We start from the raw sequence: 49,049 nt of genomic DNA, 5'->3' as shown, positions 1-49,049 counted from the left end.
ACACACCACCGCCACACCCAACCCATCCCCCACCCCCGACACCAACAACTCACCCAACAACCCACCCCCCACACCAACACCACCCCCACACGGCACCAAACCCCACTCCACCCCCGACAACAGGTTCTGGGCTGCGAATGCCTCGTCCGGTCGAGCTGCCACGGTCTGCACAAGGCGAACGAACCGCGATGCCAGGTCTTCGATCGTGGATGCATCGAAAATGTCGGTGGCGTAGACGAATCCGAATGTCAACCCGCTTTCGGCACTGGGTTCACCGGAGACATACAGCTGAAGGTCCGTCTTTGCGATCCGGTCACCGAGATCGATGCGCTGGACAGCCAGACCAGGCAGTCGGGGCGGTACCGCGTGGGCCCGCATCTCGAGGAGCACCTGATACACGGGCGTGTATGCCGGGGATCTGGGCGGATCGAGATCCTCCACCACCCGGTCGAACGGGATCTCGCTGTGGCTCATGGCCTCGAGATCGTCGCGCCGAACCTCTGCCAGCAAGTCCCGGAACGACATGTCACCGCGGATACTCGTACGCAACGCAATCGTGTTCACGAACAGGCCGACCACGTCGTCGAGGGCCCTGTGGATCCGCCCGTCGACCGGTGTCCCGATCACCACCTCGTCAGTCCCCGAGATCCGCACGAGCAGCAGGGCGAGTGCGGCATGGATCACCATGAACGTGGTCGCGGACTCCTCCCGCGCCAGTCGGTCGAGCGAACGACTGGTTCCGGCGCCCAGTGCGATTTCGTGACGCGCTGCGCGCAGGTCTCGTCTGCTCGGGCGCGGTCTGTCGACGGGAAGGTCGAGCACCGGAGCGGCCCCGGCCAACCGTTCGGACCAGTAGCGTCGGTCCGCGTTCGTCTCGTCACTCGGTTCACGACCGTCCCACAACACGTCGCGCTGCCACAGCGCGTAATCGACGTACGTCAGCCGCGGTGGCGGCAATCCGGGTTCGGTTCCGCGGGTATGCGCCGCATAGGCTGCGGCGAGGTCCCGACTCAACACGACCATCGACGCACCATCTGCGCCGATGTGGTGGACCACGACGACGAGCACGTGTTCGTCGACGCCGGTGTGTACGAGCCGAGCACGCAGGGGCACATCGACTCTCACGTCGAATCCGGTCGCGATTTCGGCGTCGAGGATCGACTCGACTACGGATTCTGCATCGGGGCCTTCCACCTGGATGCAGGTGAGATCAGGCATCGCGTCCGTTACCGCGAGGATCTGCTGTTCGGGCTGTGCATCCTGTGTCCTGATTGGGTAGACGGTTCGAAGTACCGCGTGACGGTCCAGTACGTCCGTGAAGGCTTGCCGCAATGCATCGTGGTCCAACGTGCCTCGCAATCGAAGCGCGGCCGGCATGTTGTACGCCGCGGAGGCAGTGTCGTACTGGTTCACCAACCACAAACCGGTCTGCGTCGCAGAAAGCGGAATCCGCTGAGGGATCGTGCGGTGAACGAGCGCGGGACGCGACCGGTCATCGGTGTGCAGTGCCCGGGCCGCGAGCATCCGAGGAGTGGGTGCATCCAGAACGTCACGGACCCCGAGCCTGACCCCGAGAGGGGCATTGATTCGGGCGAGAACGCGGGCGGCGGCGAGCGAGTTGCCACCGAGCTCGATGAAGTTGTCGTCCAGTCCGATATCGGGGATGCCGAGACAGTCGGCGAACGACTCTGCAACGACGGCCTCCACCGACGTTCGCGGCGCCGAGTACTGCTCGGCCTGGAAGTTGGGTCGCGGCAGCGCGTTTCGATCGATCTTGCCGTTGGGGGTGACCGGTAGCGTGTCGAGAGCGACGATTCGGCCGGGTGTCATGTACGAGGGCAGCCGGGACCCGACTGTCTCCGCGATCACCTGCACATCGATGGTCGATCCTGGTGTGGGCACGACATATCCGACGAGCATCGCACCGAGCCGAGGATGGGTACACACGTCGACCACGCATCGCCCCACGCCGTCGCAACCGCGCAGCACCGCCTCCACTTCGCCTGGCTCGACACGGTGGCCGCGAATCTGCACCTGACTGTCCGTACGGCGCAGGTACTCGAGATTTCCGTCGGTGCGCCACCTGACCAGATCGCCCGTTCGGTACATGCGCTCGCCGGCCGGACCACGAGGGTCAGCCACGAATCTGGTCGCGGTCAGCCCGAACCGCCCTCGGTAACCGCGAGCCACTTGGCTGCCCGCCACATACAGTTCGCCGTCCACGCCCACCGGTGCCGGGCGAAGTCGTCGGTCGAGAACCGTCAGCCGTAAGCCGGGAATACCCGGCCCGATCAGGCTGGCCGGCGCCGATGCCATCAGCTCGTGACCTAGCGGCATCTCGGTGACGTGAACCGTGGTCTCGGTGATCCCGTACATGTTGACGAGCAGCGGTGTGTCGTCGGCGTGAGTGGCACACCAGTTCTCGAGATGCGCGGGATTCAGCGTTTCCCCACCCAACACGACGTATCGCAAACTAGGTGCATCCGCTTGCACGGAGGCCAGCACCTCGAATGCGTTCGGTGTCTGACTGAGCACCGTCACTCGTTCGCGGCGCAGGAGTTCGAGCAGCCGATCGGGTGTGCGGGCCGTCTCGATATCGACGATCACGACGGACGCCCCGTGCAGCAACCCTCCCCACAGTTCCCATACCGAAAAGTCGAACGCAGCAGAGTGAGTGCAACTCCAGACATCGGTGGTTCGGAACTCGTAGTTGCGCAGCGCATTCGTCATCAGGTCGATCACATTCCGGTGAGTGACAGTGACACTTTTCGGCCGTCCGGTGGACCCAGAGGTGTAGACGACGTAGGCCGCCGAATCGGGATGTCGCCGCCTGCGCTTCGGCGGGCTCCCGCCCTCCGGTTCCTGCCGGGATTCGATCGTCACAACCGGGCACTCCGTGGCGGGTAGCCACCCTCCGACGTCACCGCTGGTCAGCACACACACCGGGTGCGAATCCCGCCATAGTTGCCGCAACCGTTCGGGCGGGTGCGCGGGATCGACGGGAAGGTAGGCACCGCCTGCTTCGAGCACCGCGAGTATGGCGACCACCAGGTCCACAGAGCGTGGAACGGCCACCATCACCACCGACTCCGGGCCGACGCCAACGCGTTCGAGCCGGGCGGCAAGGGCGTTCGCCCGGCCGGCCAGTTGTGCATAGGTGAGCCGCCGCTCACCGAACACGACGGCCGGGGCATCCGGCGATTGGGCCACCTGGGCCGCGAACAGGTCCGGAAGTGTGCCGTTCTGTCCCGGACCGGCTGAGCGGTACCCGAATTCGGTCAGCATCGCCGCCTCCGCCGCGTCGGGCAGAACGAGATCGCCGACAGCACCCTCCGGATGATCGATCATCGCTGTGAGGGTCGAGAGCAACCGGTTCACCATCAGCCTCGCGGTTGCAGAATCGAAGAGGTCCGGTGAGTACCGCACGGTCAACTGCCAACCGGCGTGTCCGCTGCGCCAGATCGCCACCGTCATGTCGAGTCCGTCCAGCTCGCCTGGCTGATCTTCGACGAGAACCTGAAACAGTGGGGCGCGTCCCAGCGCTCGCACAAGCCCGAGTCTGCGAACCAGGGTCTCGAGGGTGACCCCGTCATGCTCGATCGCAGTCTGTCTTCCGGCACGAATCTGCGCTGTGACCTCCGCGAATGTTGCCGAAGACGCCACCGTCACTCGAAGAGGTACGGTCCGCAGTCGAGGTTCGGAAACTGGATTCTCGATGCCGATCACCACGTCGTCGGTATCGCCGATACGGGCGAGAAGAACAGCCAGTGCAGTCTCGAGCGCGTCGCGTGACGTTTCGGGTGCGTGCTCGTTGCCCCCCGTACACGGTGGTTTCAGGAGTTTTGTCAGGCCGGAAGGGATTGTCCGCTCCGATGTTTCCGCGCGCCCGGACAGGCACTCGGGCCGGCGCCGGTCCGTTGCCGGCCCTGACGAGTCCGGAGCCCCGGTAAGTCGCCGCCGCCAGTATTCGACGTCGATTGCTGCGGCCCGTAGCCGCGCACCCACCTCAGAGGTCTCGCGATGCACGGTTTCGAGTGCTGTATCCGGATCAGCGGTGAGGAACTCGTCGAGGAACCCAAGAAACTCCCTGTGCCGCGCAGACAACTCCTCCCGGTTGTAACGACCGGGGTTGGCCAGAAAGTCGACGATCGTCCGAGACGGACTGCCTCGCGGGTAGACGTTGACCAGGAGGTCGTCCACCGGACCGGAACTGACGATGTGGTAATCGCCCGTCACCGGCCCCATCACGATGCGCTGAGGGAACAGCATGACGTTGACCATCGGACCCGTGAGATCTGTCCCGAGATCGCGGCGGATGTCCCCCAGACCGAACCGCTGGTGCCGCAGCGCACCGAGAAGGTCGAGCTGTACCCGCTGTACCAGGTCGCTGACCGTACCGCCCTCGTCGACCCGGACCGGAAACGGTACGGCCCCGGCGGTCATTCCACCGGACCTCCGTAGCAGCGCGGTCGTTCGGCCCGACATCGGCACGGTCAACAGAACGTCCGTGCGCCCGGTCCTCCTGGACAGGTAGCACGCAAACGCGGCGACGATCGTCGCAGTCGCGACGTTTCCGGCGCGGTCGAGCCGGTCGGCCGCTTCCGGAAGCAAGGCTCCGCCGATCGCGACGCTGCGTTCCGATGCGGGTGCGGCCTCGTCGGACAGGCTGGTCGGTTCGATCACCCCTTTCATGCGGTCGGACCAATACATTCGATCGGTACCGAACCGCTCCGATGCCCGGTATTGCGCGTCCAGCGCGTACAGCTGCTGCGGGTGGGCCCTGGTGACGGTTGCCGGCTCACGGTGTTCGACCGCACACGTGTACAGCTCGGCTATCCGGTTGACCATCGTCACGGCCCCGTATCCGTCGAGTGCGACATGGTGAATCTTGCTGTACCACCAGTGTTCTCGCTCGTCGATCCGAAGAACCGTCGACTCCACCAAACGCCCGCCCATGAGCCGGATCGGAAGCGTGTGGTCGCGAGCGATCCACGCGGTCGCGGCTGCAACGGGGTCGGCCTCGTCCCGAAAGTCGCGCAGCGGAATCGATCGATCGGTGTTCTCGTCGACCACCTGGCACGGCGCCCCGTTCTCCTCGGCCAACCGCAGAAAGGGCGATCCGAACTCCAGCGCCGCTGCCACAGTCGCTTCGCGAAGGACATCCACGTCGAGAAGACCGCGTAACGCAACGTAATGAGCGATGCACAGCGGCACGCCGGGCGCCACCTGCTGAGCGAGCCACACCTCGTACTGAGCCGACGACAACGGGAACGCCTTACCGTCCGACTCCGGTGAGCTACCGTTCACCAACCCGTGTTCGCGCGTGTGCGTCATGGCAACCGCATTCCGCCCGGCGCTGCGTGCGCGACCGGTGTATCGAGTAAGTGCCGCAGGGCTGTTTCGTCCACCTTGCTGCTCGCCGCCAGCGGAAAGGCACCGAGCGGCACGAAGCTCCCGGGAACCGACTGCTCCACCAAACGGTCTCGGCAATGCGCCATCAGATCGTGGGTGCGGGGCAGCGCCGCCGCTTCGGTGGACGGCGTCCAGAACGCCACGAGTGCGGATTCTCCGAACGCGTTCGTGGTTGCCAGGACCACGGCCTGGTGAACACCCGAGTGGGTTTCCAGGACCGCTTCCACCGCATGCCGTTCCACACGGACACCACGTATCTTGACCTGTCCGTCGACCCGGCCGCAGAAGGCGATTTCGCCGGACGGTTCGATGCGAACGAGGTCACCCGTCCGATACATTCGCTTCCCTGGCCGGTCACCGGACGGGTCCGGCAGGAACCGGACTGCCGTCGCCACTGGCCGGGCTGCGTACCCGTCCGCGACCTGCGGTCCTCCCAGATACAGGTCACCGACCGTTCCCGGCGTAACGGGTATCAGCTTGTCGTCGAGCACGTAAGCGGTGGTGGTGCCCATCGGCTCGCCGATCGGCGCGATCGTGCGCGGTACGGCCTCTACGACAGAGGCGACACAGCTCACCGTCGTCTCGGTGGGCCCGTATTCGTTACGCAGTTCCACCCCTGGCAGGGTTTCCTGGTGTCGGGCCACCAGCACACCGGGCAATGCCTCGCCTGCCAGAATCACCGTGTGGAGGTCCTCCACACCTCGTGCGAGATAGGGCAGCAAGAGTCGGTAGAACGACGGGGTGGCGGCCAGAGTCGTCGCACACCAGGCGCGTGCCAGGGCGGCCACGGCCTCCGGGTTCGCCAGGTCGTGTCCGTCCGGCAGAACGCTGACACCTCCGTGACACAGCGACCACAACGTGGTCAGCAGTGCACCGTCCCAGGTGAAGCGAAATGCGGAGAACGCCACAATGGGCGCGTCACCGCTGTAGTCGCGGCCGGCGACCATCTCCGCGATATCGGCCCGGGTGACGACCACCGCTTTCGGAACACCAGTGGTTCCCGAGGTGGTGACGACATAGGCGGGAGCAGTTGGCGGCACAGACACGGCAGCGACTCTCGTCGGTGCGTCGTTGCCGTGGCCCGCGATCAGCACGGGAGGGGTTCGAGAACGGCGAGACAGCGAAGCGATCGATTCGGGTGCCGTCCCGGGATCGTCCGCGTCGAAGACGATGGCACCACAATCGATGTCGGCCAATGTGGTCTCGAGCTGACCACGCGGATGCGAGGGCTCGAGAACACACCATGCGGCACCGGCACGCAAGGCCGCTACCATCGCGACGACGGTGTGCACACTCTGCCGCCGATGCACGAGTACGGTTTGTCCGACGGCCACACCAGCGGTGGACAGCCTTCGCGCCAGAACTGCGCTCTCCCTCAGGAGTTCGTGGTACGTCAGCTGTTCACTGCCCACCACGACAGCAACGCGATCCGGGTGACGACGACCCGCGGTCAAGATCTGATCGAGCACATCCTCCGTCATGGCGGTGCTCCCGCCTCGCTGTGCCCTGCGACGATGCGTAGGTGAGCGGAAGGGTGGACACGCGAACCGGTGTACTCCAAGAGAACTCCGTGCGTCGACGCATCCTCGTCGGCCGGTACCCGAACCGGAGCGAACCCGGCGAAGCGGAGGGCCACCAGCATCACCCGGTTGACGTCCGTGGGCACGAATTCGGCGAACGATCGTCCACCCCGACTCCGGGCACGTTCTGCGACGTGCCCGATCAGCGCAGCGCCCACCCCACGAGAGATCACCCGGCACGACATCAGTAGCAGGTGCAACACCGAATCGTCGCCGCGAAGTTCGGTGACCGCAAGGCCTATCGTCCCGTACTCGCCGTACCGGTCGGTCAATGACGCAACAAGGACCTCGTACCGTTCCGATTCGCACATCTCGCGCAATTCCACCCGACCGAACGTCCGTCCGGTGGTGTTCAGTTGATGCGTGCGAACGGTCAATTCGCCTGCCCGATCGAGGTCGGCGGACACGGCCGGCCGCACGGTCATCTCCAGATCGAGCGATGCCAAGAACTCGGCATTCGATCCGGCGAACTCTGCTTCCGCCGCCGACCTTTCACGCTCACTCCGGTAATACCCGCGGCGCGAGCGCGCATCCTCGGTCACGACGTCGGGAGTCAGGTCCGGCAGGTTCGGCAACGCGCCGATCTGCTCGGCCCGGAAGCAGCGCACGTCGGGGAGCGCAGCGGCAACCTCGGCCAGTTCGACCGGATCGTTGTCGACGAACGCGACCGCGTCGAGAGCGATACCGAGTGTCTCGACGATCCGGAGCACCGCGTCGGACTTACGCCCCCAGCCCACTTCGATCGCGCTGAACAAGCTGTCGATGCCGCTGGCACGCAGATGAGCCAGCGCCGGTCGATACTCGCCACGACTGGCCACCGCGTGCAGAATTCCGCGCGCGTCGAGGACGTTCAGGATGTGGACCACCTCGTCCTTCGGCACCGCGGCGTCACTCTCGAGCAACACCCCGTCCCACACCGTGTCGTCGAGATCCCACACCACGCACTTGACCGTCGCCACCACCGTCACCCGCCCCCCTCATCGACATCGGGCAGGCGGCGAAGCAAGGTGCTGCTCCACGCGGCGACGGGGCTGCTGTTCAGAACCAGGCACAGAGCACCGGGTGCCTGATGTGCCGCAGCGTATTCCAGGTCGAGCAGAACGTCGACGGAACCCAGGTGCCCGTATCCGGCCAACGCACGTCGGCAGGCCGGGTCGATCTCGAGATCCAGCGCCTCCTCCCAGAACATGAATGCACCTACCGACAGGTTCTGCATCAAGACCGTGTCCACGCTGCCGATTCCGTTGCGTTCCAACAGTTCGGCATTGATTCGGGTGAACCGGCTGCGACTGTCCACCGCGAGTTTGAAGGAGTAAGTGGGCTCGTCCACACATTCCTCGACCCACTCGCGCTCGGGGACAACCCGATAGTCGATGCGAAACAGGTCGGCGTAGCGGCCGTCGCTACGCAGGATCTGGTCGACGAGCTGATAACGACCGCGGCCCGACGTCGTGAGAAGTACGGCGGCGGCACCGTCCCCGAGCAGGGTCATCGGTGGTCGGTAGCGGGCAGCGGTCGGCGACTTGGCTGCTGCGACGACGAGGACGAATCGCCACTGCGGTTCCCCTCGCAACAGAGCGGCAGCCACCGCCAATGCGGCCGACACGGATACGCACCCGAGGTCCCCGACTGTGGTGGTGAACGCCCGATTCGCCCCCAGACGATGTTGTAGTCGCGTCGCCTCCGAGGCGAGAAGATACTGCGGCGCCCGGCCCTGCACCATCACGAGCGCGTCGAGATTCGAAGCGGCGATTCCACTCTCCTCCAACAACTGTGCCGCCGCCGCGTAGGCGAGATCGACCTCGTGGTCGGTCTCGGCCGCGACCCGAACCCGGTCGATCCCGAGTGACAGAGCATGCTCGCGTCTGGCGGCCGGCAGCCCCTCGAGTTCCGCGAGATCGGCAACCGACACCTCGCGTTCCGGAGCGCAGAACACGATCGATTCGAGGGTCACCGGCGCCGCGCCCGTCACGGCACACCCCCGGCGAGGACGTGATCGCCTATCTGCACCTCCGCCACCGCGGCCGGACCCTCGATGATCTGCATGACCTTCGCGTCCCGGAAGAATCGGCCCACTCGGCTGTCCGGGGCACACCCCGCCGAACCGAGCAGTTGCACAGCCCGGAAACTCACCGAAGCGGCAGCCGCCGCGGCAACGTACTTGGCAACCAGCGTCGCCAGAATCGGCGCCGGACCTCGCTCGTCTCGCGCCGTAGCGGCACGTTCACACACCGCGCGGGCGGCGACGACGTCCGCCGCCGACCTTCCGATGTCCCCTCTCACCGAGTCGAGATCGGCCAGCACCCCGCCGTCGTGAACTCGGGTTCGTGTGTGGGCTCCAGCGTCCACAACACAGGTCTGTGCCATACCCACACACCCCCACGCGACCGTGTAGCGCCCGTGATCGAGGGCCGTCGCCGCGACGTGGGACAAGCCGAACCCGCCGGGTGCGAGCATCCGGTCGGACGGGACGATCACGTCCTCGAACACCACGTGCCCGATCCGGGTACCGCGCATACCGAGTTGCCCGCGCACGGGGTGCACCGTCACGCCCGGCCACGAAGTGTCCACCAATGCCGTGGTCAGACCATCCGCCGAACGCCCGAGTACCAACATCACGTCCGCCACCTGTCCGAACGTCACCCACCGCTTGTGTCCCGACAGACACAGGTCCGGTCCGTTGCGGTCGAACGTCGTCGCCACCGCACCCAGGTCGGTGCCTGCACCCGATTCGGTAGCGGCGAATCCCGCGATCAGCTCACCGGTGTCGAGTGGGGGCAGCCACCGCTCCCGTTGAGCCGCAGTGCCCCACTTCTCGACGGCAGCCGCCACCATCTCCTGCACGGTCAGCAACGACCGCAACGACGTGCACACTTCTCCCAGACGCTCCGCGATCGACCCCAACTCGCTCGCCGACCCTTCTCGCATCGTGATCCCCGATCGGACGGCCGCGCGGACCACCTCGTCGGGCAATCCGGTTTCGTCCCAGTCGGCGGCGTCGCGCTCTGCGGTCGCGACAAGAGAATCCACCCCGATCACGACGCGCCCGCTCCAGCTTCGCCACGCTTGCGTCGAATGAAACCCGCGATCCTCGATGCAGTCCGGAAATTGTCGAGATCGAGGTCCTCGACTCCCACGTCGATGTGGTGGGCACCTTCGATGTAGGTGACGATTTCGAGGGCCCGTAACGAGCTGACCAAACCCAGCTCGAAGTAGTCGTCGTCGGGGCCGAGCCTCGTCGACGTGATCGTGCTCAAATGCTGCCGCAACTGCTCCACCAACTCGTCATCGGATGCCGTCTCGGAGGTGTCGCCGAGGTCCATGCGGTTAGCGTTCCCAGCCGGGCGAATGTTCAACCATTGCAGGGCCGATCGGGGATCGCCGCGCATACTGGTGCGGTGAGCGACGATCAGTGCAGGCAAAAGACCACCGAGGATTCACCCGGGTGGACGTATCTGATGGACATGGACGGGGTCCTCGTCCATGAGGAGCACCTGATTCCGGGTGCGGACGCGCTGCTCACCGAACTCCAGGAGACCGGCACCCCGTTCATCGTGCTCACCAACAATTCGATCAGAACCCCCCGTGACCTTCGAGCACGCCTGTTGCGCTCGGGTCTGGACATTCCCGAAAAGTCGATCTGGACGTCCGCGCTGGCCACGGCAACGTTTCTGTCGAGCCAACGCCCGAACGGGAGCGCGTACGTGGTGGGCGAATCCGGACTCACGACGGCCCTGCACGACATCGGCTACGTCCTGACCGACAACGATCCCGACTATGTGGTGCTCGGCGAGACGCGAACCTATTCGTTCGAGGCCATCACCACAGCGATCCGCCTGGTCGAGCGCGGTGCCCGATTCATCGCCACCAACCCGGACCCCACCGGACCGTCGCGCGACGGATCACTCCCGGCGACCGGATCGGTGGCCGCCCTGATCACCAGGGCGACCGGCGCCGACCCGTACTACGTCGGGAAACCGAACGCGCTGATGATGCGGTCCGCACTGCGGGCGATCGGCGCGCATTCGGCGAACACGCTGATGATCGGCGATCGGATGGACACCGACATCGTGTGTGGGCTCGAGGCGGGGTTGCAGACCATTCTCGTGCTGACCGGAATCTCGACGCGCTCGTCCGTCGAACGATTTCCGTACCGTCCGACGGCGGTCCTGAACTCGGTTGCCGACCTGGTCGGCCGAGTCACGGACCCCTTCCCTCTGTGAGTGGTCGAGGAGTCTGTGGACTCGCAGGCCACTCACTGGGGTTCAGAGGGCGCGGTCCAGGTCGTTCAGCAGGTCCGCGGGTTCTTCCAGCCCCACCGACAGACGGATGACTCCGTCGGTGATCCCCACGGCAGCACGGCCTTCCGGGCCCATCGCGCGATGCGTGGTGGTGGCCGGGTGGGTGACCAACGACTTGGAGTCACCGAGATTGTTCGAGATATTGACCAGCTGCAGCCCGTCGAGCACCTCGAACGCCCGCTTCTTCGCCGCATCGCCGTCGGCCTTCACCGCGAACGTGACGACGGTTCCGCCACCGCTCATCTGCCGTTTCGCCAACTCGTGCTGCGGGTGCGACTCGAGATACGGGTACCGCACCCATTCGATCGCGTCGTGAGCTTCGAGGAACTGCGCGATCTGCAGGGCAGAATCCACCGAGTGCCGCACCCGGACCGGCATGGTCTCGAGCCCTTTGAGCAGCGTCCATGCGTTGAACGGGCTCAGGGCAGGGCCGGTGTGACGCATCAGGTTCTGCACCGGACCGTCGATGTAGTCCGCGGGCCCGAGAATCGCACCGCCGAGGACGCGGCCCTGGCCGTCGATGTGTTTGGTACCCGAGTACACGACGATGTCGGCACCGAGGTCGAGGCTGCGCTGCAACAACGGCGTCGCGAAGACGTTGTCCAGGACGACCTTGGCACCGGCCGCGTGCGCCATCTCGACCACTCGGGGAACGTCGACGAGTGACTGCATCGGATTGGACGGGGTCTCGAAGAACACGGCAGTGGTCGGCACGGACAGTGCCTCTTCCCACTGCTCGAGGTCTTCACCGTCGACGAACACTGTTTCCACGCCCCACCGCGGAAGGATCTCGTTGCACACGACGAAGCACGACCCGAAGAGGCTGCGCGCAGCCACCAGACGGTCACCGGCACCGAGTAGCGCTCCGAGTGCGGTGAACACCGCGGACATGCCGCTCGACGTTCCGAATGCCGCCTCGGCACCTTCGATGAGACGCAGCCGCTCTTCGAACATCTTCACCGTCGGGTTCCCGTAACGGGAGTACACGAAGTGGTCGATGTCGCCGGTGAAGGATGCTTCCGCGGCGCCCGCGCTCTCGAACACGAAACCCGAGTTGAGGAATACGGCCTCGGAGGTTTCCTCGAATCCGGAACGCAAGGTGCCGCCACGCACGCTGATGGTGCCCAGTCCGATGTCCTCGGGCAGTTCCGTCTCGAATGCGCCGCCCTTGGGGATGTTCTTCTGACTCACGACTGCCTCCACGGCAGGCCGATGGCCCGCCAGCCCACAGCTCCACGGTGACCTTCGGCGTCCAGTGCGCCTTCGAACCCGTCGAGCACGTTGTACGACGGACCGATCCCCGCCTCTGTCGCAGCCACCGCTGCACCGATCGACCGCTGGCCGGAACGACACAGGAAGATGACCGGAGCCGATTCTCCACCAGTGATCCCGGCTTCCTTCAGCTGGTCGACGAAGTTGTCGTTACGTGCGCCGGCCGGATAGCTCACCCACTCGACGAGAACCGTTCTACGGCCCAGCGACTCGAGGTCGGGGACCCCCACGTATCGCCACTCGGCGTCCGTCCGGACGTCGACGAGCACGGCCTCGGAGTTGTCCCGGAGCAGCGACCAGGCGTGCTCCGGCGTTATGTCGCCTGCGTAACTCACCCTTCAAGCTTTCCACAGCTGCCACGACGATGCTGCTGCGGGAGGGTGTCAGTTGCAAACGACCCATTTGTCGCCTTCACGGGCCAGTTCCCAGGTATCGGTGGTCTCGCCCTGGTCGTCGGGTGCACTGATCCGTACCTGCGCGGTGGCGCGGTCCCCTTCGATGTCGGAACCGTCCACCCCGACGAGACTGATCTCACCCTCGCGTCCGGCGATCACCGCCCGATCACCCGAATAGGAATCGCATACCAGCGTTTCCAGTACGTCCGTGTCGTTGTGGTTGTGCGCTTGGAGGTAGTCCGCGACGGCGCGGTTGATGCGATCCGAATCGGTGAGGTTCTCGTCTGCGGGCGACAGCCAGCTCGACACCATGATTCCCAGGAGAACGACTGCGACGATGGCAAGCGCCGCCATGAACGGGGTGGCGGTGACGCGCCGGGGGTCTTCTCCCGGGTCTTTCTCGGATGATCCACGCGAGTCGGACATGACTTCCCTTCGACCGGTACGAAGGACCGATTGTATCGAAACGCGCATTCACGACCGACGGTCACAAATCCGGTTTGTGCCCCCTCAAAAGGTGCCCACCTACCGGAAAATCGCCGGACGCGATTAGGCTGGGCTTTGCTTACTGTACAAACTTGTCCGCCCATCAGAAGGTAGTTCGCTCCAGATGACTGATCAGACTCGTCCGGAATCTGCATCCGCGCAGACCCGCGCTCTGCGTGTTGCCATCGTCGGTGCCGGTCCCGCCGGTATCTACGCCGCCGACGCCCTCATGAAATCCGACGCCGACGTCAGCATCGACCTGTTCGAACGGATGCCCGCACCCTTCGGTCTCATCCGCTACGGCGTCGCCCCCGATCACCCGCGCATCAAGGGCATCGTCACCGCCCTGCACAAAGTGCTCGACAAGCCGAACGTGCGCCTTCTCGGCAACATCGACTACGGCACCGACATCACCCTCGAGGACCTGCACAGCTTCTACGATGCAGTGATCTTCTCGACCGGAGCCAACGCCGACCGCGCGCTCAACATCCCGGGCATCGATCTGGACGGCAGTTACGGCGCCGCCGACTTCGTGTCCTGGTACGACGGACACCCGGACGTCCCCCGCACCTGGCCGCTCGAGGCCGAGAAGGTTGCCGTCCTCGGTGTCGGTAACGTCGCACTCGACATCGCTCGGGTGCTCGCCAAGACCGGCGACGAACTGCTCCCGACGGAGATCCCCGCGAACGTCTACGAGGGCCTGAAGGCGAACAAGGCCGTCGAGGTCCACGTGTTCGGTCGTCGCGGTCCAGCGCAGGCGAAATTCACCCCACTCGAGCTGCGCGAACTCGATCACTCCCCGACCATCGAGGTCATCGTCGACCCCGAGGACATCGACTACGACGAGGGTTCCGAGACCGCGCGCCGCAACTCCAAGCAGGTCGACATGGTGGCGAACACCCTGCAGGACTGGGCGATCCGCGACGTGGGCAACCGCCCGCACAAGCTCTTCCTGCACTTCTTCGAGTCGCCCACCGAGGTGCTCGGCGAGGACGGCAAGGTCGTCGGCCTGCGCACCGAGCGCACCAAGCTCGACGGCACCGGCAACGTGAAGGGCACCGGCACGTTCAACGACTGGAACGTGCAGTCGGTGTACCGCGCCGTCGGTTACCTGTCGCAGAACATCGCGAAGCTGCCGTTCGACGAGCAGGCGGGCACCGTTCCCAACGAGGCCGGTCGCGTCATCGTCGACGACACCGCCGAGGGCGCCGCCCGCTTCATGAAGGCCACCTATGTCACCGGATGGATCAAGCGTGGCCCGGTCGGCCTGATCGGCCATACCAAGGGCGACGCGAACGAGACCGTTACGAACCTCCTGGAAGACTCCGTTGCCTTCGCCGAGCCGGCCAACCCCGCCGAGGATGCGATCATCGAGTTCCTCGAAAACAAGCAGGTCGCGTACACCACGTGGCAGGGCTGGTACCGCCTCGACGCACATGAGCGGAGCCTGGGCGAGAACGAGGGCCGCGAGCGCGTCAAGGTCGTCGAGCGTCACGACATGCTGAAGGCTTCCGAGCCCGACAAGGCCTGAAACTTCACACCCCTTTCCGACGAATGTCACACCGGTTCACCTCAGTAGAACCGGTGTGACATTCGTCGGGGGCCGTCGAGGCTGGATACGGCTCCGAACAGGGCGGATTCACATCGCCGGCACGCACAGGGCAGGATGGACGAGTGTTCGACGCCCATGTACACATACTCGATCCCAAGTACCCCTTGGACGAGAATCACGGGTACCTACCGGGCCCCTTCACGATTGCCGACTACCGCGCCCGAATGAACGGCCTCGGAGTAACCGGCGGCGCCGTCGTGTCCGCCTCGTTCCAAGGCACCGACCAGCGGTATCTTCGGGCCGCCCTCGCGGAGCTGGGCGCGGGCTGGGTCGGGGTCACGCAGTTGTCACCGGATGCAACGGACGACGACATCATCGCTCTCGACGACGCGGGCGTGCGGGCCCTGCGTTTCAACCTGCGACGCAGCGCTATCGACGTGACGACTCTCGCCATTCAGGCGCAGCGCGCGTACGAACTGGCCGGATGGCACGCCGAGTTCTACGTCGACGCCTCACTGCTGCTTTCACTGGAACCCGTTTTCGCGAAGCTGCCGGCAGTCAGCATCGACCACCTCGGCATGTCGCCGGAGGGGCTGCCCTACCTGCTGAATCTCGTCGAACGTGGTGCGCGCGTGAAGGCCACCGGATTCGGCCGTGTCGAGATCGACGATGTGGTGGATGCCATGCGACGTATCCATGCGGTCGATCCGAAGGCACTCATGTTCGGCAGCGATCTGCCGGGCACACGGGCACGTCGTCCTTTCGAGGCCACAGATCTCGAGATCATCCGCGACGCCGTCGGTGACGATCTCGATGCCGTTCTGTCCACCAACGCGCTGGATTGGTACCGGTGTGCACCTGCCCTCGGCAAGTAGCTGCAGCGCACTCGTAATCCCCTTATGATCTAGTGATCGGGGAATTCTGGGGCTGCAGGTGGATCGAGGTATCCGAATGCGCATCGCTGATGTGCTGAGAAACAAGGGTTCGGCGGTCACCACGGTGTGCCCGGAGACTTCGGTCCGGGAGTTGCTGGACCTGCTGACGCGGCACAACATCGGCGCGCTGATCGTCGTCGACGACGACACCGTGATCGGCATGGTGTCCGAGCGGGATGTCGTGCGAGGGATCCAGCAACGCGGCGCGGACGCCCTCACCGATCGGGTTTTCGACATCATGACCACCGAACTGTTCACGTGTCTGCCGACCGACAGCGTCGACAGCCTCGCGGCAACCATGACGGAGCACCGTATTCGACATCTTCCGGTGATGGTCGACCGCCGTCTGGTGGGAATCGTCAGTATCGGTGACGTCGTGAAGAGCCGAATGGACGAATTACAGGACGAGCGCGACCAACTCGAATCGTACATCGACCGGGGCTGAGCCGCTTCTGGGCTGCTAGGCGAAGATCACGGCACCCAGCCACACGGCGGATGCGAGCAGCGCACCCAGCAACTCCACGAGAATCGACAGTCCGACGGCTTTGCACGCGTGCCACGTCGACGCCCAGGCATGGGTGTGGTTGCGCAGCCGGTGCTGCTCTGCCACATAGGTTCCCGCGATGAATCCGAGGAACAGCCCCACTACGGGGACCACGAAGAATCCCACGATTCCGACCACGCCACCCACCAGCAACGACCGGTTGGGCACCCCAGCGGTACGCATCCGTCCGCCGGGCCAGGTGTACTTCACGACGGCGGACACCACGAGCAGCGCGGTGACGACACCGAATACCACCCATGCAGTGGAGCCTCCCGTCATGATCGCCCATACCAGGACGGCGGCGAAGATCAGGACGACCCCGGGCAGGATCGGCACGACGATCCCCATGAGCCCGACCGCGATGACCAATCCGACGAGGAGCTCACCGCCTCCGCTCACCGGACCGGCCGCACCTTCGACGCGGCCTCACGCGCCCGGGCGCGGGCGGTCTCCACGTCCGATGCGGTGGATACCGCGACGCCCATGCGTCGACGGACGAAGCTTTCGGGCTTGCCGAACAGGCGCAGATCCGTTTCTGGAACGGACAACGCATCGGCGACGCCCTCGAATCCGATTCCGTCTGCGTCCATGCCCCCGTAGATCACGGCGGACGCACCCGGCGCGTTCAGGGTCGTGTCGACGGGCAGGCCGAGAATCGCCCTGGCATGAAGCTCGAACTCGGACAGCCGCTGCGACCGCAGGGTGACCAGCCCGGTGTCGTGTGGGCGTGGGCTGACCTCGGAAAAGTACACGTCGTCGCCCTTCACGAACAGCTCGACACCGAATATTCCCCGCCCGCCCAGCGCGGTGGTCACTTTGTCGGCAACCTCACGGGAGCGCTGCAACGCCAGATCACTCATCGGCTGCGGCTGCCACGATTCGATGTAGTCACCGGAGTCCTGGAGGTGTCCGATCGGTTCACAGAAGAACGTGCCCGTCTCACCGTCTGCACCGATTGCACGGACGGTGAGCTGGGTGATCTCGTAGTCGAAATCGACGAACCCTTCCACGATCACCCTGCCGTGGTTGATGCGACCGCCGGCGAGCGCGTACTCCCAGGCGGCCTCGATCTCGTCGAGGCTGCGCACGGTCGACTGCCCCTTGCCGGACGACGACATCACCGGTTTGATCACGCACGGCGTGCCGATACGTTCGACGGCTGCGCGGACGGATTCGAGCGAGTCCGCGAACTCGAAGGGGGACGTCGGCAGTCCCAGTTCCTCTGCCGCGAGGCGCCGAATGCCTTCACGGTTGAGAGTAAGCGCGGTGGCGCGAGCCGTCGGGATGACCGTGGTGAGCCCACGTTGTTCCGCTTCGGCCAGGGCGTCGGTGGCGATGGCTTCGATCTCGGGAACCACGAAGTGCGGTTGTTCGGACTCGATGAGTTTCAGAACCGCCGCGCCGTCGGACATGTCGATCGCGTGTGCACGATGGGCGACCTGGTGGCCGGGGGCATTTTCGTACCTGTCGACCGCGATCACTTCCACGCCGAGACGTTGCAGAGCGATGGCGACTTCCTTGCCCAACTCACCGGATCCGAGAAGCATCACTCGGATCGCGCCGGACGTGAGTGGGGTACCGAAGCGGGAGGGCGTCTGCTGCATGAGAGGAAGTGTATTCGGCTCCGGGTGCCCTCACGCGGAGGTCCATCCGGGCAGGGCGCCGGACTACCGCTCGAACAGTGCGAGAACGTTGGTGTGGGGGTCGCTGAACCAGGCGACCCGCATTCCGTCCGGCGCCGTCCAGACGGCGTGCTCGTCCTGACCCAATCCCCGGTACTCGATGAAATCGATGCCTTTGCCGCGCAACTCGTCGACTGCAGCGTCGATGCTGTCGACCTCCCATCCCAGGACTGTGTATCCGGTGGCCGGCTTCGATTGCACGAGAGTCACCCGCAGTGGCCCGGTGCCTGCGTCCACTGTCAACGAGAATTCGTCACGACCGAGCAGCGGCAGGGCAAGCGTGTCCACGTAGAACATCTGCGAAACATCCAAGTCGGTGCTGGCGACGAAACTCACTAATCTGCCGGGAAAAGTCATGCATCAACTGTGCTCTACATCACATTATGTGGCAACTTTCACACGCCCACAGACCGACCGGAGTGACCCGGGGCACAGCCGGGCCAACGGGCAGGTTAACGTCGGCTGCACAGGTACTCCCCACCGGAACGAGGAATGCGCATGTCCGCTGAATCCACAGAGAAGGCCGGCCCTCTCGCGGGCATCCGCGTCGTCGAATTCGCGGGCCTCGGCCCCGCACCACACGCGGCCACCCTCCTCGCGGATATGGGTGCGGACATCGTCTGCGTACAGCGTGCAGGCCTGATCCCCCAGGACGAGAACGCGCACGATCAGATCAAGCGCGGCCGCCGAGTGGTCGAAGCCAACCTGAAGGACTCCGCCGATATCGAGAAGGTACTCGGGCTCATCGAGCGGGCCGACGTGGTCATCGAAGGGTTCCGGCCCGGCGTCACCGAACGCATGGGCATCGGCCCGGACGTGTGCCTGGGGCGCAATCCCCGTCTCGTATACGGCCGCATGACCGGCTGGGGGCAGGACGGCCCGCTCGCCAACGCCGCCGGCCACGACATCAACTACATCTCCCTGACCGGCGTGCTGCACGCGATCGGACGCAAGGACGAGCGTCCCGTGCCGCCGCTCAACATGGTGGGCGACTTCGGTGGCGGATCGATGTTCCTCGTCTTCGGCATTCTGTCGGCGCTCGTCGAACGTCAGACCTCCGGCAAGGGGCAGGTCGTGGATGCGGCGATGGTCGACGGCGCACTTGCCCTGTCCCACATGATGTGGGCTTTCCGAGGCAAGGGTGTGTGGTCCGACGAGCGCGGCGTCAACCTCCTCGACACCGGTGCGCCGTTCTACGACACCTACGAGACCTCCGATGGAAAGTACATGGCGGTCGGGTCGATCGAACCGCAGTTCTACGCACTGCTACTGAGGGGTCTCGAACTCGAGCCCGCTGATCTGCCGCAGCAGATGGACGTGTCGTCGTGGCCGAAGTTGAAGGAGATCTTCACCGCGAAGTTCCTGACGAAGACTCGCGACGAATGGTCCGCGATCTTCGACGGCACCGACGCTTGTGTGTCGCCGGTCCTGACCTTCGCGGAAGCACCGCACAACGAACACATCGCAGCGCGCGGTTCACTCGTCGAGTTGGACGGGGTCACCCAGCACGCACCGGCTCCCCGGTTCTCCCGCACCCGGCCCGGCACACCGTCCGTCCCGGCTCGCGAGGCCACCGACATCGACACTCTCTGGCGTTAGACGACCAGACTGGGTGCCGTCTGCCTACGGTCGAGGGCCAGAGTTTCGTACGCAGCTGCGATTGCGTCGACCCCTCGGCGCAGTTCGTCCGATGAACGCGCATAAGGGATTCGGACGAATCGCTCGAATGCGCCTTCCACGCCGAACCGAGGCCCGGCGGCGAGAAGGACACCGAAGTTGGGCGCCGATGCAGCCAGGGCCGTCGACACCGGCGCCGGCATCCTCAGCCACAGCGACAACCCTCCGGTGCCGACCGTCGGCTCCCAATCCGGGAGCCTGTCGGCCAGCGCCGCGAGAAGCGTGGCTCGCTGTTCGCGGAGTTCGTGGCGGCGCCGATCGAGAACGGCGTCGTCACGAGACAACAGGTTTGCGGCGGCGAGCTGGTCCATCACGGGGGTACCCAGATCCACAGCGGCGCGCGCGCCGACGAGACGGGTGATCAGCCCCGGATCCGCCCGAATCCATCCCACTCGGAGACCTCCCCAGAAGGACTTCGCGGTCGAACCGATGGTGACCACTTCCGTCTTCGCCGCGCCGCGTCCGTAGGACGCCACCGGACCCGGAGACGGCTCGTCCAACCACAGATCGACCATGGTTTCGTCCACCACCAACAACATTCGCGTGTCCCTCGCGATGTGGGCGAGTTCGGCCCGCCCCGGGGCGTCGAGGCACAGACCCGTCGGATTGTGAAAGTCCGGGATGAGGTAGGCCATCCGCGCAGCCGTTTGCCGAGCCGCACTGCGGATTCCGTCCAGATCCCAGGCACCGCCGCCACTTTCCGGACGCACCGGCACCGGCACCGGGCTTGCACCCACACGCCTGATCGCTTCGAGCGCATTGGGATACGTCGGATGGTCGACGAGAACCCGCTCGCCGGGCGAGGTCATCACATTCAGAATCAGGCGCAGTGCGTGTTGAGCGCCCGACGTGATCATGATCTGGTCCGGGGACGTCGTCAGCCCTCGCGCCGTGTAGCGCTGAGCAACGACCTCCCGCAGGGAATCGATGCCGACCGGCTCCATTCCGTGTGTCGGCAAATACGACGGAAGGGCCCGCAACGCCGACTCGTACGCACCCTGCACCTCCTGCGCCGGCGCCGCCATCGCGGCATAGCTGAGGTCCACGACGTCTGCGCCCGGTCCGGGCTGGTGGGCACGAAACATCAGCCCGTTGGCGCGCGCGCTGCTGGGCAACGTCACAGTGCTGCGGGACCCCTGCCGACTGGTGAGGTAGCCCTCGTCGCGCAGCACCGCGTACGACGAGGTGATGGTGGTGCGGCTCAGTGCGAGCACCGCGGCCAGCTCCCGTTCACTGGGTAAGGCCACACCGAGAGGGATACGGCCGTCGTGGACCAGGAGTCGAATGCCGTCGGCCAGTGCCCGATATGCGGGACGCGCGGCGGAGCGACGGCCGGGTTCGTCCTGCCAATTGCCCAGGTCGCGGGACAGACTGCGGGCGCCGAGCACACGAGAGATCATACAGTCCAGTATCGCCACTCTGGCCTTCGATTTCAAAGCCAATTTCCCACCCCTCCCCCCGACCGATGTCACACCGGTTCAGTTCAGGGGAACCGGTGTGACATTGGTCGGGTCATCGGAGGGAACTAAGGCCAAAAACGTGCAACTGGATTGGCTCGTCAGCGCGCCGGCGGCGCAAGCACCTGGCTGAACAGCACTTGTCCAGCAGCATCGAGAAGGTCCACTCGCAACTCCGACGTCTCACCGTCGATGAACACCTCGCCGAAGTGCTGGTAGCCGTCGAGTGGTGACGAATCGGGCTCCGGAGGCGCATGAACGAACACCGCCTCCGGACCGAAGGTGCCATCCAGGTCGTTCGGCCCGAACCCGCCGGCATTCAGCGGCCCCGACACGAACTCCCAGAACTCGTCGAAATCCTGGAAGGTTGCGCGCTCCGGCGAGTAACGGTGCGCAGCGGTGTAATGGACGTCCGCGGTCAGCCACACCATGCCGGTGACACCCTGCGCTTTGGTCGCGGACAGTACCCGGGCGATCTCCGATTCACGGCCGGACGGCGCACCCGCATCCGCATTCGCCACCCCCTCGAAGGCGGTGTCGCCGTCCGGAACGACCACGCCGAGTGGCAGATCGTTGGCGATGATCTTCCACGTGGCGGTCGAGCGTGAAAGCTCGTCGATCAACCAGGTGGACTGCGCCTCACCGAGAATCTGCCCAGGCACACCGACGTTCGCCCCGTTGGCATCCTTGTATGTGCGCATGTCCAAGACGAAAACGTCCAAGAGAGGACCGTAGCCGATCTTGCGGTACAGGTGTCCGTCTGCATTCTCGGCCGGACCGATCGGCAACCACTCGCGAAATGCGCGGGACGCACGCTGGGCCAGTACGTCGACGTTCTTCTCCGTGTACTTCTCGAGATCCAGGATCTCTCCCGGGTACCAATTGTTGACGGTCTCGTGATCGTCCCACTGGACCAGTTGCGCGACGGACGAGTTGAACCGCTTGTAGTTCTCGTCGGTGAGGTTGTAGGCGTACTGACCGCGATACTGGTCGAGGGTCTGCGCCACAGCACGTTTGGCGTCGGTGACCGTGTTCCGCCAGATGCGTCCGTCCGGCAGAGTCACCGATTCTTCGAGCGGACCGTCCGCGTACACGACATCGCCCGAGTGGACGAAGAGGTGCGGATCGCGGTCGGCCATCGTCTTGAAGATCGTCATGCCGCCGATGTCCGGGTTGATGCCGTACCCCTGGCCCGCCGTATCGCCGGACCATTGCAGCCGAATGTCACCCGGCGCGCTGGGTGCCGTCCGAAAGATTCCGGCGACCGGTTCGGACACGGCGCCGTCCTCACCTTCGAGCATCACCCGGTAGTGCACCTGCTCACCGGACGGCAGACCGGAGACGCGGAGTCGGCCCGTACCGTCGGTGTCCGGGGTGAGGATCCCACCCTCGAATCGTTTGGCATTGCCGAAGGATTCGGTTGCAGACGTCTCGACGATCAGCTTCGCGGGCTGGTCGGATCGCGCCCAGATCAACGCCCCGTCAGCGCGCACTTCACCAGCCGCGACCCCATGGGTGAGTCGGGGCCGCTGACGAACAAGTGTGGGGGTGGACTGGTCCGCGCACGCTGCGGCGACCGGAACGGTCATCAATCCGAGCGCGGTGGTGCGCAGAAGTGCGCGTCGGGACAGATACATCGAGACTCCTTCTCATGCGGGTATCTCGACGATCGTCAATCCACGCCAACAGACGGTGAACTGGCGGTGTTGCGAACATACTGAACAGATGACGACCGGATTCGCACTGTTCGGCACGTGCGGCGTGACATCGGGGGGCAGCTGGCCTGGTGGGGGCGCAGCTTCCGGCCCCCACCGCCCCCGACGAATGTCACACCCGTTCGCGCGAGCTGAACGGGTGTGACATTCGTCGGGGAAGGAAGTCGAGAAATCAGCGGATGATGTCGCGGCGCACGATGGTTTCGTCGCGGCCCGGCCCGACACCGATGCACGAGATGAACGCACCGGACAGCTCTTCCAGGCGCAGCACGTAGTTCTGCGCGTTCTTCGGCAGGTCCTCGAAGGTGCGCGCATGCGAAATGTCTTCCCACCAGCCGGGCATCTCTTCGTAGATGGGCTTGGCGTGGTGGATGTCGGTCTGCGTCATGGGCATTTCGTCGTGGCGCACACCGTTGACGTCGTACCCGACGCAGATCGGAATGGTGTCGAGGCTGCTGAGCACATCGAGTTTGGTGAGGAAGTAGTCGGTGATGCCGTTGACGCGCGTTGCATATCTGGCGATCACAGCGTCGAACCAACCGGTACGGCGCCCACGACCGGTGGTCACGCCGACCTCGCCGCCCTGTTTGGCGAGGTATTCACCGGACTCGTCGAACAACTCGGTCGGGAAGGGGCCGGCACCGACACGTGTGGTGTAGGCCTTGAGGATTCCGAGGACGGTGGTGATCCGCGTGGGTCCGATACCAGAACCGACCGCCGCACCACCGGACGTGGGGTTCGACGAGGTGACGTACGGGTACGTGCCGTGGTCGACGTCCAGCAGGGTGCCCTGCGAACCTTCGAGGAGCACTGTCTCGCCGCGTTCGAGCGCCGTGTTGAGCTCTAGTCGGGTGTCTGCGATGCGGTGTTTGAAACCCTGTGCCTGTTCGAGGACCTCGTCGACGACCTGTTGGGAATCGAGTGCCTTGCGGTTGTAGATCTTGACGAGAACCTGGTTCTTGACCTCGAGCGCCGCCTCGACCTTCTGCGTGAGGATTTTCTCGTCGAGAACGTCGGCGACACGGACGCCGACGCGGGCGATCTTGTCCTGGTAGCAGGGGCCGATTCCGCGACCGGTGGTGCCGATCTTCTTGGCGCCGAGGAACCGTTCGGTGACCTTGTCGATGGCCACGTGGTACGGCATGATCAGGTGCGCATCAGCCGAGAGAAACAGCCCGCTGGTGTCGACATCGCGCTTCTCTAGACCTTCCAGCTCGTCGAGCAGCACTCCCGGGTCGACGACGACACCGTTGCCGATGACGTTCTTGACTCCCGGGGTGAGAATCCCGGACGGGATCAGATGCAGGGCGAACTTGTCGCCGTTCGGAAGTACCACGGTATGCCCGGCGTTGTTGCCGCCTTGGTAGCGCACCACCCACTGCAGGCGTCCGCCCAGTAGATCGGTAGCTTTGCCCTTACCCTCGTCGCCCCACTGGGCGCCGATCAGGACGATTGCCGGCATGACGTTGTCTCCTACGGTCGACGTACAGCCGTGTCCGACTGTGTGGTTCTGCCGCGTGTGGGCAGTAGCCGGAGGAACAGTCTAGCCGAGCGGGTACGGAACAAACCCGACAGTCCGCTCACCGGTGGTCGGAGGTTGGGCTGCCGAGCCTCGAGACTGCGACCATTAAGATGATTCGGCGAAGAATGGTCGCGGGCAAATCGTGGTGGACGAATCGGGTGAGGAGTGGCGATTGACCCCCATAGTGATGATCTGCGGCGACGTACCGTCGCCGCTGCCCTTGCGCTCGATCACTGCGATCAACGTGCCCACATTGCCCGAGAAGGACGACTTCGACGAGGTCTTCTCGAAACTGCAGGTGGTACCCGACCCACGGATCATCGTGGTCGGTGACGACGCCGCGTTCGCTGCGACACTGACGCGACTGATGCGCACCGACCGTCTCCACATCGAGTTGGCGTACGTGAACGAGCATCGTTCTGCAGCCACCGACGCCTACAAGCTCGCAACGGGAGCCAAAGCTGCGAACATTGCCCTGAATGGTCGGCCAAGGACGATGCCCCTCATACGGGACGACTCCGGGATCGCCCTGGTGGGGGCCGCAACGATCGAAGGCCCCGACGGTGAACTGCTCGTCGGCGAGGCGTATGCCGACGACACGCGACTGTTCGCCAACAGTACCCGGCTGATGACGATCGTTCCCAGCCATCGCCTGCCCGGGGTACGCGCATCGGTGGAACCGAAATGGCGCTGGTTGCCTCGGAGGTGGCGTGAAGGCCGGGCCGTCCAGCTGGGCACCCCGGCAGGGGTCGTCACCCGCGACGGCGTTCGGAGTCCCAACCCGGTCAAGCGGTCGACGTTCTACCGGCACGACCAAGAGTGGTTACTGGTTCGGTGACCTCCCCCCGACCCGGTGCGACCGGTGGGCGCGCCGTGCGCCCCAGCCCGGTGTTTCTCGTCGTGGTCGCGGCGGCGATTGCGGGCGGCGTGATCACCTGGCAGTCGGAGATCGACTCGGTTCTCGCGCACGTCGGTGTCATCTCTCTGGTGGTCGCCGGCTGGGTACTTACGTTGTGCCTGCACGAGTTCGCCCACGCCTACACGGCATGGCGGCACGGCGACACGGACGTCGAGATCCGTGGTTACCTCACGTTGAATCCGCTGAAGTACAGCCATCCGCTGCTGTCGATCGGGCTGCCGGTGCTGTTCATCGCGCTCGGTGGCATCGGACTGCCCGGCGGGGCCGTCTATCTGCGCACCGGGTTGTTCTCGCCGCGAGTACAGGCACGAATATCGTTGGCCGGGCCCGCGGTGAACGTCGCTTGCGCGATCGCGTTGTTGATCGTGATTCGTATGTACGCGTTCGGCAGCGAGCACGTCGTGTTCTGGACCGGGCTGTGCTTCCTGGCTTTCCTGCAGGTGATGGCCGCCGTCCTCAATCTGCTACCGGTCCCGGGGCTGGACGGTTACGGCGCGCTCGAGCCGTTTCTCGCACCGAGCACCCAGCGTCAGATCGCACAGGTCAAGCCGTACGGCCTTCTCATCCTCGTGGCGTTGCTGTTCGTCCCGGAGATCAACGTGGTCTTCTTCGACGCGATCTACTGGCTGTTCGAACTATCGGGAGTTCCGCGCGTCTTCGCCCAATACGGCAACCAGCTGATGCGTTTTTGGCTGTGACCGATCGTTTCAGGACAGCTCGACTTCAGGCCAGCGGGGTCACCCAGCCGTGCACGTCGTCGTTCCGCAATGCGGCGGTGTGCCTTTTGCGAAGCGCCGTACTGATCGGACCATGTGCACCCCCGGAAACGAGACGCCCGTCGACCTCGGTCACGGGGGCCACGCCTGCAGACGTTCCGGTCACGAACACTTCGTCCGCGATATACAACTCCGTGAGGTCGACTGCCCGTTCCACGACGCGAATGCCGTCTTCCTCCGCGAGAGTCAGCAACGTCCGACGGTTGATGCCGTCGAGGATGTCGAACGACACATCCGGGGTGATCAGGGTGTCTCCCCGGACGAGGAAGACGTTGGCAGCGCTCAGCTCACACACGTGACCGTTGACGTCGAGGAAGATGCAATCGTCGTAACCGCTGTCGATCGCGTCCTGCTTGGCGAGCACGGAGTTCACGTATGCACCGTTCACCTTCGCCCGCGAGGGGATGGCATTGTCCGGGATCCGGCGCCACACACTCGTCTTCAACCGCATACCGTCCTGCGGCACGATCGGCACGGCGTCGTAGACGAACATGCTGACCTTCACGCTGCAGCCGCGCACGCGGGTGCCCGGAATGGATGCATCCACGTGCACGGTGGCGCGCACGAACACGTCCGAGGACGGATCGTTCTCGGTGACGAGTCGCTTGGCCACGGCCACGAACTTGTCGTAGTCCCAGTCGGGAGCGAACTGATCGATACCGATGATCTTGCACGATTCGAGCAGGCGGTCGAAGTGGTCGCGCAACCGGAAGGCGGTCCGCTTCGTCCCGTCGACGTGCACCGGGAAGACGGTGTAGACACTCAAGCCGTACAGCAATGCCGACGTCGCAACGCCGAGAGTCGCTTCTTCTGCGTCGACGAAACGGTCACCGAAGTACACGCGCGGGTACGGATTGGCCATGCGGCGATGGTATAGAGCGCCCCCGACCACGGCAATCTGTTTCACCCGTGCACAGTCAGGGCGCGTTGCGTTGTGCGAGGGCCTCGCCCACCTTCCGAAGCGAGGCTCTAAGCGATCGAGGCTCGAGGACCTCCACCTCCGCACCGAGGGCAGTCAGTTGGTGCAACGCGACGTCTTCCGACTCGAGCTGCAAGGCGACCACGACCCATCCGTGCTCATCTGGTGGTCCGGCGTCGACGCGTGCGGCTTCTATTCCGACGGTCGCGGGCAATCGACGGCGGCCGGTCTCCGACAGGCGCACTCGGCAGGGGAAACGCAGCAGCGAGCGATCGAACTCGGCGACCGATGCCGCCCACCACTCGGCCAGGTCGAAACCGTCCGGCCGGGTCGCGGCAGTTTCCGACACGGTGGCCGTCTCGATGCGAGAGACACGGTAGGACAGGATCCGTCCGCGGTGTCCGGCCACCAGATACCAGACCCCGGCCTTTGCAACCAGACCCAACGGATCGAGGGTGCGCGTGATCGTGCGGCCGCGCCTGCCGTAGATGATCCGCAGTCGCTGCCCGTCGAGGACGGCGGCGGCAACCGCCCCCAGACTGCCTGTGTCCTGGGGTGTGTAGAACCATCCAGGAGCGTCGACGTGCAGACGATCGCGCCAGGTCTGGGCGCCTGCCCGCAACGCAAGCGGCAGGGCGCCGAGCAGTTTCGATCGGGCTGTCGTTGCCACGTCACCGAAACCGAGATCATGTGCAATCCCCGGCACCCCCGACAGCATCAACGCGGAAGTCTCCGCTCCGGTGAGTCCGCTGAGTTTCGACTGCCATCCGTCGAGCAGCCGTATTCCGCCGCCGGGGCCACTCGCGGTCCAGAGGGGCACCCCGGCGGCGGACAGGGCGGCAACGTCTCGGTACACGGTCCGCACCGACACGTCGAGTTCGTCTGCCAACTCCTGAGCAGTGAGGCCGCGCGCACCCTCGAGTCGCAGCATGATCTCCACGAGGCGGCTCGAGCGCATGAAAGAAGTCTAGGCACGAATCACTGACAGTAGATGTCAGTGATGGCGTCGCAGACTGAGTACATGACCAACTGGACGCAGTTCGCCTCGGAAGCCCCCACCCTCGCTCGTGCCGTGGAAGCACGCTTGCGGGCCAACAAACATCACGTGATCGCCACCCTCCGCAAGGACGGTTCACCGCGGGTCAGCGGAACGGAGGTCGAGTTCTACGAGGATTCGTTGCTTCTCGGCTCGATGGTGAATGCCCGCAAGGCGCAGGATCTGCGGCGAGACCCGCGCTTCTCACTGCACAGCAATCCCGGCCATCATTCGATGGAAGGCGGCGACGCAAAAATCGGCGGCAAGGCGCACGAGATCGTCGGTGCCGAGAAGGACCGAATCGTCGCTCACTATCCGGACGAGATCACCGAGGCCGACGTGTTCGAACTCGACATCGAGGAAGTCGCATTGACGACCGTGGACGGAGAACATCTGTACGTCGACTTCTGGCGGCCGGGGCCGAGCATCACCCGATTCACCAAGTGACGTCCTTCTCGCAGTGCCGGCCGGCGGCGGTCGATTCGATCTGCACGGTGGCGTGGGAGAGGCCATGCGATTCCAACAGAGTCTTGGCCGAACGCAGAACCGGCTCGCCGTCACCGTCGGTGGTCAGGTGAACGGTGGCCACGTCCATGCCGGTGGTGAGGGTCCAGACGTGCAGGTCGTGGACGCCGGTCACACCCGGCAGCGCCCCGAGGTCGGCTTCCACAGCGGTCACGTCGACGTCCACAGGTGAGGCCTGGGTGAGGATCCGCAGCGACGCCGCCGCGAGTTTCATCGCCCGCGGCACCACCCAGAGCGAGATCAACACGGCGACGACGATGTCCGCATAGCTCCAGCCGAAGGCCAGCACGAGCCCGCCCGCGATGAGCACGCCCACGCTGCCGACTGCGTCCGCGAACACCTCGAGGTAAGCACCGCGTACCGCCAGGCTGCCTTTCGCGTCGGCGCGCAGCATGAGCATGACCACGATGTTGGCGGCCAGTCCGAGTGCTGCCGTGACGATCAGGGCGACACCGGGAACGTCCGGTGCGTCGCCGATTCGGTGGACCGCCTCGTAGAAGACCCACACGGCAACGCCGATGAGCAGCACGGCGTTGGCCATGGCGGTCAGCACTTCCGCGCGGTGCCAGCCGAAGGTACGCGCAGCGGTCGTACTGCCTTTCCTCGCCAATACGAGGGCGAGCAAGCCCATCGACATGCCGACGACGTCGGTGAGCATGTGCCCGGCATCCGCGAGCAGCGCCAGGGAGTTCACGATGAGACCGACGCTCGCCTCGACGATCAGGAAGATGACGAGGATGGCGAGGGCGATCACCATACGGCGGATTCGTCCAGCCGAGGGGCCGACGCCGCCCGTGCCGGCCGATGGAACGCCGTGTGAATGACCGTGTCCGGAACCCATGCCTGCGCTACTCCCTCCCGAAGATTCGTCGATCATATGCATACATTCGCATATGTTTCAAACGGCTTCGGCGGAGCTCACGAATCCGGCGGATACGCCGGATGCTCCACTGTCGGCGGCAAGGTGGCGATCGCCGAGATCCTTCGAACACCCGCAACCTGCATCAAGTCGACGATCAGCGATCGAATCTGCGCGAACACCACGGTGGTCGACACCCCCGCATTCTCGACGAGCGACGGCTTCATTCCAGATGCCACCGACCGCAACACTCGGGCCGCTTCTGCCTGATCGGGTTGCCGTCCCGGATCGGCCATCACCATCCGCCGAAGCACCTCCACGGCCCGAGAGAGCTTCTCGACCTGATCCACCAGACGTGGGTCCAGGATCTCGTCGTCACGCACCGAGGTCAACGAGCGGCGCGCCAGGACACGAATGTTGCGCACGGCGTTGTCGATCGGGTCGGCAGCCGCTTCCAGCTGGTCCAACCGCGGACGGGTGCTCCAGTACAGGGGTGAGATCCGGGTGATCTCCCTACCACCGAGCAGGTGCGTGCGCATGGCATCGATGGCGCCCTGTGTGTCACGCGCCATCTTCAGAGCGGCCACGATTGGCTTCTGATCGTTCTCGACGAGACCGTCCGCCACCAGGCGCAGCACCTCGGCCGCCGTGCCGAGCACCTGACCCGCATACTTGCGTGCGCGGCCGACCGGATGCGTCGGCACCATTGCAACGATGACGATGCCCACGAGGCCCCCGACGAGAGCGTCCACCATCCGGCCGACACCGCCGTCACCGCCCGGTGGGAGGAGAGTCGCGACGAGCACAGCAGAGTTGCCCGCCTGACTTGCGAAGATCGGGCCACTGTTCAGCAGCACCGCCGCCGACATCGCGAGAATCACCACCAGCGAGATCTGCCACACCCCGCGGCCGATCACCGCTATCAAAAGGTCACCGATTCCGACGCCGATGACCACACCCGCAACCAGTTCCACGGCCCGCCGAAACCGCGCGCCGAGCCCCAACCCCAGCGACACGACTGCTGCGATCGGAGCAAAGAACGGAGCGGTATGACCCACCAGAGCAGTGGCCACCCACCACGCGAGGCCGGCGCCGAGCGCACACTGCACGATCGGCAACGCCGAAACTCGCAGTCGCCGCAGCGACACTTCGGCCTTCTCTCGCGAGAAGACCCGAGGAGCCTGGAAACGCTTAGCCGAGGCCAAGCTCTTGTGCAGCTCGCGGATCACTGTCCTCGAGCAGGTCGAGGCAACGCGCGTATTCGTCGCCTTCGTCGATCGTCTTTGCCGCCTTCGCCAGGACGGCGACGCAGCGCAGGAAACCACGGTTCGGCTCGTGGCTGTAGGGCACGGGACCGAAGCCCTTCCAACCGTTGCGGCGCAGCTGGTCGAGTCCACGGTGGTACCCAGTGCGTGCGTACGCATAAGCGGCGATGGTCTCGCCGCCGTCGAAGGCAGCCTCGGCCAGGTAGGCCCAGGCGATGGACGCGGTCGGGTGCTCCGCCGCCACTTCGGCAGGAGCCTTGTGGTTCAGCAGATCGGACTCTGCCTCCTCGTCCCCGGGAAGAAGAGTGGGCTGCGGTCCGAGAAGATCACCGAAAGACGTCATGCGTTCATTGTGCCCCGCCACGACCCCGTCGTGCGCTCCGGTGTGCCGTCGTGTCGATAGGCTGACCGGGAAACGACTTCTCTGCAGACCGAGGGGCATTGCGTGCAGAACCGCAACGACGACGAAAAGCCTGGCAAGGCTGACAACGGCACAAAAGCCGATAACGGCAAAGGCTCCGATGACACGGTGAAGCCGGACACCTCGGCTAAGCCCGACACCTCGGCGAAGCCCGACACCACCGCAAAGCCTGACGATGCAGCAACCACCAAGCTCGACACGGTGTCCCAGCCTGCCGAAGTGAAGAAGCCGCGAGCGGACAAGGCTGCACACAGCACTGCGGAGTCCGCCAAGGCAGCGCCGACGAACGCGGAACCGACGAAGGCGCAGAAACCCGTAGAAAGCAAGCCCGTCTCGGACAAGGGCACCGACGACCAGGGCACCACAGGCAAGAACGCGACAGACAAGAACGCGACAGGCAAGAACGCGACAGACAAGGACGTCGCCACTCCCGTCTCCGCTTCGGAAGCGAAGACACAGGCGATTCCCGTACAGAAGAAGAGTGTCGACCCGGAAGCCAAGACCACCGCGATCCCGAAGCAGAAGAACTCCTCGGAGACGGAAACGAGGAAGGCTGCCGCCGATACCCCGAAGCCCCCGGCTTCCGCGGCAACACCGAAGCCCCCGGCTTCCGAGGCAAAGACGGAAGCGATTCCTGTCACGAAGACGCCGCAGCCGCAGAAACCACAACCGCCGGCACCACGCCCTGCCGGCGGTACTCAACGTCCGCCTACCGAAAGTCCGACAGCTCAGGGCCCGACAGCACCACATCCGACCACCATGGGGCAGTCGAGCCCCCCGCCGGCCGCACCCAACCGTCCGCCCCAGCAGCAGACTCACCGCGCACAGCCGCAACGGGTCGCCCCACCCCAGCAGACGCCGTCGCAGGCCAGTGGGCAGGCCGCGTCAGCAGCCGCACCCAAGGGTGATACGAACGGCGCACGTGAGAAAACGGGCCGGTCGTGGCTGTTCGCGGCAATCGGAGCCGGTGTGCTGGTGCTCCTCGCGATTGTGATTGCCGGGGTCGTCCTGTTTCTGAAGCACCAGGCCGAGAACTCGCCGGAGGCGAAGGTTCAGGACGCCATCGACACCTTCATGTCCGCGCTGCAGGACGGCGACCTCGCCACGCTGCGATCGACGACGTGCGGAGGGCTCTCCGAGTACTACAACTCGATTTCCCCCGAAGAGTTCGCAAACGTGCACCGCGTTGCCGCAGAGCAACAGACCCTTCCGGAGGTCGGCGGGGTCGATGCGGTCCAGTTCACCGACAACACGGCGATCGCCCAGGTGAGCACGCAGACAGAGGCTGGTCCGGGTGCGCAATCGTGGCGAACGTTCAATCTGGAACAGGTCGACGGAACCTGGAAGGTCTGCAACCCACCCCAGTAAACGCAAACGAAGTCCCCCTCCGAGATTCGGAAGGGGAATTCGTTTGCGTGTGGTCGACCGTCAGGCGGAAACGGAGCGTCCCGCGGACTTCAGGTCGTTGCAGGCCTCGACGACACGTTCGGTCATGCCGGCCTCTGCCTTCTTGAGGTAGCTGCGCGGGTCGTAGACTTTCTTGTTTCCGACCTCACCGTCGATCTTCAGCACGCCGTCGTAGTTCGAGAAGAAGTGTCCGGCGATGGGGCGGGTGAAGGCGTACTGGGTGTCGGTGTCGACGTTCATCTTCACGACACCGAAGGCCAGGGAATCCTCGATCTCCGACTTGAGCGAGCCCGATCCGCCGTGGAACACGAAGTCGAACGGTTGCGAGCCGTCGGCGAGACCGAGCTTGGCTGCGGCAACCTTCTGCCCCTGATCGAGCACCTCGGGACGCAGCTTCACATTGCCCGGCTTGTAGACGCCGTGAACGTTGCCGAACGTGGCGGCGAGCAGGTACTTGCCGTTCTCGCCGGCGCCCAGGGCCTCGATGGTCTTCTCGAAATCCTCGCTGGAGGTGTACAGCTTGTCGTTGATCTCGGCCTCGACGCCATCCTCTTCACCGCCGACGACGCCGATCTCGACCTCGAGGATGATGTTCGCGGCCTTCGACAGGGCGAGCAGTTCCTTCGCGATCGTCAGGTTCTCGTCGATCGGCACTGCGGAGCCGTCCCACATGTGCGACTGGAACAGCGGGTTGCGGCCGGCGTCGACACGCTCTTTCGAGATCTGCAGCAGCGGACGCACGAACCCGTCCAGCTTGTCCTTGGGGCAGTGGTCGGTGTGCAGCGCGATCGTCACGTCGTACTTGGCGGCGATGACATGCGCGAACTCGGCGAGTGCGACGGCACCCGTCACCATGTCCTTGACACCGAGACCGGAACCGAACTCGGCGCCGCCCGTCGAGAACTGAATGATGCCGTCACTGCCGGCATCGGCGAAGCCCTTGATGGCTGCGTTGATGGTTTCGGACGAGGTGCAGTTGATGGCGGGGAAGGCAAAGGAGTGCTCCTTGGCCCGACCAAGCATCTCGGCATAGACCTCGGGAGTCGCGATTGGCACGGCGGCAGTCCTCCATAAACGATTCGGCTGAGCGCACTCCGTCGGGGGAACGGGGCGCGATGTGGTCGTAGCAGTATTGCAGTCCCAGCAGTATGGCAAGAGATGAGACGTACGTCGCGGGACCCCTCGAGGTCATGACCCCCTTGTGACCTGCCTTGTTCCGGCAAACGGCCGAATCGCCGGTACGCTTGTCCCCGTGATTGTGCAGGCAGCGTCGGAATCCGTGACCAACTTGGCTTTGCTTCCCGGTTTCCTCGATCCGGTGAACCTCCTCAACTCGTTCGGCACCTGGATGCTGGTGGGGCTCCTGTTGGTGGTGTTCATCGAGTCCGGTTTGCTGTTCCCGCTGCTCCCCGGCGATTCACTACTGTTCACCGCCGGGCTCATCGCGGCATCCAAGTCGACGGATATCGAGCCGTTCGCCCCGATCGGCGTGCTGCTGGTCCTCATTCCCATCGCTGCGATCCTCGGCGACCAGGTCGGATTCTTCATCGGAACGAAGGGGGGAACGGCCCTCTTCAAGAGCGACGACGCGCGCTTCTTCAAGAAGAAGTACATCGACGAATCCCACGCGTTCTTCGAGAAGCACGGCCCGATCACCATCGTTCTCGCGCGCTTCGTGCCGATCGTCCGCACATTTGCGCCGGTGGTGGCCGGTGCGTCCAAGATGAAGTACTCGCTGTTCCTCACGTACAACGTGGTAGGCGGCGTCCTGTGGGGTTCGGGCGTCACCCTGCTGGGCTACCTGCTGGGTCAGATCCAGTTCATCCGCGACAACGTCGACGTCATCTTCCTGCTGATCGTGTTCGTGTCCGTGCTGCCGATCATCGTCGAGGTCGGCAAGCGCATCCTCGGCTCACGGAAGGCCGACGACCCCGCTTCCGAGAAGTCCGCAGCTCAGAACTCCGCGGCTCAGAACTCCGTGGACACCGAGCCGGTCGCCGCACCCACCGACACCGCATCCTGACCCCGAACGGGTCACCCCAGGCAGGCAGTACGTGAACGTCGCAGCGGGCACTTTCGGGGCGTTGGAGACAGCGGGTCCGGCGCTCGTGTGGATCGTTGTCGTCGCATTCGTCTTTCTCGAATGCGCCGTTATTCTCGGACTGTTCCTGCCCGGCGATTCCATGCTGATCACGGCGGGGATCGTGCTCGCCGGTCACTCGGCTGGGGCTACCCACGTGTGGGCCCTGTCGCTGGGCGCAATGGTGGCCGCCATCTGCGGAAACCAGGTCGGATACGTCATCGGTCACCGCACCGGTCACAAGATCGTGGCCCGCAAGAACGGGCGATACCTCAATTTCGAGAACTTGCACCGCGTCAACCTTCTACTCGAGAAGCACGGCTTCTGGGCGGTCCTCGTCGCACGGTGGATTCCCTGGGTGCGGACGCTGTGCCCCATGGTCGCCGGTGCCGCACGAATGAACCACACCAAATACACCGTTGCCAGCACCATAGGGGCCGTTGCCTGGGCTCCCGTGCTGCTGCTCCTCGGCTTCTACGCCGGCTCGTTTCTGCAACGCGTGCCCTGGCTGATGCCTGCCGTCGTCGGCGCAATGGTGGTGCTGCTCGTCATCGGCACGACCGTCGGCATCTGGCACTACCGCCAGGAAATGGCGCGGCCATCCGAGGAAGTCGAAGTCGAGGACGTCCACGACTGATCCCGGCAGATCGTCGGATCTGGGTCAACCAGGCGTTTTCGGTCCGCTGGACCCCAATCTCCCCTACTCTCGAAGTAGAGAGTTCCGGCGTACCGGTCGACGGGCGGCACCTGACGATCGTCGCGCTCACGAACGGAGTGTCGAATTCTGAACACTCCACCAGTTCGTGCCGCAAGGTTGCAACCCCCACAACGCACGGGAGACGTGCACATATGGCAACGAACCCGAAACCGGCCTCGTCGACCGTCGTCGAACAGCAGCGGGCACTGCGCGAATCACTCCCCTTCGACGACGACCAGGACTTCGCCGACGCCACTCGCGGCCTGATCTCCCGTCGCAACCCCACCGCTGTGACCGCCGAGGACGGGCGGGTGCTGTGGGACAACGCCGCCTACGGTTTTCTCGGCGGCGACGCGCCCGACACCGTCAACCCGAGTCTGTGGCGACAGTCCACGCTCGCGGCGATCGACGGCCTGTTCGAGGTGGTTCCCGGTATCTATCAGGTCCGTGGCCTCGACCTGTCCAACACCACGTTCGTGGAAGGCGACGAGGGCGTGGTCGTGGTCGACACCCTGCTCTCCGCAGAAACGGGCCGCGCTGCACTGGATCTCTATCGCGCTCACCGAGGTGATCGTCCGGTGAAGGCGGTGATCTACACCCACTCCCACGTCGACCATTTCGGTGGAGTCAAGGGGTTCGTGACGCAAGCGGAGGTCGATGCCGGGAACGTGAAGATTTTCGCTCCCGAAGGATTCTTGGAACATGCGGTGTCGGAGAATGTCTACGCGGGAACAGCGATGGGTCGCCGGGCGAGCTACATGTACGGCGCCGCACTGGACCGAGGCCCCACAGGCCAGGTAGGCGCGGGCTTGGGGCAGACGGTGTCGACCGGAACGGTCACCCTCATCGCACCTACGGACATCGTCACGACAACCGGCGACGATACCACCGTGGACGGTGTTCACATGGTCTTCCAGATGGCGCCGGATACCGAGGCACCGTCCGAAATGCTGATCTACTTCCCTGATTTCAAGGCGTTGTGCGCCGCCGAGGATGCAACCCACACCTTCCACAATCTGGTGACGCTGCGTGGTGCGGTGGTCCGCGATCCACACGGATGGGCGAAGTACCTGTCGGAGACGATCGCATTGTTCGGTGGCGAGGTGGAGGTGGCGTTCGCATCGCATCATTGGCCCACCTGGGGTAACGACCGTATCGTCGCATTCCTGTCCACGCAGCGGGATCTGTATGCGTACGTTCACGATCAAACTCTGCGGATGATGAACCAGGGCCTCACCGGCCCCGAGATCGCCGAGCAGCTCACGCTTCCTCCTGCGCTGGAGAACGCGTGGAGCGCTCGGGGGTACTACGGCTCGGTGAGCCATAACGTCAAGGCGGTCTACCAGCGCTATCTCGGCTGGTTCGATGGCAATCCGGCCAGCCTGTGGCAGCACACGCCCGTCGAGCAGTCGAAACGCTATGTCGAGTTCATGGGCGGCGCCGACACCGTTGTCGCCAACGCGCGGAAATCGTTCGAAGCCGGTGATTTCCGCTGGGTCGCGCAGGTAGTCAACCACGTGGTGTTCGCAGATCCGACGCACCTGGGAGCCAGGGAGCTCCTCGCCGACACCTACGAGCAACTCGGCTACGGGGCCGAGAACGGGACCTGGCGCAATTGGTACCTGTCCGGTACGACGGAACTGCGCAGGGGCCAGTTCGGCACCCCGACCACAGCCTCCGCACCGGACGTCGTCGCCCAGCTCACACCGGAGATGCTCTTCGACGCCATGGCCGTCCAGGTGAACGGACCGAAGGCCTGGAACGAGAACCTGACGATCGAGATCTCCCTCACGGACACGGGCGCGCGCTACCGACTCGGTCTGTCCAACGGCGTGCTCACCCACGGGCCACACCTTCGTACTGCGACCCCCGACGTCACTGTCTTCACGCCCAGATCCGCGATACCGCACCTCGCAATGGGCAATGCGTCACCCGACGACCTTGCCGACGCCGGTATCACCGTCGACGGCGACGCATCGGTCCTCGGCCGCCTTGCCGCCGTCTTGGACGGCGGGGACCCGAACTTCGCAATCGTCACACCGGACCGTCCGGACAACGCCACGGAAGGAACACTTCGATGACTACAACACCCGACCGAGGCCAGGAGGTCACGTCCGACACTGAGCCCGCAGGTCAAGGTTTTGCCGGGTTGACGACGGTGGTCGCGGCCATCCTGTTGGCGGTGGCAGGCATCCTTGCTGTTCTGCAGGGAATCGCTGCAATCGCTTCGGACGAGATCTTCGTGACCGGACTCGACTACACGTACGCATTCGATGTCACCACCTGGGGCTGGGTACACCTGATCGTGGGCATCCTCGTGGTCCTCACGGCATTTGCCCTGATGACGGGTGCGACGTGGGCGCGCGTCACTGCGGTGGTGCTCGCAGGATTTTCCATCGTCGTCAATTTCGTCTGGCTGCCCTACTACCCACTCTGGGGGATCCTGGTGATCGCCCTCGATCTGGTCGTGATCTGGGCGGTGTCGACCTGGGACGGGAAACGCATCTAGCGCAACAGTTCACGTCCCCTCCCCGACGAATGTCACACCAGTTCGCCTGGGTAGAACGCGTGTGACATCGGCCGAGACGAGACTCAGTGCTGATGAATGGCCTCCCACGCGGGGAGCGGATCGTCGAAGTGCATCCACGTCTCGGGTCCGGCCTGCATCTCCACCTCTGTCAGCAGCGCTGGGTCGAGAATTCTGTTCGGCGCGTCCGCGTCGAGCTTCACACCGATGAACACAATCTCCTGTCCCGGCGTCTCGTCGGTCGACTCCCAGAACTGCGCCGGTTCGATCACCAGGTTGGGTCCGGCTTGCGACCAGACAGCGGCGATACTTGGACGGCTTGCCACCCAGCAAAACCCCTTGCTGCGCAACAGACCTGCGAATTGCCCCAGCGCAGCTTCCAGCCTTGCAGGATGGAACGGACGCGACGCCCGGTAGGTAACGCTGCGGATGCCGTACTCCTCGGTCTCCGGGATGTGGCCACCGGCGATCTCCTCCGCCCAGCCAGGGGACTGTGCGGCCACTTCGGGGTCGTAGAGGCCAGTTGCCAGCACCTGATCGAGGCCGACAATTCCCTTTGTCGTACGGCGAATCACGGCGTGCGGGTTGAGACGACGAATGGTCGCTTCAACGGTTCCAGCCCCTTTCTCGCTCACAAGATCAACCTTGTTCACGAGGATGACGTCCGCGAATTCCACCTGTTCCACCAGCAAGTCCGAGATGCTCCGCTCGTCTCCTTCTCCCGCTTCCAGTCGACGATCGTGCAGTCGGTCACCCTTTGCGAGTTCACCCAAGAACGTGGAGGCGTCCACCACCGTCACCATCGTGTCCAGGGCTGCGACGCTGCCAAGGCTGAACCCGTCCTCGAACTCCCAGTCGAATGTGGCGGCCACCGGCATGGGCTCGGAGATCCCGGTCGATTCGATGACGAGTTGATCGAACCGGCCTTCCCTGGCCAGTCGTGCGACGGACTCGACGAGGTCCTCGCGGAGCGTGCAGCAAATACAGCCGTTGGTCAGTTCGACCAGTTTCTCCTCGGTGCGGTCGAGGTGTCCCTGGCCTTCGACCAGCGCGGCATCAATGTTCACCTCGCTCATGTCGTTGACGATCACGGCAACCCGGCGACCCTCACGGTTCGCGAGTACGTGGTTGAGCAGGGTTGTCTTGCCGGCCCCGAGGAATCCGGACAGCACGGTGACGGGAAGGCGGTTTCCAACACTCATTCCATAATGATAACCGTTTTCATTACAAGCTCATCGGCCTCCCCACCAATGCCACACCGGTTCGCCTGGGTAGAACGCGTGCGATATTCGTCGAAGTTGGAGCCGGGTGGGCTACTCGGCGGGGTGTACCAGAGCGGCACAGAAGGCCCGAATGTCGCCTGCCAATAGATCTGGCGCCTGCAGAGACGCAAAATGTCCACCTCGGTCGAACTCCGTCCATCGCACGACATTGAGGGAACGCTCCGCCACTGTCCGCATCGCAGAGTCGCCGGGAAACGAGGCCACCGCAGTCGGCGTCTCGATCCGCGAACCGCCGTAGAAGGCGTCGCCGCCCTCCTTGTAGATACGCGCCGACGAACCGGCGGTGCGAGTGAGCCAGGTGATCGTGATGTCCGTGAGGATTGCATCGCGATCCACTGGTGCCTGTTCGGTACGCGTCGGGTCGTAATCGACGAACCACTCGAGCTGCCAGGCAAGCAATCCCAGTGGTGAATCGGTCAGCGCGTAGGCCAAGGTCTGCGGTCTCGTCGATTGCACGACGGCATACCCGGAGCGCTCCTCCCACGCGGCTGCGTCACCCTGCACTCGTCCCATTTCGTCGTCGGTCAGCCCGGCCATCGCGTCTTCGCGCGTCCAGTCGATGGGAGCTACGAGCGCATTGACGTGCACGCCGACGACATGCTCGGTGGCCACGCGCGCCATCTCGGGTGCGATCATCGACCCTGCGTCACCGCCCTGGACCACGTATCTGTCGTAACCGAGTCGTTGCATCAGCTCGGCGAACGCCGCAGCCATACGACTGATCCCCCACCCACGCTCGCGGGTGGGGCCGGAGAACCCGAACCCCGGCAACGACGGAATCACGACGTCGAACGCTTGCCCACCGCCGTCCGGCTCGGTGAGCGGCCCCACCAGCCCAACGAGATCGGCGAAGGTACTCGGCCAGCCGTGGACCAACAGCAACGGCGTGGCTTCGGGGCTCTGCGACCGAACATGAACGAAATGAATGTTCTGCCCGTCGATCTCGGTAGTGAACTGCGGGACGGCGTTCAGGCGCGCTTCCTGCGCTCTCCAGTCGAATCCGTCGCGCCAGTAGTCGGCGAGACCGCGCAGATGATCGGAGGCGACACCGAACTCCCAACCCACTCCCGGCAATTCGTCGGGCCAACGAGCCTCACGCAGACGCCGGCGAAGATCGTCGAGATGGGCGTCGGCGACGTTGATCGTGAATGGGTGAACGGTGACGGTTTCTGCACTGAGGTCGGTCATACCGCCACTGTGCCGGTCGTCGAGGTCAGCCACCGCCCTAATTCTCCCCCGACCGATGTCACAGCGGTTCGCCTCAGCTGAACGTGTGTGACATCCGTCGGGCAGGGTGGGGAAGGTCAGGAGTAGGGGTCGACGGCGGACACCCGGTGGGCTGCTTCGAGCAGCATCCACCCGCCCAACTGCACGGACAGGCCCTGTTCGGGGATGTTCGAGGCCCTAACCGGCAGTTCTGCGTTCTTGCGCCAGTCGTAACCGAACACGGGCATTCCCTCGACCTCCAGACGGTTCTTCCACGCCGATTCCGCGGATGCGAGCACGATGTGCGCCGCCTGCTCCCGCGTTGTGATGTCGTCCGAATTCTCCGGTGGCAACATCGACGCGGTGAATGCCAGGTAGCGCGCCAGGATTCCGTTGAACAGGCCGCCGTCCCCGCGACCACCGCCCTCGATCACACCGGTACGGGTGAGCCGGTTGTACACGGCTTCGACGAGGCGATACACCCGCTCCCGATGGCGCGGATGACCGGTGCGTACGGCGAGTTCGGTCTCGAGCCCCAACGTCACGCCCTGGCAGTACGAATAGACGACCCGTTCGAGTCTGCCTCCGGTGTGAATGCCGTCGAAGATCAGGTCGGTTTCGGGGTCACGCAGCGTCGTGTCGATCCAGTCGGCCATGTCCTGAGCTCGCCCTACTCGACCGGTGCGCGCCAACAGGATCCCGGCCGGTCCGTTTGCAGGAGCGTTGTAGAAGTCCGATCCCTTGCGCCACGGAATCCCACCACCGAGTTCAGGTGCCCATGCGTCGAACACTTCCGATTCGAGGGTCCGCACAACGGCCGATACGTCGACGACCTGTCCCCGCTGGGCACGTTCCAATGCGAGACCCAGCCAGGCCATGTCGTCGTAGTAGTCGTTGGTCCACCCGGTGATGTTGCGAATGCGGTGACCGCGCACGATCCGTGAGGGGCGACGATGGTCACCTGCCGGATCACGTTCGAATGCATCGACCGCGCAATCGATCAGGTGGGCTTGCCACCAGTAATGCCAGGTGCAGAACACCTGTTCCCGCAGCACAGGAGGCCACGCCACAACGCCGAGCGCAGTCCCCGGCAGTGCCCACAGCCTGCGCAGATGACGTGCGATCACAGCCCTTTCGGCGGCCGCTGCCCGGGCCGACCAGTCCTGGTGCATAAAGGTTCATTCTGCCCAGACCGGGGCCGAATGGCTACCAGGCAGTAGCGAGGTCACCGTGCTCGCGGATCCACGCATGCATGGCGATCCCCGCAGCAACTCCGGCGTTGATACTGCGTGTGGAGCCGAATTGCGCTATGGACACCGTCATCGACGCGACTTCCCGTGCACGGTCGGTGACGCCGGGTCCTTCCTGCCCGAACAACAGCAGACACTCACGCGGCAGCCGGGCAGTTTCGAGTGGCACCGAGCCGGGGGTGTTGTCCACGGCCACGATCGTGAGTCCGCGCACTCGTGCGAACGCGACCAGTTCGTCCACGTCGGCGTGATGGACGACGTGCTGGTAGCGGTCGGTGACCATCGCACCACGTCGGTTCCATCGCCTGCGACCGACGATGTGCACCGCGGCCGCTGCAAATGCGTTGGCCGTCCGGACCACGGTGCCGATGTTCGAGTCGTGGCCGAAGTTCTCGATCGCGATGTGCAGTGGGTGCCGACGGGTATCGATGTCGGCGACGATCGCGTCACGAGTCCAGTACCGGTACGCATCGACGACGTTCCGGCGGTCACCGTTCGCGAGCAGTTCCGGGTCGTACCGGGGATCGGATGGGGCGGGGGTGCCGTATTCGGACTCCCACGGCCCGACTCCGTTCGGGTGCTCACCCCACTCGGTGGGACCCGGCTCTCCGGCTGTCCCGGCCTCTTCTGGGTTACCGGTGTCGGCGGTGTCGCTCACGATGTCAGAACGTCGCATTCGAATGAGGGGCGATGGTGAACCCGTGGGTGGTTTCGTCGTTGACGCACGTGACGTCCTCTGCGGTGGTGCTGCAGGTGTATCCGAGCTTGTTCAGCTGCGAGCCGGCAGGCAGAACGGGGTCTTTGCCTGCCTCGCCGGAGGTGTAGACGATCCCGCCCGAGCACATGAATGCCCCTTCACCCTCGTTTTCGACACGAATACCGTGCCCCCAGTTGACGACACACGCATCCGGTTTCGGGGGGATCGGGGCGGTGGCGCCCTGACATCCCGCCTCGGTGCGGTTCGGGAGTTTGATGATTCCGCATTGGAATTCGCCGTCCGGCGAGACGAAATAGTACGACTCGTTGCGCTCGAACTCCACCTCGGTGAGCGTGGTGGTCGGGGCTGCGACAGCTTCGGTCGGCGGCGGCACCAGCGGGGGTGTCGTCGTCGTGGTCGGCGGCAAAGTCGTCGCCTCGGTGGTGGTCTCGGCGGCCCCAGAGGGGGACGAGACAGGGGTGGACGTGGCCGAGCTGGACGTGGCCGAGCTGGACGTGGCCGAGTTGGTTGCGGCGCTGTCCACCGATTCACCGGCCTCGGATGCACCTGCGCACCCGGCCAACAGCAGCGCCGACGCCACACTCGCGCCTGTCAGCGATATTCGACGCCAAGCCACCCGATCCACCTCCAACCACTCGTCTCGGACTGCCGACTCTGCACTCTAACGACCGCCCCCGAACGCAGTAGCCTGGGAGTGGAGGACACGATGAATCACCAGCGCATCGTTGCGGCCGTTTGCTTCATCACGGCCGGGTACGTCCTCGCCCTCGCCCTCTGGCTGGGCTGGTTGATCGACCACACCCCACCCGGCACGATCCCGTATCAGGTGATCGGGATCATTGCCGCGTACGGCTCGGCACTCGGGATCGGCATGATGCTCGCCGACGGTCCGTCACGGTCCGATCGCACACTGCAACGACACGGACTCGAAGGGTGGGCACGCATCGAACACCTGCGGCCGCTGGGGCACACCGTGGACAACGGCGAACTCACCGAACTCGATCTGAGCCTCACGGTTCCGGGGTCCACAAGCTACTCCGGAACCGTGATCTACGAGGTTGCGCGAGAAGACGTCGACCGTTTCGTCGTCGGGGAAACCGTCAGCGTCCGGGTGGACCCCCGAAACCGTGATCGCATCATGCTGTGCCCGTGACGCTCTACTTCCTGCGGAGCAGCGCAAGCATCCCCTCGACCAGGAGGAGTTGTGCTGCTGCATACGTGCCGAGTACGACACCTTCGGACGCCGCGCGCTCCGTCTTCCCCCGCAAGAACAGCTTCCGGATGACGATGAGACCGTCGGAACTGGTGAACAACAGTCCGCCCAGACCGAGCCAGCTTCGGCGGTCCGCGGACGGGACGACCATGCCGCCGACCACCGATGCCCCGGGTGCGAGCGAGGGGTCGGCGGACAGAGTGGAGGTGGTTCCCAGCACCAGACCGTACGCGGTCAAGGTAGTTGAGACCTCGGGAGCACGAGAACGCAGGAGCGCCGTCGCACCGGCCCAACTGGCCAGCCGTGGGATCAACGCAGTCCGGGTCGGTCGCGCACCGTGACGAGCGAGCAGCGTGGAGTACCCCGCCTGCATCACGCCGAACGACGTGGCTCCACTGGTCAGGCGCCTGTCGTCGTCCGGGTCGATCATGAAGACGTCGCCGACCGTTGCCGCAGCAAGCCCGCCGAGCAGCAGTGCCGTGTCCACCGGTTCCAAGTCTGCCCGTCGGCGCAGGACGCGAACTCCCAACGCAGGCGCAATGAGTGGCTTGGCCACCTGCTGGAGGCGTTCGTTCCCCAGTACGGCACCTGCCACGGTGGCCACTGTCGCCCCCGCGAACACGGCATGTTCGATACCCCAACGCGACTTACGCATTCAATTCTCCTGAACTCGGACGGTGTGGGTCGAACGTACCCGCGCGAAGTCTGGTTGACTTGCTCGCGACGCCGCAACTATGACGAAGATTGCGAGGGCGATATGGCGCTGCAGGCACGAGCTGAGATCACCCGGAGACAGGTGATGGAAGGTGCCGCTCGGAGCTTCGACCAGCTCGGGTTCGGTGGAGCGAGCCTGAGCGGCATCCTCGCCCATGCGAATGTCACGAAAGGCGCTCTGTATTTCCACTTCGAGTCGAAAGAGGCGTTGGCCAGGGCCATCATCGCGGAAACGCACCGGATGGCGGCGGAGGCTACTGGTCGGGCGATCGCAGAATCACGCACTCCTGCGGAGGTAATGATCCGGATCAGCCGCTACAGGGCAGAGCAATTGATGACCGAACCGATCTCTCGAGCTGGCATGCGATTGTCACTGGAAATCGGTGTCGCCGAAAGCCCGGAAACGAAACCTGTCGTCGACTGGGCAGACGCCGTTGCCGAGCTCGCCCAGCGAGGAATTCAGATCGGCGAACTTCGACCGACGATCGATACCGCAGGTCTGGGCCGAATCCTCGCGAGCACGTTCACGGGCATGCAACTCGTTTCCCAGGCAATGACTGGACGCAAAGATCTCATGGAGCGAGTGGTCGAAATGTGGCAGCTCTTCCTTCCCAACATCGCTACGGAAGAAGCCCTGCCAGGTCTCCTCGACATCGCCATTTTCGGTGGTCAAGACGATGGACCGGGATTCGAATCGCCAGTGCACTGAGCGTCGAAGAGAACCTGTCAGTCGAGACCGAGGTCTGCGAGGCCGAGCAGGGAGCGGTATTGGATACCCTCTGCGGCGATGACCTCGTCGGCACCGGTGGCACGGTCCACGACGGTGGCCACGCCGACCACGGTCGCGCCCGCGTCACGGAGTGCCCGCACCGCGGTCAGCGGTGAATTCCCGGTGGTCGTGGTGTCTTCGACGACCAGCACCCGCTTACCGGTGACGTCGGGGCCTTCGATCTGACGCTGCATGCCGTGCGCCTTGGCCGTCTTGCGGACCACGAACGAGTCGATCGGTCGTCCCGCGGCGTGCATGACGGCGAGGGCAACCGGGTCTGCACCCATGGTGAGGCCGCCGACGGCGTCGAACTCCCAGTCGGACACCAGTTCGCGGAGCTGGGTGCCGATCAGTGGGCCGGCCTCGTGGTGCAACGTTGCTCGCCGCAAATCCACGTAGTAGTCGGCTTCCTTACCCGACGACAAGGTCACTCGGCCGTGCACGACCGCCAGTTCACGTACCAGTCCGGCCAGTTTCTCGCGATCGCTCATGAGTAATGAGCCTACCGACCGCTACGTTCGACCCCGGCCCCGGCCGACCACGTTGGTCAGTCGCCTCACCAGGCTCTGCGGAACGAGCCGCCCCAGAGTGGTGAGCACCTTGTACTGGGCGCCGGGGATGCAGATGATCTTGTCTGCCCGCAGGTCGGCGAGAGAAGCCGACACCACCTGCTCGACGTCCAGCCACATCGGGCTGGGAATGGAACTCATCTCGATACCCGCACGCTGGTGAAATTCGGTGCGGATGAATCCGGGGCAGAGCGCTTGGACGCGCACACCGGTGCCGGTGAGGCCCCCCGACAGCCCCTGGGTGAACGAAATGACGTAGGCCTTGCTCGCCGAATACGTCGAGCCGCGGCCGGCAAGTAGTCCTGCGACACTGGCGACGTTGATGATGGTGCCGTTGGCAGCGGCCACCATGGACGGCAGAGCTGCCCTCGTGAGTTGCATGACTGCGGTGACGTTGACGTCGAGCTGCGCTTGCAGCAGTTCCGGTTCGGCCGTCCAGAATTCGCCGCTGGTACCGAAGCCCGCATTGTTGACGAGCACATCCACGCCGTCGGCGAGACGGCGGGCAACTTCGTCACGGCCGTCCGCTGTGGCGAGATCGGCGACGAGAATCTCCGAAGCCGTGTCGAACCGTCCCTTCACATCCTGGGCGAGTTCCTGCATCCGGGCACCGTCGCGAGCCACCAGCACGAGGTCGTAGCCCAGTGAGGCGAACCGCTTGGCGAATCCCGCGCCCAATCCGGAGGTCGGTCCCGTGACGACTGCGATGGGCCGGCGGTCGGCGGCCTCCTCAGCCACGGTTGTCACCGGGCCTCACGGCCGGCCGGCCGGTGGGTCGGCGGCCACCTACCTGCTGGGCAACCGCCGGTCGGCCACGGACGGGGCGACCGTCGTCACGCGGGTGGGGACGACTCGGGTCGTGGTGGGTCGAATCGAAATCGCCTCGCCCGCTGACGGGCGGCAGCACGTGCAGGATGCCGGACAAGCGAGCAACGGTTTCGATTGCCGAATCCCACTCACGTCCGGAACTGCCGATCGGCATGGAGCCGAGCGTCCAGGCGCCCTCACTCCACAGCATGTTGACATGTGGAGGAACGGCTTCCGTGAACGCGACCATACGTTGATCGCACACCCGTCGGGCTATCTCGAGGTCGGTGGAGAACACCACCCGAGGACCCATGGCGCCGAGTAGTTCGAGATCGGAGTCCTTCGGCGGTGGTGTGGATTTGAGGCGCAGGTCGATGTCGACGTCGGACCCCACTTCACGTTTCACCGCGACGATCGTCGCCGTGTCCTCGAGGTCGAACAGCACGAACGATTCGCCGCGCCGTTCACCGCGCACCACGTCGATGGCGTCGAGGTATTCCTGCTTCGCCATGACGGCACGATGGTATCGACCTGGCAGCTGCGGCTCTGTCTCCGTGTACTTGTACCCCTGGGCTTTCGCCCAGATCTGCCGCACGCGACCTGTTTGATCGCGCCGCGACCTATCGAAATAGAGCAGCGCGCATGCGCCGACGAGTGCTATCAGCGCGAGTAGAAACCACATTCCCGTCATCGGTGCTCAGCCTAGCCGCTCCCGCCCGGGCGGACAGTCAACGGCACGAGAAGGCGCATGAAGGCTTGCACGACGGTGAACACGTGTTTACTATTATGAACATGCGTTCACACATGGTCGACGATCGGACGTCGCGGGCAAGGATTCGCGACGAAGCGATCCGCCTCTTCGCCGAACGCGGGGCCGACGCCGCGACCGTGCGCGACATCGCAGCGGCCGCAAACGTGTCCCCTGCCCTGATACTGCGTCATTACGGATCCAAGGACGGATTGCGCACCGCCGTCGACGAGCACGTTGCGAGAATCTTCGAGGCCATGCTGGACGAGGTGGCGACAGACCAGGTAGCGGCGGATCAAGCGAAGCCGACCGACGCAGAGCTCAGCGGCTTGGCCGAGGCGGTGTCCACGCACCTACCCACCGATTCACCGATTCCCGCCTACCTCGGTCGGATCCTCCTGACGGGTGGCCCAGTGGGGTCGCCGCTGTTCGTACGGCTGCACGAGGTGAGCCGAAAAGCACTCGACCGGATGACGGACGCCGGTACGGCAGTGCCCGGCAACGATCCGGACGTACGCGCCGCATATCTACTCGTCGCCGATCTCGCGGTCCTGATTCTCCGCGACCGTCTGCACGAAGTTCTCGGGGTCGACCCGTTGTCGGCCGGAGGAATGCAGCGCTGGGGCAGCGAGGTGCTGGCAATACACCGAAACGGATTGAACGGAGGACGATCATGACCGACTTTCGAAGCATCCTCACCAAGGGAGCCGTCCGTGTGCTCCGGACGCGACGGCTGATGCGAGCGCCGATCTGGCTGTATCGGGCACGGTTGGGGTTCGTGTTGGGGTCACGGTTCCTGATGCTCGAACACGTCGGACGGAAATCCGGTGCCACCCGCCAGGTCGTCCTCGAAGTATTCGGTCATCCGGAACCCGATACCTACATCGTCGTCTCCGGCCTGGGCGCGCGGTCGCAATGGTTCCGGAACCTGCAGGCCAATCGGCACGCACGCGTATTCGTCGGCGGCCGTAGGGCGGTGGACGCGGAGGCTCGCATGCTCACCCAGGACGAAGCAGACGTCGCGCTCCACTCGTATGCGACCCGCTACCCACGCGCCTGGGAAAAGTTCAAACCGATACTCGAAGAGACCCTCGGTATGCCGATCGAGGACCAGGGCACCCCACTGCCTCTGGTGGGGCTCCACCTCGACAGCAACGCTCCAAAGGCGAAGCGATGAGCGGCACATTGCGTACGCGCGTCCGCACGTCGTGGAACAACTTCGTCGGCCCGGACGCGAGGGCACTCGACAACACGGTCACCCTCACTCTGGCCGCACTCGGCGCGACCGCGGCACCCGTACTGGCGAACACCAGCGAACCGCTCACCTCCGGTGAACGATGGATACTCCGACTGCTCGCAACCGATCTGTGGGGCGGCGCGTGGGTGAACAACACCCAAGCGTGCATCCGCTGGTACGAGCGGCCCGGCCAAAGCGACGCCGACCACATGACTTTCGCCGCCCTGCACATTCACCCGGCCGTGTTCGCGTGGATGGACCGCGACGAGCAACCTCACCGAGTTCACCCTGCCGCGTGGGCCGGCGCCCACTACGGGTACCTCATGGCGGCCACGTACCTGATCCGTCGTCGCTCTCACCAGCGCCGCATGCTCGGGGCCGCCCTGACGGTCGGCGGAGTGGCACTCGATCGGTCGTTGGGACCATCACGCGCCGCACCGTGGTTCGCGCCCGTCTACTACGTCAAACTGTTGCTGGGCCACGCTTCGGGCACCCTTCTTCCTGTGAGTGGTGGGGGGGTGGGTGGGGGGGGGCAACCCACCACCGGGGCCCCCAAGTTTAGGCGGGGACGGGG

At 64.8% G+C, this 49,049-nt stretch carries 48 protein-coding genes; 18 read left to right on the top strand and 30 right to left on the bottom strand.

What is annotated here, in order from left to right:
- From ACZI8Q_RS14715 to ACZI8Q_RS14690, 6 genes are all read right to left on the bottom strand, one after another.
- Positions 1-5,334, bottom strand: a 5,334-nt coding sequence (locus tag ACZI8Q_RS14715) for an amino acid adenylation domain-containing protein (RefSeq protein WP_463374290.1), incomplete at its 3' end; no start/stop codon positions are given.
- Positions 5,331-6,893, bottom strand: coding sequence for an amino acid adenylation domain-containing protein (locus ACZI8Q_RS14710; protein WP_463374289.1), 1,563 nt, complete (start codon positions 6,891-6,893; stop codon positions 5,331-5,333). The genes ACZI8Q_RS14710 and ACZI8Q_RS14715, both read right to left, overlap by 4 nt.
- On the bottom strand, positions 6,890-7,954 hold the full coding sequence (locus ACZI8Q_RS14705) for an HAD-IIIC family phosphatase (protein ID WP_463374295.1): 1,065 nt from the start codon (positions 7,952-7,954) through the stop codon (positions 6,890-6,892). Before ACZI8Q_RS14705 ends, ACZI8Q_RS14710 begins: the two co-directional genes overlap by 4 nt.
- Before the next feature lie 2 nt (positions 7,955-7,956).
- The gene (locus tag ACZI8Q_RS14700) at positions 7,957-8,964 is read right to left on the bottom strand and encodes a 3-oxoacyl-ACP synthase (protein ID WP_463374288.1); all 1,008 of its coding nucleotides are present in this window, start codon (positions 8,962-8,964) and stop codon (positions 7,957-7,959) included.
- Positions 8,961-10,031 (bottom strand): acyl-CoA dehydrogenase family protein, encoded by a 1,071-nt coding sequence (locus ACZI8Q_RS14695; protein WP_463374287.1) that lies wholly within the window; start codon positions 10,029-10,031, stop codon positions 8,961-8,963. Before ACZI8Q_RS14695 ends, ACZI8Q_RS14700 begins: the two co-directional genes overlap by 4 nt.
- Positions 10,028-10,315: an acyl carrier protein gene (locus tag ACZI8Q_RS14690; protein WP_463374286.1), complete on the bottom strand. Its 288-nt coding sequence runs from the start codon at positions 10,313-10,315 to the stop codon at positions 10,028-10,030. Before ACZI8Q_RS14690 ends, ACZI8Q_RS14695 begins: the two co-directional genes overlap by 4 nt.
- 135 nt (positions 10,316-10,450) lie before the next feature.
- Between ACZI8Q_RS14690 and ACZI8Q_RS14685 the strand changes: the two genes are divergently transcribed.
- Positions 10,451-11,215 (top strand): HAD-IIA family hydrolase, encoded by a 765-nt coding sequence (locus ACZI8Q_RS14685; protein WP_463374294.1) that lies wholly within the window; start codon positions 10,451-10,453, stop codon positions 11,213-11,215.
- Between the two features lie 42 nt (positions 11,216-11,257).
- Here the strand turns inward: ACZI8Q_RS14685 and ACZI8Q_RS14680 are convergent, their stop codons facing one another.
- The 3 genes from ACZI8Q_RS14680 to ACZI8Q_RS14670 are packed head-to-tail and all read right to left on the bottom strand — an operon-like array spanning position 11,258 to position 13,386.
- Positions 11,258-12,496 (bottom strand): O-succinylhomoserine sulfhydrylase, encoded by a 1,239-nt coding sequence (locus ACZI8Q_RS14680; protein ID WP_463374285.1) that lies wholly within the window; start codon positions 12,494-12,496, stop codon positions 11,258-11,260.
- Positions 12,481-12,900, bottom strand: coding sequence for a rhodanese-like domain-containing protein (locus ACZI8Q_RS14675; protein WP_463374284.1), 420 nt, complete (start codon positions 12,898-12,900; stop codon positions 12,481-12,483). Before ACZI8Q_RS14675 ends, ACZI8Q_RS14680 begins: the two co-directional genes overlap by 16 nt.
- A gap of 48 nt (positions 12,901-12,948) precedes the next feature.
- Complete coding sequence (locus ACZI8Q_RS14670; protein WP_463374283.1) at positions 12,949-13,386, bottom strand: Rv0361 family membrane protein; 438 nt, start codon at positions 13,384-13,386, stop codon at positions 12,949-12,951.
- A gap of 184 nt (positions 13,387-13,570) precedes the next feature.
- Between ACZI8Q_RS14670 and ACZI8Q_RS14665 the strand changes: the two genes are divergently transcribed.
- From ACZI8Q_RS14665 to ACZI8Q_RS14655, 3 genes are all read left to right on the top strand, one after another.
- Positions 13,571-14,977 carry an FAD-dependent oxidoreductase gene (locus tag ACZI8Q_RS14665; protein WP_463374282.1) on the top strand — a complete coding sequence of 469 codons (1,407 nt, stop codon included), beginning with the start codon at positions 13,571-13,573 and terminating at the stop codon, positions 14,975-14,977.
- A 143-nt stretch (positions 14,978-15,120) separates the two neighbouring features.
- On the top strand, positions 15,121-15,873 hold the full coding sequence (locus tag ACZI8Q_RS14660; protein ID WP_463374281.1) for an amidohydrolase family protein: 753 nt from the start codon (positions 15,121-15,123) through the stop codon (positions 15,871-15,873).
- 76 nt (positions 15,874-15,949) lie between these two features.
- Entirely contained in the window at positions 15,950-16,378 is a 429-nt protein-coding gene (locus ACZI8Q_RS14655; protein ID WP_463374280.1) for a CBS domain-containing protein, read from the top strand.
- Between the two features lie 15 nt (positions 16,379-16,393).
- Here ACZI8Q_RS14655 and ACZI8Q_RS14650 read toward each other — a convergent pair whose 3' ends face one another.
- The 3 genes from ACZI8Q_RS14650 to ACZI8Q_RS14640 all read right to left on the bottom strand — a co-directional run bounded on the left by ACZI8Q_RS14650 (position 16,394) and on the right by ACZI8Q_RS14640 (position 18,516).
- Positions 16,394-16,876, bottom strand: coding sequence for a DUF456 domain-containing protein (locus tag ACZI8Q_RS14650; RefSeq protein WP_463374279.1), 483 nt, complete (start codon positions 16,874-16,876; stop codon positions 16,394-16,396).
- Positions 16,873-18,081 (bottom strand): formate-dependent phosphoribosylglycinamide formyltransferase, encoded by a 1,209-nt coding sequence (gene purT, locus ACZI8Q_RS14645; protein ID WP_463374278.1) that lies wholly within the window; start codon positions 18,079-18,081, stop codon positions 16,873-16,875. The genes ACZI8Q_RS14650 and purT overlap by 4 nt, the downstream gene beginning before the upstream one ends.
- Before the next feature lie 63 nt (positions 18,082-18,144).
- Positions 18,145-18,516: a VOC family protein gene (locus tag ACZI8Q_RS14640; protein WP_463374277.1), complete on the bottom strand. Its 372-nt coding sequence runs from the start codon at positions 18,514-18,516 to the stop codon at positions 18,145-18,147.
- 141 nt (positions 18,517-18,657) lie between these two features.
- Here ACZI8Q_RS14640 and ACZI8Q_RS14635 point away from each other — a divergent pair, with 141 nt between their 5' ends.
- Positions 18,658-19,758, top strand: a complete 1,101-nt coding sequence (locus ACZI8Q_RS14635; RefSeq protein ID WP_463374276.1) for a CaiB/BaiF CoA transferase family protein — start codon at positions 18,658-18,660, stop codon at positions 19,756-19,758.
- Here the strand turns inward: ACZI8Q_RS14635 and yczR are convergent.
- From yczR to ACZI8Q_RS14620, 3 genes are all read right to left on the bottom strand, one after another.
- The gene (gene yczR, locus ACZI8Q_RS14630) at positions 19,755-21,236 is read right to left on the bottom strand and encodes a MocR-like transcription factor YczR (RefSeq protein ID WP_463374275.1); all 1,482 of its coding nucleotides are present in this window, start codon (positions 21,234-21,236) and stop codon (positions 19,755-19,757) included. The two genes, ACZI8Q_RS14635 and yczR, sit on opposite strands and share 4 nt — an antisense overlap.
- 158 nt (positions 21,237-21,394) lie before the next feature.
- Positions 21,395-22,930, bottom strand: coding sequence for an alkaline phosphatase D family protein (locus ACZI8Q_RS14625; protein WP_463374274.1), 1,536 nt, complete (start codon positions 22,928-22,930; stop codon positions 21,395-21,397).
- A 250-nt stretch (positions 22,931-23,180) separates the two neighbouring features.
- A complete protein-coding gene (locus ACZI8Q_RS14620; protein WP_463374273.1) occupies positions 23,181-24,470 on the bottom strand; it encodes an adenylosuccinate synthase in 1,290 nt (429 codons plus the stop codon).
- A 247-nt stretch (positions 24,471-24,717) separates the two neighbouring features.
- Between ACZI8Q_RS14620 and ACZI8Q_RS14615 the strand changes: the two genes are divergently transcribed.
- Together ACZI8Q_RS14615 and ACZI8Q_RS14610 are read left to right on the top strand one after the other, a co-directional pair.
- Positions 24,718-25,368 (top strand): hypothetical protein, encoded by a 651-nt coding sequence (locus tag ACZI8Q_RS14615; protein WP_463374293.1) that lies wholly within the window; start codon positions 24,718-24,720, stop codon positions 25,366-25,368.
- Positions 25,365-26,147 carry a site-2 protease family protein gene (locus tag ACZI8Q_RS14610; RefSeq protein ID WP_463374272.1) on the top strand — a complete coding sequence of 261 codons (783 nt, stop codon included), beginning with the start codon at positions 25,365-25,367 and terminating at the stop codon, positions 26,145-26,147. The genes ACZI8Q_RS14615 and ACZI8Q_RS14610 overlap by 4 nt, the downstream gene beginning before the upstream one ends.
- A gap of 25 nt (positions 26,148-26,172) precedes the next feature.
- On the opposite strand, the gene ACZI8Q_RS14605 is transcribed toward ACZI8Q_RS14610, so the two are convergent.
- Positions 26,173-27,087: an aminotransferase class IV gene (locus tag ACZI8Q_RS14605; RefSeq protein WP_463374271.1), complete on the bottom strand. Its 915-nt coding sequence runs from the start codon at positions 27,085-27,087 to the stop codon at positions 26,173-26,175.
- Between the two features lie 55 nt (positions 27,088-27,142).
- Entirely contained in the window at positions 27,143-28,102 is a 960-nt protein-coding gene (locus ACZI8Q_RS14600; protein ID WP_463374270.1) for a helix-turn-helix transcriptional regulator, read from the bottom strand.
- A 63-nt stretch (positions 28,103-28,165) separates the two neighbouring features.
- Between ACZI8Q_RS14600 and ACZI8Q_RS14595 the strand changes: the two genes are divergently transcribed.
- Positions 28,166-28,627, top strand: coding sequence for a pyridoxamine 5'-phosphate oxidase family protein (locus ACZI8Q_RS14595; RefSeq protein ID WP_463374269.1), 462 nt, complete (start codon positions 28,166-28,168; stop codon positions 28,625-28,627).
- Here the strand turns inward: ACZI8Q_RS14595 and ACZI8Q_RS14590 are convergent.
- The 3 genes from ACZI8Q_RS14590 to ACZI8Q_RS14580 form a co-directional block, all read right to left on the bottom strand.
- Complete coding sequence (locus tag ACZI8Q_RS14590) at positions 28,617-29,546, bottom strand: cation diffusion facilitator family transporter (RefSeq protein WP_463374268.1); 930 nt, start codon at positions 29,544-29,546, stop codon at positions 28,617-28,619. The two genes, ACZI8Q_RS14595 and ACZI8Q_RS14590, sit on opposite strands and share 11 nt — an antisense overlap.
- 77 nt (positions 29,547-29,623) lie before the next feature.
- Positions 29,624-30,712: an FUSC family protein gene (locus ACZI8Q_RS14585; protein WP_463374267.1), complete on the bottom strand. Its 1,089-nt coding sequence runs from the start codon at positions 30,710-30,712 to the stop codon at positions 29,624-29,626.
- Positions 30,713-30,755: 43 nt separating this feature from the next.
- A complete protein-coding gene (locus ACZI8Q_RS14580; RefSeq protein WP_463374266.1) occupies positions 30,756-31,172 on the bottom strand; it encodes a DUF3151 domain-containing protein in 417 nt (138 codons plus the stop codon).
- 102 nt (positions 31,173-31,274) lie between these two features.
- Here ACZI8Q_RS14580 and ACZI8Q_RS14575 point away from each other — a divergent pair, with 102 nt between their 5' ends.
- Complete coding sequence (locus ACZI8Q_RS14575; protein ID WP_463374265.1) at positions 31,275-32,618, top strand: Rv0361 family membrane protein; 1,344 nt, start codon at positions 31,275-31,277, stop codon at positions 32,616-32,618.
- A 60-nt stretch (positions 32,619-32,678) separates the two neighbouring features.
- Here ACZI8Q_RS14575 and fbaA read toward each other — a convergent pair whose 3' ends face one another.
- Positions 32,679-33,713 (bottom strand): class II fructose-bisphosphate aldolase, encoded by a 1,035-nt coding sequence (fbaA, locus tag ACZI8Q_RS14570; RefSeq protein ID WP_463374264.1) that lies wholly within the window; start codon positions 33,711-33,713, stop codon positions 32,679-32,681.
- A gap of 196 nt (positions 33,714-33,909) precedes the next feature.
- Here fbaA and ACZI8Q_RS14565 point away from each other — a divergent pair, with 196 nt between their 5' ends.
- The 4 genes from ACZI8Q_RS14565 to ACZI8Q_RS14550 all read left to right on the top strand — a co-directional run bounded on the left by ACZI8Q_RS14565 (position 33,910) and on the right by ACZI8Q_RS14550 (position 37,943).
- Complete coding sequence (locus ACZI8Q_RS14565; protein ID WP_463374263.1) at positions 33,910-34,680, top strand: VTT domain-containing protein; 771 nt, start codon at positions 33,910-33,912, stop codon at positions 34,678-34,680.
- Positions 34,681-34,711: 31 nt separating this feature from the next.
- Entirely contained in the window at positions 34,712-35,374 is a 663-nt protein-coding gene (locus tag ACZI8Q_RS14560; protein ID WP_463374262.1) for a DedA family protein, read from the top strand.
- A gap of 212 nt (positions 35,375-35,586) precedes the next feature.
- Positions 35,587-37,515 (top strand): alkyl/aryl-sulfatase, encoded by a 1,929-nt coding sequence (locus ACZI8Q_RS14555; RefSeq protein ID WP_463374261.1) that lies wholly within the window; start codon positions 35,587-35,589, stop codon positions 37,513-37,515.
- Positions 37,512-37,943 (top strand): DUF7144 family membrane protein, encoded by a 432-nt coding sequence (locus ACZI8Q_RS14550; protein WP_463374260.1) that lies wholly within the window; start codon positions 37,512-37,514, stop codon positions 37,941-37,943. The genes ACZI8Q_RS14555 and ACZI8Q_RS14550 overlap by 4 nt, the downstream gene beginning before the upstream one ends.
- A gap of 83 nt (positions 37,944-38,026) precedes the next feature.
- On the opposite strand, the gene ACZI8Q_RS14545 is transcribed toward ACZI8Q_RS14550, so the two are convergent.
- From ACZI8Q_RS14545 to ACZI8Q_RS14525, 5 genes are all read right to left on the bottom strand, one after another.
- Positions 38,027-39,163: a GTP-binding protein gene (locus tag ACZI8Q_RS14545; RefSeq protein WP_463374259.1), complete on the bottom strand. Its 1,137-nt coding sequence runs from the start codon at positions 39,161-39,163 to the stop codon at positions 38,027-38,029.
- A 111-nt stretch (positions 39,164-39,274) separates the two neighbouring features.
- Positions 39,275-40,432, bottom strand: coding sequence for an epoxide hydrolase family protein (locus tag ACZI8Q_RS14540; RefSeq protein ID WP_463374258.1), 1,158 nt, complete (start codon positions 40,430-40,432; stop codon positions 39,275-39,277).
- 116 nt (positions 40,433-40,548) lie between these two features.
- Positions 40,549-41,622 carry a glycoside hydrolase family 76 protein gene (locus tag ACZI8Q_RS14535; RefSeq protein ID WP_463374257.1) on the bottom strand — a complete coding sequence of 358 codons (1,074 nt, stop codon included), beginning with the start codon at positions 41,620-41,622 and terminating at the stop codon, positions 40,549-40,551.
- A 34-nt stretch (positions 41,623-41,656) separates the two neighbouring features.
- Positions 41,657-42,358 (bottom strand): TrmH family RNA methyltransferase, encoded by a 702-nt coding sequence (locus ACZI8Q_RS14530; protein ID WP_463374256.1) that lies wholly within the window; start codon positions 42,356-42,358, stop codon positions 41,657-41,659.
- A gap of 4 nt (positions 42,359-42,362) precedes the next feature.
- Complete coding sequence (locus tag ACZI8Q_RS14525; RefSeq protein ID WP_463374255.1) at positions 42,363-43,034, bottom strand: hypothetical protein; 672 nt, start codon at positions 43,032-43,034, stop codon at positions 42,363-42,365.
- 90 nt (positions 43,035-43,124) lie between these two features.
- Here ACZI8Q_RS14525 and ACZI8Q_RS14520 point away from each other — a divergent pair, with 90 nt between their 5' ends.
- Positions 43,125-43,571, top strand: coding sequence for a hypothetical protein (locus tag ACZI8Q_RS14520; protein WP_463374254.1), 447 nt, complete (start codon positions 43,125-43,127; stop codon positions 43,569-43,571).
- Between the two features lie 4 nt (positions 43,572-43,575).
- Here the strand turns inward: ACZI8Q_RS14520 and ACZI8Q_RS14515 are convergent, their stop codons facing one another.
- Positions 43,576-44,286 (bottom strand): lysoplasmalogenase family protein, encoded by a 711-nt coding sequence (locus tag ACZI8Q_RS14515; RefSeq protein ID WP_463374253.1) that lies wholly within the window; start codon positions 44,284-44,286, stop codon positions 43,576-43,578.
- A gap of 102 nt (positions 44,287-44,388) precedes the next feature.
- Between ACZI8Q_RS14515 and ACZI8Q_RS14510 the strand changes: the two genes are divergently transcribed.
- Positions 44,389-45,054 carry a ScbR family autoregulator-binding transcription factor gene (locus ACZI8Q_RS14510; RefSeq protein WP_463374252.1) on the top strand — a complete coding sequence of 222 codons (666 nt, stop codon included), beginning with the start codon at positions 44,389-44,391 and terminating at the stop codon, positions 45,052-45,054.
- Positions 45,055-45,071: 17 nt separating this feature from the next.
- Here the strand turns inward: ACZI8Q_RS14510 and pyrE are convergent, their stop codons facing one another.
- Genes pyrE through ACZI8Q_RS14495 form a run of 3 tightly spaced genes read right to left on the bottom strand, consistent with a single transcriptional unit; the run spans position 45,072 to position 47,172 of the window.
- Positions 45,072-45,605, bottom strand: coding sequence for an orotate phosphoribosyltransferase (gene pyrE, locus ACZI8Q_RS14505; RefSeq protein ID WP_463374251.1), 534 nt, complete (start codon positions 45,603-45,605; stop codon positions 45,072-45,074).
- A gap of 21 nt (positions 45,606-45,626) precedes the next feature.
- Complete coding sequence (locus tag ACZI8Q_RS14500) at positions 45,627-46,421, bottom strand: SDR family NAD(P)-dependent oxidoreductase (RefSeq protein ID WP_463374292.1); 795 nt, start codon at positions 46,419-46,421, stop codon at positions 45,627-45,629.
- Positions 46,414-47,172 (bottom strand): hypothetical protein, encoded by a 759-nt coding sequence (locus ACZI8Q_RS14495; protein ID WP_463374291.1) that lies wholly within the window; start codon positions 47,170-47,172, stop codon positions 46,414-46,416. The genes ACZI8Q_RS14500 and ACZI8Q_RS14495 overlap by 8 nt, the downstream gene beginning before the upstream one ends.
- Before the next feature lie 110 nt (positions 47,173-47,282).
- Here ACZI8Q_RS14495 and ACZI8Q_RS14490 point away from each other — a divergent pair, with 110 nt between their 5' ends.
- The 3 genes from ACZI8Q_RS14490 to ACZI8Q_RS14480 all read left to right on the top strand — a co-directional run.
- Complete coding sequence (locus ACZI8Q_RS14490; protein ID WP_463374250.1) at positions 47,283-47,915, top strand: TetR/AcrR family transcriptional regulator; 633 nt, start codon at positions 47,283-47,285, stop codon at positions 47,913-47,915.
- Positions 47,912-48,415 (top strand): nitroreductase family deazaflavin-dependent oxidoreductase, encoded by a 504-nt coding sequence (locus tag ACZI8Q_RS14485; protein ID WP_463374249.1) that lies wholly within the window; start codon positions 47,912-47,914, stop codon positions 48,413-48,415. Before ACZI8Q_RS14490 ends, ACZI8Q_RS14485 begins: the two co-directional genes overlap by 4 nt.
- Positions 48,412-49,049, top strand: a 638-nt coding sequence (locus ACZI8Q_RS14480) for a hypothetical protein (RefSeq protein WP_463374248.1), incomplete at its 3' end; no start/stop codon positions are given. The genes ACZI8Q_RS14485 and ACZI8Q_RS14480, both read left to right, overlap by 4 nt.

This window comes from Rhodococcus quanlei (assembly GCF_055231015.1).
Note: the sequence above shows the minus strand (reverse complement) of the source record. Positions and strands in the feature narration are given on the sequence as shown.

Excerpts from the sequence above, each read along its gene's own strand:
- ACZI8Q_RS14710 (WP_463374289.1), bottom strand. The coding sequence starts at position 6,893 with ATGACGGAGGATGTGCTCGATCAGATCTTGACCGCGGGTCGTCGTCAC.
- ACZI8Q_RS14690 (WP_463374286.1), bottom strand. The coding sequence starts at position 10,315 with ATGGACCTCGGCGACACCTCCGAGACGGCATCCGATGACGAGTTGGTG.
- ACZI8Q_RS14685 (WP_463374294.1), top strand. The coding sequence starts at position 10,451 with ATGGACATGGACGGGGTCCTCGTCCATGAGGAGCACCTGATTCCGGGT.
- ACZI8Q_RS14670 (WP_463374283.1), bottom strand. The coding sequence starts at position 13,386 with ATGTCCGACTCGCGTGGATCATCCGAGAAAGACCCGGGAGAAGACCCC.
- ACZI8Q_RS14665 (WP_463374282.1), top strand. The coding sequence starts at position 13,571 with ATGACTGATCAGACTCGTCCGGAATCTGCATCCGCGCAGACCCGCGCT.
- ACZI8Q_RS14655 (WP_463374280.1), top strand. The coding sequence starts at position 15,950 with ATGCGCATCGCTGATGTGCTGAGAAACAAGGGTTCGGCGGTCACCACG.
- purT (WP_463374278.1), bottom strand. The coding sequence starts at position 18,081 with ATGCAGCAGACGCCCTCCCGCTTCGGTACCCCACTCACGTCCGGCGCG.
- ACZI8Q_RS14640 (WP_463374277.1), bottom strand. The coding sequence starts at position 18,516 with ATGACTTTTCCCGGCAGATTAGTGAGTTTCGTCGCCAGCACCGACTTG.
- ACZI8Q_RS14635 (WP_463374276.1), top strand. The coding sequence starts at position 18,658 with ATGTCCGCTGAATCCACAGAGAAGGCCGGCCCTCTCGCGGGCATCCGC.
- yczR (WP_463374275.1), bottom strand. The coding sequence starts at position 21,236 with ATGATCTCTCGTGTGCTCGGCGCCCGCAGTCTGTCCCGCGACCTGGGC.
- ACZI8Q_RS14625 (WP_463374274.1), bottom strand. The coding sequence starts at position 22,930 with ATGTATCTGTCCCGACGCGCACTTCTGCGCACCACCGCGCTCGGATTG.
- ACZI8Q_RS14620 (WP_463374273.1), bottom strand. The coding sequence starts at position 24,470 with ATGCCGGCAATCGTCCTGATCGGCGCCCAGTGGGGCGACGAGGGTAAG.
- ACZI8Q_RS14615 (WP_463374293.1), top strand. The coding sequence starts at position 24,718 with ATGATCTGCGGCGACGTACCGTCGCCGCTGCCCTTGCGCTCGATCACT.
- ACZI8Q_RS14605 (WP_463374271.1), bottom strand. The coding sequence starts at position 27,087 with ATGGCCAATCCGTACCCGCGCGTGTACTTCGGTGACCGTTTCGTCGAC.
- ACZI8Q_RS14600 (WP_463374270.1), bottom strand. The coding sequence starts at position 28,102 with ATGCGCTCGAGCCGCCTCGTGGAGATCATGCTGCGACTCGAGGGTGCG.
- ACZI8Q_RS14595 (WP_463374269.1), top strand. The coding sequence starts at position 28,166 with ATGACCAACTGGACGCAGTTCGCCTCGGAAGCCCCCACCCTCGCTCGT.
- ACZI8Q_RS14590 (WP_463374268.1), bottom strand. The coding sequence starts at position 29,546 with ATGGGTTCCGGACACGGTCATTCACACGGCGTTCCATCGGCCGGCACG.
- ACZI8Q_RS14580 (WP_463374266.1), bottom strand. The coding sequence starts at position 31,172 with ATGACGTCTTTCGGTGATCTTCTCGGACCGCAGCCCACTCTTCTTCCC.
- ACZI8Q_RS14555 (WP_463374261.1), top strand. The coding sequence starts at position 35,587 with ATGGCAACGAACCCGAAACCGGCCTCGTCGACCGTCGTCGAACAGCAG.
- ACZI8Q_RS14550 (WP_463374260.1), top strand. The coding sequence starts at position 37,512 with ATGACTACAACACCCGACCGAGGCCAGGAGGTCACGTCCGACACTGAG.
- ACZI8Q_RS14545 (WP_463374259.1), bottom strand. The coding sequence starts at position 39,163 with ATGAGTGTTGGAAACCGCCTTCCCGTCACCGTGCTGTCCGGATTCCTC.
- ACZI8Q_RS14540 (WP_463374258.1), bottom strand. The coding sequence starts at position 40,432 with ATGACCGACCTCAGTGCAGAAACCGTCACCGTTCACCCATTCACGATC.
- ACZI8Q_RS14535 (WP_463374257.1), bottom strand. The coding sequence starts at position 41,622 with ATGCACCAGGACTGGTCGGCCCGGGCAGCGGCCGCCGAAAGGGCTGTG.
- ACZI8Q_RS14520 (WP_463374254.1), top strand. The coding sequence starts at position 43,125 with ATGAATCACCAGCGCATCGTTGCGGCCGTTTGCTTCATCACGGCCGGG.
- ACZI8Q_RS14515 (WP_463374253.1), bottom strand. The coding sequence starts at position 44,286 with ATGCGTAAGTCGCGTTGGGGTATCGAACATGCCGTGTTCGCGGGGGCG.
- ACZI8Q_RS14510 (WP_463374252.1), top strand. The coding sequence starts at position 44,389 with ATGGCGCTGCAGGCACGAGCTGAGATCACCCGGAGACAGGTGATGGAA.
- pyrE (WP_463374251.1), bottom strand. The coding sequence starts at position 45,605 with ATGAGCGATCGCGAGAAACTGGCCGGACTGGTACGTGAACTGGCGGTC.
- ACZI8Q_RS14495 (WP_463374291.1), bottom strand. The coding sequence starts at position 47,172 with ATGTGGTTTCTACTCGCGCTGATAGCACTCGTCGGCGCATGCGCGCTG.
- ACZI8Q_RS14490 (WP_463374250.1), top strand. The coding sequence starts at position 47,283 with ATGCGTTCACACATGGTCGACGATCGGACGTCGCGGGCAAGGATTCGC.
- ACZI8Q_RS14485 (WP_463374249.1), top strand. The coding sequence starts at position 47,912 with ATGACCGACTTTCGAAGCATCCTCACCAAGGGAGCCGTCCGTGTGCTC.